This is a genomic window from Halorubrum sp. GN12_10-3_MGM (assembly GCF_005435235.1).
GTDB lineage: Archaea > Halobacteriota > Halobacteria > Halobacteriales > Haloferacaceae > Halorubrum > Halorubrum ezzemoulense.
This window is the reverse complement of the sequence record NZ_SGUB01000006.1, coordinates 54,663-110,238: the sequence shown is the minus strand read 5'-3', so window position 1 is coordinate 110,238 and position 55,576 is coordinate 54,663. Positions and strand designations below refer to the sequence as shown.

51 protein-coding genes, 2 tRNA genes and 4 pseudogenes (2 of these 57 only partly in view) are annotated in these 55,576 nt (G+C 68.5%); 25 read left to right on the top strand and 32 right to left on the bottom strand.

The genetic code is table 11. The features are described from left to right. Positions 1-645: the 3' portion of a 3-oxoacyl-ACP synthase gene (locus EXE47_RS06705; RefSeq protein WP_089308750.1), read on the top strand. The gene continues 408 nt to the left of window position 1, outside the view; 645 of the gene's 1,053 nt are visible here — the last part of the coding sequence; the start codon falls outside the window, past its left edge; it ends in the stop codon at positions 643-645. A 312-nt stretch (positions 646-957) separates the two neighbouring features. Here the strand turns inward: EXE47_RS06705 and EXE47_RS06700 are convergent, their stop codons facing one another. The 4 genes from EXE47_RS06700 to EXE47_RS06685 form a co-directional block, all read right to left on the bottom strand. After that, on the bottom strand, positions 958-1,368 hold the full coding sequence (locus EXE47_RS06700; RefSeq protein ID WP_089308749.1) for a MaoC family dehydratase: 411 nt from the start codon (positions 1,366-1,368) through the stop codon (positions 958-960). A gap of 83 nt (positions 1,369-1,451) precedes the next feature. Continuing rightward, positions 1,452-2,684, bottom strand: a complete 1,233-nt coding sequence (locus tag EXE47_RS06695; protein WP_089308748.1) for an FAD-dependent oxidoreductase — start codon at positions 2,682-2,684, stop codon at positions 1,452-1,454. 181 nt (positions 2,685-2,865) lie between these two features. After that, on the bottom strand, positions 2,866-3,099 hold the full coding sequence (locus EXE47_RS06690; RefSeq protein ID WP_049932943.1) for a YgaP-like transmembrane domain: 234 nt from the start codon (positions 3,097-3,099) through the stop codon (positions 2,866-2,868). A 59-nt stretch (positions 3,100-3,158) separates the two neighbouring features. After that, the gene (locus EXE47_RS06685) at positions 3,159-4,781 is read right to left on the bottom strand and encodes a cryptochrome/deoxyribodipyrimidine photo-lyase family protein (protein ID WP_089308747.1); all 1,623 of its coding nucleotides are present in this window, start codon (positions 4,779-4,781) and stop codon (positions 3,159-3,161) included. A 113-nt stretch (positions 4,782-4,894) separates the two neighbouring features. Between EXE47_RS06685 and EXE47_RS06680 the strand changes: the two genes are divergently transcribed. Beyond that, on the top strand, positions 4,895-6,793 hold the full coding sequence (locus tag EXE47_RS06680; RefSeq protein ID WP_089308746.1) for a prolyl oligopeptidase family serine peptidase: 1,899 nt from the start codon (positions 4,895-4,897) through the stop codon (positions 6,791-6,793). A gap of 117 nt (positions 6,794-6,910) precedes the next feature. Then, complete coding sequence (locus tag EXE47_RS06675; protein WP_049932940.1) at positions 6,911-7,762, top strand: NAD(P)-dependent oxidoreductase; 852 nt, start codon at positions 6,911-6,913, stop codon at positions 7,760-7,762. Between the two features lie 10 nt (positions 7,763-7,772). On the opposite strand, the gene thiE is transcribed toward EXE47_RS06675, so the two are convergent. Next, positions 7,773-8,405, bottom strand: coding sequence for a thiamine phosphate synthase (gene thiE / locus EXE47_RS06670; protein WP_049932939.1), 633 nt, complete (start codon positions 8,403-8,405; stop codon positions 7,773-7,775). A gap of 101 nt (positions 8,406-8,506) precedes the next feature. On the opposite strand from thiE, the gene EXE47_RS06665 reads away from it, so the two are divergent. Then, positions 8,507-9,958, top strand: a complete 1,452-nt coding sequence (locus EXE47_RS06665) for an MATE family efflux transporter (RefSeq protein WP_089308745.1) — start codon at positions 8,507-8,509, stop codon at positions 9,956-9,958. Positions 9,959-9,979: 21 nt separating this feature from the next. Here EXE47_RS06665 and EXE47_RS06660 read toward each other — a convergent pair whose 3' ends face one another. The 7 genes from EXE47_RS06660 to EXE47_RS06630 form a co-directional block, all read right to left on the bottom strand. Then, a complete protein-coding gene (locus tag EXE47_RS06660; protein WP_089308744.1) occupies positions 9,980-10,837 on the bottom strand; it encodes a mechanosensitive ion channel family protein in 858 nt (285 codons plus the stop codon). A gap of 127 nt (positions 10,838-10,964) precedes the next feature. After that, complete coding sequence (cofG, locus tag EXE47_RS06655) at positions 10,965-12,128, bottom strand: 7,8-didemethyl-8-hydroxy-5-deazariboflavin synthase subunit CofG (RefSeq protein ID WP_049932936.1); 1,164 nt, start codon at positions 12,126-12,128, stop codon at positions 10,965-10,967. Between the two features lie 113 nt (positions 12,129-12,241). Continuing rightward, positions 12,242-12,889: a 2-phospho-L-lactate guanylyltransferase gene (gene cofC / locus EXE47_RS06650; RefSeq protein WP_089308743.1), complete on the bottom strand. Its 648-nt coding sequence runs from the start codon at positions 12,887-12,889 to the stop codon at positions 12,242-12,244. A gap of 18 nt (positions 12,890-12,907) precedes the next feature. After that, entirely contained in the window at positions 12,908-14,086 is a 1,179-nt protein-coding gene (locus EXE47_RS06645; RefSeq protein ID WP_176450647.1) for a tubulin/FtsZ family protein, read from the bottom strand. Positions 14,087-14,195: 109 nt separating this feature from the next. Next, positions 14,196-15,092 carry a complex I NDUFA9 subunit family protein gene (locus tag EXE47_RS06640; protein WP_089308741.1) on the bottom strand — a complete coding sequence of 299 codons (897 nt, stop codon included), beginning with the start codon at positions 15,090-15,092 and terminating at the stop codon, positions 14,196-14,198. Between the two features lie 100 nt (positions 15,093-15,192). Further along, positions 15,193-16,050 carry a universal stress protein gene (locus EXE47_RS06635; protein ID WP_089308740.1) on the bottom strand — a complete coding sequence of 286 codons (858 nt, stop codon included), beginning with the start codon at positions 16,048-16,050 and terminating at the stop codon, positions 15,193-15,195. 108 nt (positions 16,051-16,158) lie between these two features. After that, complete coding sequence (locus EXE47_RS06630; RefSeq protein ID WP_049932931.1) at positions 16,159-17,523, bottom strand: hemolysin family protein; 1,365 nt, start codon at positions 17,521-17,523, stop codon at positions 16,159-16,161. 179 nt (positions 17,524-17,702) lie between these two features. Between EXE47_RS06630 and tmk the strand changes: the two genes are divergently transcribed. After that, positions 17,703-18,296: a dTMP kinase gene (gene tmk, locus EXE47_RS06625; protein ID WP_049932930.1), complete on the top strand. Its 594-nt coding sequence runs from the start codon at positions 17,703-17,705 to the stop codon at positions 18,294-18,296. A gap of 21 nt (positions 18,297-18,317) precedes the next feature. Here the strand turns inward: tmk and EXE47_RS06620 are convergent, their stop codons facing one another. Further along, the gene (locus EXE47_RS06620; protein ID WP_049932929.1) at positions 18,318-18,641 is read right to left on the bottom strand and encodes a hypothetical protein; all 324 of its coding nucleotides are present in this window, start codon (positions 18,639-18,641) and stop codon (positions 18,318-18,320) included. A 39-nt stretch (positions 18,642-18,680) separates the two neighbouring features. After that, on the bottom strand, positions 18,681-19,208 hold the full coding sequence (locus EXE47_RS06615) for a DUF5813 family protein (protein WP_049932928.1): 528 nt from the start codon (positions 19,206-19,208) through the stop codon (positions 18,681-18,683). 157 nt (positions 19,209-19,365) lie between these two features. Between EXE47_RS06615 and EXE47_RS06610 the strand changes: the two genes are divergently transcribed. Together EXE47_RS06610 and pyrF are read left to right on the top strand one after the other, a co-directional pair. Then, positions 19,366-20,670, top strand: a complete 1,305-nt coding sequence (locus EXE47_RS06610) for a carboxylate--amine ligase (protein WP_049932927.1) — start codon at positions 19,366-19,368, stop codon at positions 20,668-20,670. Positions 20,671-20,744: 74 nt separating this feature from the next. Then, positions 20,745-21,575, top strand: coding sequence for an orotidine-5'-phosphate decarboxylase (gene pyrF / locus EXE47_RS06605; protein WP_049932926.1), 831 nt, complete (start codon positions 20,745-20,747; stop codon positions 21,573-21,575). 19 nt (positions 21,576-21,594) lie between these two features. Here the strand turns inward: pyrF and EXE47_RS18685 are convergent, their stop codons facing one another. Next, positions 21,595-21,735: a hypothetical protein gene (locus tag EXE47_RS18685; RefSeq protein WP_167373098.1), complete on the bottom strand. Its 141-nt coding sequence runs from the start codon at positions 21,733-21,735 to the stop codon at positions 21,595-21,597. Positions 21,736-21,785: 50 nt separating this feature from the next. Between EXE47_RS18685 and trmY the strand changes: the two genes are divergently transcribed. The 6 genes from trmY (at position 21,786) to EXE47_RS06575 (ending at position 26,674) form a co-directional block, all read left to right on the top strand. Next, on the top strand, positions 21,786-22,400 hold the full coding sequence (trmY, locus tag EXE47_RS06600; RefSeq protein ID WP_049932925.1) for a tRNA (pseudouridine(54)-N(1))-methyltransferase TrmY: 615 nt from the start codon (positions 21,786-21,788) through the stop codon (positions 22,398-22,400). Positions 22,401-22,411: 11 nt separating this feature from the next. Further along, positions 22,412-22,846: a CHY zinc finger protein gene (locus EXE47_RS06595; RefSeq protein WP_049932924.1), complete on the top strand. Its 435-nt coding sequence runs from the start codon at positions 22,412-22,414 to the stop codon at positions 22,844-22,846. Positions 22,847-23,241: 395 nt separating this feature from the next. Further along, a tRNA-Pro gene (locus EXE47_RS06590) sits at positions 23,242-23,314 on the top strand. Between the two features lie 278 nt (positions 23,315-23,592). Then, on the top strand, positions 23,593-25,041 hold the full coding sequence (locus EXE47_RS06585; protein WP_089308735.1) for a response regulator: 1,449 nt from the start codon (positions 23,593-23,595) through the stop codon (positions 25,039-25,041). A gap of 105 nt (positions 25,042-25,146) precedes the next feature. Then, the gene (locus EXE47_RS06580; protein ID WP_089308734.1) at positions 25,147-25,920 is read left to right on the top strand and encodes a DUF429 domain-containing protein; all 774 of its coding nucleotides are present in this window, start codon (positions 25,147-25,149) and stop codon (positions 25,918-25,920) included. 52 nt (positions 25,921-25,972) lie between these two features. Continuing rightward, positions 25,973-26,674 (top strand): TVP38/TMEM64 family protein, encoded by a 702-nt coding sequence (locus EXE47_RS06575; RefSeq protein WP_049932921.1) that lies wholly within the window; start codon positions 25,973-25,975, stop codon positions 26,672-26,674. Between the two features lie 25 nt (positions 26,675-26,699). Here EXE47_RS06575 and EXE47_RS06570 read toward each other — a convergent pair whose 3' ends face one another. Continuing rightward, complete coding sequence (locus EXE47_RS06570) at positions 26,700-27,122, bottom strand: GtrA family protein (protein ID WP_089308733.1); 423 nt, start codon at positions 27,120-27,122, stop codon at positions 26,700-26,702. Beyond that, positions 27,122-28,720 (bottom strand): sulfatase-like hydrolase/transferase, encoded by a 1,599-nt coding sequence (locus EXE47_RS06565; RefSeq protein ID WP_089308732.1) that lies wholly within the window; start codon positions 28,718-28,720, stop codon positions 27,122-27,124. Before EXE47_RS06565 ends, EXE47_RS06570 begins: the two co-directional genes overlap by 1 nt. Positions 28,721-28,913: 193 nt before the next feature. Here EXE47_RS06565 and EXE47_RS06560 point away from each other — a divergent pair, with 193 nt between their 5' ends. Continuing rightward, positions 28,914-29,870 carry an alpha/beta fold hydrolase gene (locus EXE47_RS06560; RefSeq protein WP_089308731.1) on the top strand — a complete coding sequence of 319 codons (957 nt, stop codon included), beginning with the start codon at positions 28,914-28,916 and terminating at the stop codon, positions 29,868-29,870. A 73-nt stretch (positions 29,871-29,943) separates the two neighbouring features. Then, positions 29,944-30,216 carry a hypothetical protein gene (locus EXE47_RS06555; RefSeq protein ID WP_089308730.1) on the top strand — a complete coding sequence of 91 codons (273 nt, stop codon included), beginning with the start codon at positions 29,944-29,946 and terminating at the stop codon, positions 30,214-30,216. Positions 30,217-30,228: 12 nt separating this feature from the next. On the opposite strand, the gene EXE47_RS06550 is transcribed toward EXE47_RS06555, so the two are convergent. Further along, complete coding sequence (locus EXE47_RS06550; protein ID WP_089308729.1) at positions 30,229-30,756, bottom strand: hypothetical protein; 528 nt, start codon at positions 30,754-30,756, stop codon at positions 30,229-30,231. 83 nt (positions 30,757-30,839) lie between these two features. On the opposite strand from EXE47_RS06550, the gene EXE47_RS06545 reads away from it, so the two are divergent. Then, positions 30,840-30,914: transfer RNA gene (locus tag EXE47_RS06545), tRNA-Val, on the top strand. A 275-nt stretch (positions 30,915-31,189) separates the two neighbouring features. Here EXE47_RS06545 and EXE47_RS06540 read toward each other — a convergent pair. Beyond that, positions 31,190-32,101, bottom strand: a complete 912-nt coding sequence (locus EXE47_RS06540; RefSeq protein ID WP_086219278.1) for an SDR family NAD(P)-dependent oxidoreductase — start codon at positions 32,099-32,101, stop codon at positions 31,190-31,192. A 60-nt stretch (positions 32,102-32,161) separates the two neighbouring features. On the opposite strand from EXE47_RS06540, the pseudogene EXE47_RS06535 reads away from it, so the two are divergent. The 3 genes and pseudogenes from EXE47_RS06535 to EXE47_RS06525 form a co-directional block, all read left to right on the top strand. Further along, positions 32,162-32,791, top strand: a pseudogene (locus EXE47_RS06535) (ABC transporter permease); the annotation flags it as partial. Further along, positions 32,788-33,836 (top strand): annotated as a pseudogene (locus EXE47_RS06530) (ABC transporter permease). The pseudogenes EXE47_RS06535 and EXE47_RS06530, both read left to right, overlap by 4 nt. Before the next feature lie 701 nt (positions 33,837-34,537). Next, complete coding sequence (locus EXE47_RS06525; RefSeq protein ID WP_089308543.1) at positions 34,538-37,198, top strand: PAS domain S-box protein; 2,661 nt, start codon at positions 34,538-34,540, stop codon at positions 37,196-37,198. 57 nt (positions 37,199-37,255) lie between these two features. On the opposite strand, the gene EXE47_RS06520 is transcribed toward EXE47_RS06525, so the two are convergent. The 5 genes from EXE47_RS06520 to EXE47_RS06500 all read right to left on the bottom strand — a co-directional run bounded on the left by EXE47_RS06520 (position 37,256) and on the right by EXE47_RS06500 (position 42,299). Next, a complete protein-coding gene (locus EXE47_RS06520; protein ID WP_049931046.1) occupies positions 37,256-37,681 on the bottom strand; it encodes a universal stress protein in 426 nt (141 codons plus the stop codon). A 93-nt stretch (positions 37,682-37,774) separates the two neighbouring features. Continuing rightward, entirely contained in the window at positions 37,775-38,221 is a 447-nt protein-coding gene (locus EXE47_RS06515) for a peptidylprolyl isomerase (protein ID WP_049931060.1), read from the bottom strand. Positions 38,222-38,364: 143 nt separating this feature from the next. Continuing rightward, on the bottom strand, positions 38,365-40,041 hold the full coding sequence (locus EXE47_RS06510; RefSeq protein ID WP_089308544.1) for a hypothetical protein: 1,677 nt from the start codon (positions 40,039-40,041) through the stop codon (positions 38,365-38,367). 116 nt (positions 40,042-40,157) lie between these two features. After that, a complete protein-coding gene (locus EXE47_RS06505) occupies positions 40,158-40,976 on the bottom strand; it encodes a hypothetical protein (protein ID WP_089308545.1) in 819 nt (272 codons plus the stop codon). 6 nt (positions 40,977-40,982) lie between these two features. Beyond that, entirely contained in the window at positions 40,983-42,299 is a 1,317-nt protein-coding gene (locus EXE47_RS06500; protein WP_089308546.1) for a hypothetical protein, read from the bottom strand. Between the two features lie 141 nt (positions 42,300-42,440). Here EXE47_RS06500 and EXE47_RS06495 point away from each other — a divergent pair, with 141 nt between their 5' ends. Continuing rightward, positions 42,441-43,298 (top strand): metallophosphoesterase, encoded by an 858-nt coding sequence (locus EXE47_RS06495; RefSeq protein WP_089308547.1) that lies wholly within the window; start codon positions 42,441-42,443, stop codon positions 43,296-43,298. Between the two features lie 188 nt (positions 43,299-43,486). Here the strand turns inward: EXE47_RS06495 and EXE47_RS06490 are convergent, their stop codons facing one another. From EXE47_RS06490 to EXE47_RS06475, 4 genes are all read right to left on the bottom strand, one after another. Then, on the bottom strand, positions 43,487-44,965 hold the full coding sequence (locus tag EXE47_RS06490; protein WP_086219270.1) for an MATE family efflux transporter: 1,479 nt from the start codon (positions 44,963-44,965) through the stop codon (positions 43,487-43,489). Beyond that, positions 44,962-45,552, bottom strand: a complete 591-nt coding sequence (locus EXE47_RS06485) for a TetR/AcrR family transcriptional regulator (protein ID WP_049931032.1) — start codon at positions 45,550-45,552, stop codon at positions 44,962-44,964. The genes EXE47_RS06490 and EXE47_RS06485 overlap by 4 nt, the downstream gene beginning before the upstream one ends. 1,430 nt (positions 45,553-46,982) lie before the next feature. After that, positions 46,983-48,224, bottom strand: coding sequence for a chemotaxis protein CheC (locus EXE47_RS06480; RefSeq protein WP_089308548.1), 1,242 nt, complete (start codon positions 48,222-48,224; stop codon positions 46,983-46,985). Positions 48,225-48,457: 233 nt separating this feature from the next. Continuing rightward, positions 48,458-48,670 carry a hypothetical protein gene (locus EXE47_RS06475; protein WP_049931028.1) on the bottom strand — a complete coding sequence of 71 codons (213 nt, stop codon included), beginning with the start codon at positions 48,668-48,670 and terminating at the stop codon, positions 48,458-48,460. Positions 48,671-48,873: 203 nt separating this feature from the next. Here EXE47_RS06475 and EXE47_RS06470 point away from each other — a divergent pair, with 203 nt between their 5' ends. Next, positions 48,874-49,782, top strand: coding sequence for an ADP-ribosylglycohydrolase family protein (locus EXE47_RS06470; protein ID WP_049931026.1), 909 nt, complete (start codon positions 48,874-48,876; stop codon positions 49,780-49,782). A gap of 187 nt (positions 49,783-49,969) precedes the next feature. Continuing rightward, positions 49,970-51,851 (top strand): annotated as a pseudogene (locus tag EXE47_RS06465) (cation:proton antiporter). Positions 51,852-51,891: 40 nt separating this feature from the next. Here EXE47_RS06465 and EXE47_RS06460 read toward each other — a convergent pair. The 3 genes from EXE47_RS06460 to EXE47_RS06450 all read right to left on the bottom strand — a co-directional run bounded on the left by EXE47_RS06460 (position 51,892) and on the right by EXE47_RS06450 (position 53,752). Then, positions 51,892-52,626, bottom strand: a complete 735-nt coding sequence (locus tag EXE47_RS06460) for a CBS domain-containing protein (protein ID WP_086219267.1) — start codon at positions 52,624-52,626, stop codon at positions 51,892-51,894. A gap of 62 nt (positions 52,627-52,688) precedes the next feature. After that, positions 52,689-53,297 (bottom strand): TetR/AcrR family transcriptional regulator, encoded by a 609-nt coding sequence (locus EXE47_RS06455; protein ID WP_086216449.1) that lies wholly within the window; start codon positions 53,295-53,297, stop codon positions 52,689-52,691. Between the two features lie 2 nt (positions 53,298-53,299). Next, a complete protein-coding gene (locus EXE47_RS06450; RefSeq protein ID WP_089308550.1) occupies positions 53,300-53,752 on the bottom strand; it encodes a zinc ribbon domain-containing protein in 453 nt (150 codons plus the stop codon). 240 nt (positions 53,753-53,992) lie between these two features. On the opposite strand from EXE47_RS06450, the gene EXE47_RS06445 reads away from it, so the two are divergent. Further along, on the top strand, positions 53,993-54,316 hold the full coding sequence (locus tag EXE47_RS06445) for a HalOD1 output domain-containing protein (RefSeq protein ID WP_086219264.1): 324 nt from the start codon (positions 53,993-53,995) through the stop codon (positions 54,314-54,316). 173 nt (positions 54,317-54,489) lie between these two features. Further along, positions 54,490-54,609 (top strand): annotated as a pseudogene (locus tag EXE47_RS18900) (short chain dehydrogenase); the annotation flags it as partial. Positions 54,610-54,691: 82 nt separating this feature from the next. Here the strand turns inward: EXE47_RS18900 and EXE47_RS06440 are convergent. Then, positions 54,692-55,432 (bottom strand): molybdopterin-binding protein, encoded by a 741-nt coding sequence (locus EXE47_RS06440; protein ID WP_086216452.1) that lies wholly within the window; start codon positions 55,430-55,432, stop codon positions 54,692-54,694. A 115-nt stretch (positions 55,433-55,547) separates the two neighbouring features. Here EXE47_RS06440 and EXE47_RS06435 point away from each other — a divergent pair, with 115 nt between their 5' ends. Continuing rightward, a protein-coding gene (locus EXE47_RS06435) for a hypothetical protein (protein ID WP_089308551.1) crosses the window boundary here: on the top strand, positions 55,548-55,576 show its beginning. The gene runs 955 nt beyond the window's last position; 29 of the gene's 984 nt are visible here — the first part of the coding sequence; the start codon lies at positions 55,548-55,550; its stop codon lies off the right edge, out of view.

Genomic DNA, 55,576 nt, shown 5'->3' with positions numbered 1-55,576 from the left:
CTGCTCGTCGCCGCGAGCCGCGAGGAGGACCTCGTCGACTACGGCAACGAGGACAGCTCCTTCATGTTCAACTTCGGCAGCGGCGCGAGCGCGTTCGTCGTCGAGGCGACCGACGGCGGATCGGTCAACGACGAGGCCGATCGCTTCGACGGTCGAGCGCGAGCGACCGTCCGCGCCAGCGCGGCCCAGACCGACGGCTCGTTCGCCGGCGACGTGGTGATGCCGGCGGGCGGGTCGAAGCGCCCGCCGAGCGAGGAGACCGTGCGCGAGGGGCTTCACACCCTCGACGTGCCCGACCCGGACGGGATGAAAGAGCGGCTCGGGCCCGTCTCGCTGCCCGCGTACCTCTCGGTCGCCGACACGGCCCTCGAACGGTCCGGGCTCGACCGCGACGACCTCGACTTCGTCGCGCTCACCCATATGAAGCGGTCGTTCCACGAGCGGGTCCTCGACGAGCTCGGCCTCGATCCGGGGAGCGACGGCTACTACCTCGACGAGTTCGGCCACGTCCAGAGCGTCGACCAGGCGCTCGCGCTGGAGCGTGGCGTCGAGACCGAGCGCCTCGAACCGGGCGACCTCGGCTGCCTGCTCGCGGCCGGGACGGGGTACACGTGGTCCGCGACAGTGATCCGGTGGCGAGGCTGACCGCTTGTAAACAGCGGAGCGTCTCACGGTTCTCCAGAACTCGCAAGACAGGGGGCTCGACTGATCTCTGTGCGGTTCCGTCCGAGACGAACGATTCGATTACTTACACTGTTACGTCGCGGCTGCCCCTTTGAGTTCCCGCCCCGCACAGCACCTCACGCCTCCCCAGCCTCGTCGCTCACGCCCTCCGGGCGTTCGCGACTCCCTCGCGCACTCCTCGCGGCCGCCTCCGGCGCCCGCTCGGAGGCACGGGCCACCGCTTCGACGCGTCGTCATTTACAAAATGGCTCGGCCGAGCGCCGCCTCCGTCGGTCAGTCGCTGTCTCCGTGCGGGACGGACAGCACCGTCGCCTCGCCGGAGAGGACGCGCTCGTCGCGCTCGGGGACGGTCGCGGTCGTCTCGACCGCGACCCGGTCGCCGCCGATGTCGTCGATGACGCTGACGCTCGCTTCGACCGTCTCCCCCGGGTACACCGGCTTCTCGAACGACAGTTCCTGCGAGAGGTAGACGATGTCGCCGGAGAGCCGCGCGAGCGCCGCGGAGACGACCGCGGCCGAGATGATTCCGTGCGCGACGCGGCCGCCGAACATCGTGTCGGCGGCGTACTCGTCGTCGAGGTGGATCGGGTTCTCGTCGCCCGAGAGGGCCGCGAACGCCTCGATCGTCTCCTCGGTGATCGTTACTTCGTGCGTCGCCGTCTCGCCGACCGTCGCGACTGGCATACCGATCGGACGCGCGCCCGCCGCCTCAATCCCGCGGTTCAGCCTCGAACCCGTGCGGCGTCGGGGACTACCTCCGGCGTGGATCAGTCGTCCGCCGGCGCGTCGACCACGTCCGCGTCGGTGGGGTTCGCGCCGCCGTACGCCTCGACCAGCTCGTCCAGTCGGTCCGGATCGTCGGCGTGGGCCAGCGGCTCCGTCGCCGTCTCGCAGGCGGCGTCGACGCCGAGGCGGTCGCAGACCTCGTCGACGGTCGTCTCGGCCATCTGGCGGTAGGTGGTCAGCTTGCCGCCCACGACGCTGTACAGCCCGGCCGCGCCGTCGCGGTCGTGGTCGAGCAGCGTGAACCCGCGCGAGATCCCGCGGCGGTCCGACCCCGCCTCGTCGGGCGAGTAGAGGGGGCGGACGCCCCACCACGTCCGGACCGTCGGCGCGTCGGCGACCGCGGGGAGCATCGCGGCGCACTCCTCGACGGAGCGCTCGATCTCCCAGTCTTCCGTCTCGTAGTCGTCGGGGTCAGAGACCGGCACGCTCGTCGTCCCCAGCACGACCTCGCCGTCGTGGGGCACGACGATGTCACCGTCGTCGGGGTCGCGACACCGGTTCAGCACGGGCGGCGCTCCGTCGTACTCCACCGAGACCATCACGCCCCGGCTCGGGGCCATTCCGACCTCGACGCCGGCCATCTCGGCGATCGAGTCGGCCCACGCACCGGTGGCGTTGACGACGATGTCCGGGGTCAGGGTCGCATCGACCGCGCCGCCGACGCGGACGGACTCGACCGCGCCGTCGCGGACCGTCACGTCCTCGACCGGCGCGTGCGGGTGAACGGTCGCGCCGCGGCGCTCGGCGTCAGCGGCGTTGGCGGCAACCAACCGGGACGGATAGATGACGCCGTCGGGCACGCGGAACGCCTCTTGGACCTCGTCGGCGAGGCCCGGCACCGCCTCGCTGGCGGCGTCGCCGTCGAGCCGTTCGGTCTCGATGCCGATCGCCTCGCAGGCCGCGATCTTCTCCTCGAAGTAGTCGGGGTCGTCGCCGTCGAGCCGGACGAACAGGCCGCCCGTTTCGCGGACGCACGCCCCGGCGATATCGCGGAGCGTCCGGTTCTCGACGATACACTCCTCGGCCCCCTCGGCGTCGGCCTCCGCGTAGCGGGCCCCGCTGTGGAGGAGGCCGTGCGACCGACCGGAGGTGCCGCTACCCAGGCCGCCGCGGTCGACGAGCGTCGCGTCGACGCCGCGCATGGCGAGGTCCCGAGCGATGCCCGTTCCCGTCGCGCCGCCGCCGATGACCAGCGCGGTCGGGTCGTCGCTCACGCGTCGGTCACCCGGGTTGGCGCGGGAGCGTGCTCCGCCGCGAGACGCCGTCGATTCCGGTCACTGTCGATCATGCCATATATACGCATTCCGCGCACTTGAGACTGCCGTCGAACGAGGGAGAAAACCGGTTTCGAAAGGGTGTTACCGGCCGAATTCCGGATCCGGCCGCGACGGCGGCTCAGCGCGGTCCGCCGGCGTCGGCGGGGCAGGTGTCGACGCCGAGCACGGAGTAGAGGCCGCAGGTCCCGGTCGCGGCGGTCGCGAGCATCGCGAGGGCGACGACGCCGAGCACCGGGGCCGCGACCGCGGGGAGGGGCCCGGAGCCCGCGAGGGTGGCTAACGAGGCGGCACCGGCGACGGCACCGACCGCAGTCCTGACGCGCTTGTCCATCGCACCGACGTTTTGGTTCATGCGTCACAATACGGCTCACGGCCGTATGAACCTTTCCACCGCCGACTCGCCTCTCGCGTTCACCCGAACTCGTCGAGGCCGGTCTGCGAGGTCGCGTCGGCGTCGTCCCCGTCCGCCTCGGCCAGCTCGCCGTGGTCGGCCGCGATCGACCGCGCGGCCCCGACACCCCCCGACAGCGACGCGCGTCGCGCGATCTCTTCGTCGCCGAGGCGGGCCGCGGCCGCGCCGTGGACCGCGCCGTAGCGCTCGCGGAACTCCTCCCGGGCCGCCTCGTAGTCGACGACGGGATACGGGTACGCCTCGCCGATCTCGATCCCGACCTCGCGCTGGACCGCGAGCGGCGTCTTCTCGGGGGCGTCGAGGTGCGCGGCGGGGAGCGGGTCGAGCTCGGGGACCCACCGCCCGACGAACTCGCCGTCGGGGTCCTGATCGCGGACCTGCTTGCGGGGATCGTACAAGCGCAGTCCCGGGCGGCCGACCAGCCCGCACTGCGACTGCCACTGGGTGTAGTTGATCGCGGGGTCGCCGTCGATCAGGTGCTCGTAGAAGTGGTCGGCGCCGATCCGCCACGGCTGTTGGAGGATGTGAAAGTAGAACGACGCGCACAGCGCCCGCATCCGGAAGTTCAGCCACCCCGTCTCGCGCAGGCAGCGCATGCTCGCGTCGACCATGGGGAACCCCGTCTCGCCGCGCTTCCACGCCGCGACGAGGTCCGGATCGTGGCGGTCGCCGTTGAACCCCTCGTACACCGGGTTCACTGCGCGGTCGAGCCACCCCGGCCAGTCGAGCAGCTTCTGCGTGTAGTGGCGGTTCCAGAACAGCCGCGAGACGTACATCGACTTCCCGCGCCCGTCCGGCGCGCGCTCGTCGACGTGGCGGTGGACCTCGCGGACCGACAGGCAGCCGAACCGGAGGTACGCCGAGAGGCCGCTCGTCCCCTCGCGGGCGTCGACCGGCGAGGATATCGATCCCGGATACTCGGCGATCCGCTCCGCGAACGCGCGGAGTCGATCTTTCGCCGAACCGCGTCCGCCCGTCGGGACGCGCGTCTTCGTCGGGGCGACTCCGTAGGCGTCGCTCACGCGGTCCGGGCTGACGCCCGTCTCGACGCGCTCGACCGCGACCGACCGGGGGTCCCAGTCGAACGGGTCGGCGGCGAACCAGGACTCGACGCGGTCGCTCCAGTCCTCGCGGGGTCGGTCCGCGTCGCGGACGAGCCCGTCGCCCGCGACGAAGCGGACGCCGAGCCGCTCGCGGGCGCGCTCGTCGCGCCGGCGGCCGTACCGCCCGCTCGCCGTCGCGCTCGCGACGACCTCCCAGCCGGCGTCGACGAACCGGGCGAGCACGTCCAGCGGGTCGCCGTGGCCGTACGTCAGCCCCGCCCCGCCCACGTCGCGGTACTGGCGGTCGAGGTCCCGCAGGCAGTCGTGAAGGAACTCGATCCGGGCGTCGCAGGCTGCGCCGCGCTCGTCGTAGAAGCCGGGGTCGAAGACGAACAGCGGGAGGATCCGGTCGGCGTCCGCCGCGGCTGCCGCGAGCGCGGGGTTGTCCGCGATCCGCAGATCGTCTCGGTGCCAGACGACGGTGCCCGGCTCGTCGGGAGCGTCGTCGGACCGAGAGATCGACCGAACCGCATCCGGGCCGGGAGCCCTCGGAAGCGGCGCGTCCTCGCCGGGAGCCATGGGTTAGCTCCGTTACGAGTTCCCGTCGCATGGGCCTGTCGGCCGGGCTCGGACGCGGCGCGGGCTCGGGGACGGGAAACGTTGAATAGGGTTCCGCCACCGTTACTTCACGGATGTCTGACACAGACGAGACCGACGTACTGCGCGAACTCGCCTCGCTGCCGACGATCGCGAGCCCGCGCGTGTCCCCGGACGGCGAGACGGTCGCCCTCTACTACGACGTCACCGGCCGCAACGAGCTTCACCTCCTCAACCCCGCCGACGGCTCGTTGGAGCAGCTCAGCGACGGCGACGTGCCGCGCTCCGTCCGCGCCGGCTTCGAGTGGGACCCGAGCGGCGACCGGCTCTTCTATCACCGCGACGAGGGCGGCGACGAGCAGCACGACGTGTGGGCGATGTCGCTCGACGGCGAGAGCGAGCCCGTCGTCGAGATGGACGGCCAGATCCGGCTCCACGACGTGGGCGAGGACGGCGAGACGCTCCTGCTCGGCTCCAGCCGCGACGGGCAGATGAACCTCTACCGCCACGACGTGTCGACCGCCGAGACGACGAAGCTCACCGACTACGAGCGTGCGGTCGCAGCCGGCGAACTCTCCCCCGACGGCGACCGGATCGCGTACACCACGAACGAGACCGACGCCTACGAGAACAGCGACGTGTACGTCGCCGACGGCGACGGGTCGAACGCCGTGAACCTGGAGATCGGCGATGTCGGCGCCGAGGCCGCGCCGGCGGACTGGGGTCCTGACGGTGACCGCCTGCTCGTCGTCGACAACACCACCGACCTCGGGCGGGCCGGGATCGTCGACCTCGCCGACGGCGTCGAGGACGCGACGGTGACGTGGTTCGGCGAGGGCGAGTTCGAGGAGTCGCCGAGCCACTTCCTCGAGGGCGGCGACCGGTTCGTCGTGAGCCGGACGCGCGGGGCGGTGACGGTGCCGGTCGTCTACGACGCCGACACGGGCGAGAGCGAAGAACTCGACTTCCCCGCGGGCGTCGCGAGCGTCACTGAGGGCCGGCTGGCCGACGACCGCCTCCTCGCGTACCGGACCACGTCGAGCCGGCGGCCGGAGCTGGTGGCGTACGATCTCGCCACCGACGACGCCGAGACGGTGTTCGACGCGGAGTACGGCCCGTTCGACCCCGACGACTTCGTCGAGCCCGAGACGGTCTCGTTCGTCTCCGACGGGGTCCCCGAGACGCCGGCGCGGGCGGTCGACCACGACCCCTACGAGGAGTTCGAGATCGAGGGGCTGCTGTTCGACTCCGGTCGCCGACCCTCGCCACTGGTCGTCAATCCGCACGGGGGGCCGCGACACCACGACATGCGGCGGTTCAGCTACCGCGTCCAGTTCCTGCTCTCGCGCGGCTACTCCGTGCTTCAGGTGAACTACCGCGGCTCCACGGGGCGCGGCCGCGAGTTCGTCGAGGAGCTGTACGACGACTGGGGCGGCGCCGAGCAGGGCGACGTGGCGACGGGCGCCGAGCACGTCCTCGACGAGTACGATTGGCTCGACGAGGACCGCGTCGCCGTCTACGGCGGCTCCTACGGCGGCTACTCCGCCAACTGGCAGATGGTCCAGTACCCGGACCTGTACGCCGCCGGGATCGCGTGGGTCGGCGTGAGCGACCTGTTCGACATGTACGAGAACACCATGCCCCACTTCCGGACGGAGCTCATGGTGAAGAACCTCGGCGAGCCGGACGAGAACGAGGCGACCTACCGGGAGCGCAGCCCGGTGAACTACGTCGAGAACGTCGGCGCGCCCCTCCTAATCGTCCACGGTGTCAACGACCCGCGGGTGCCCGTCTCGCAGGCGCGGATCCTCCGCGACGCGCTCGACGAGGCCGGCTTCGAGGAGGGCGACGACTACGAGTACGAGGAGCTCGGCGAGGAGGGCCACGGCTCGGGCGACATCGACCAGAAGATCCGCTCGCTGGAACTGCTCGACGACTTCCTCGACCGTCGGATCGGCGCGGAGCGCACCGCCGTCGCCTCGCTGGACGACTAGCGAGGCGCGGTTCGGGCATTAGCGACGCGGCGTTCGACTGACGCCGGCGGTCGACTGGTGTCGGCGGGCGGGACCGATTACGCCGTGGTTTAACACGCGGTCGGTCGAACGGGGGGTATGGCACTCGCGGACCCCGATCTCTCGGACTCGACGGCGTTCATCACCGGAACGACGCGCGGCATCGGCAAACAGATCGCGCTCGCGCTCGCTGACCGCGGCTGTAACGTCGTCTCGACCGGCAAGACGACGGACGACGACGACTCCGAGCTGGCGGGGTCGATCGAGCAGACGGCCCGGGAGGTGCGCGAGCGCGGGCCGGAGGCGCTCGCGCTCGAACTCGACCTCCGCGACGAGGACCGCGTCGAGGCGGTCGTCGAGGAGGCGATCGACCGCTTCGGCGAGGTCGACATCGTCATCAACAACGCGAGCGCGATCCAGCTGGCGAACGTCGCGGACCTCCCGGCCGACCGGTTCGACCTCCTGACCGACGTGAACGTCCGCGGGACCCACCTCGTTGCGCACGCGTTCGCCGACCACCTCGCGGGGCTCGACGAGGCGTGGCTGCTGTCGAACTCGCCGCCGATCGTGACCGACCGCTCACCGGGGAAGGCGCCGTACGCGTGGTCGAAGCTCGGCATGTCGTTCATCACGCTCTCGCTCGCCGAGGAGCTGGCGAGCGACGACGTGGGCTGTAACACCTTCTGGCCGGTGACGACGATCGACACCCGCGCGACGCGCTACTTCGGGCTCGGGACGGAGGACGACTGGCGCACCCCCGAGGTCGTCTCCGACGCCGTCCTCGAGATCCTCGCGCGCGACCCCGCTGAGTGTACGGGCAACAGCTTCTACGACGAGGACCTGCTCCGCGAGGCGGGCGTGACAGACTTCTCCGCGTACAACGTCACCGAGGGCGACCCCGCCCCCATGTCCGCGCGGCTGTTCGCGCCCGAGTTCGAGCGCGAGGACTGAGCGGGTCGACTCACTCCGTGACCGCCGCCCGCAGCGCCGCGGTCGCCGCTTCCGGGTCCTCGGCGGCCGTGATAGCCGACAGCGCCGCCACGCCGGTCGCCCCCGCCTCGACCACCGGCGCGGCGTTCCCCGCGTCGACGCCGCCGATCCCGATCACCGGGAGGTCGACCGCGTCGGCGACCGCGGCGATCCGCTCCGTCCCGATCCCGTCGCGGTCGCCGGAGACGTCCTTCGAGTCGGTGCCGTAGACGGCGCCGACGCCAAGGTAGTCGGCCCCAGCGGCCTCGGCCTCGCGCGCCTGCTCCACCGTCGAGGCCGACACGCCGACGACGGCGCCTTCTCCCAGCCGCTCGCGGGCGACCGACACCGGGAGGTCCGTCTGCCCGAGGTGAACCCCGTCCGCGTCTATCGCGGCGGCGAGGTCGATCCGGTCGTTCACGAGCAGGGGGACGCCGGCCGCCGCGGTCAGCTCCCGGAGCCGGAGCCCCGTCTCGTACCGCTCGCGGTCGGTGGCCGCCTTGTCTCTGAGCTGGACGACATCGACGCCGCCGGCGAGCGCGGCCGCGACGACCTCGGGGGTCGACCGCCCCGCGGACCGGCTCACCGCGGTGACGAGGTATGTTCGCCACTTAGTGATATTCATGCGTAATCATCGGCCGCGAGTCGGTGAAAACGGTTGCGCTCCGACCGCGTCCCCACCCGCGACGGACAGACACAAACCCGCCCGGCCCCTACGATAGTTCCATGTTCTCCCGGCTCCGGCGGATCGTCGCTCGCGTCGCGGAGGCGGTGGCGGGCGCGCTCGACCGGGCCGGCGTCATCGACCGGTCGCGGCTCGACGAGACGATGGGGCTCGCGTGGCCCCGGATCGTGACTGGGTTCGCGATCATGTCGAAGAACACCGTCGACCTCGCAGTGATCGGCTACGCGGTCGGCGTCTCCGCGGTCGCCGGGCTCGGGTACGCGTTCGCGTTCTGGCAGCTCGCGAAGTTCGTCTCCATCGGGCTCGCCGGCGGCACCGTCTCGCTCGTCTCGCAGAACTACGGCGGCGACGAGCGCGGGCGGGCGGGGCTCGTCGTCAAGCAGTCGCTGATCGTGGCCGCGCTGCTCGTCGCGCCGATCGTCGCGGGGTACGTCCTCGGCGCGGAGCGACTGGTCGCGCTCGTGGGCGGCGACGGCGCGGCGCTGTCCGCCGGGACGACCTACCTCGTCGTCACGGCGCCCGCGCTCGCCTTCGAGTTCTTCAACATGATCGCGAGCCGGACGTACGCCGGCGTCGGCGACACGGTCACTCCGATGGTCGCGCGAGCCGGCGGCGCGCTGTTGAACGTCCTCCTCACGACGTGGCTCGTCCTCGGGGCCGGCATGGGCGTGTTCGGCGCCGGGCTCGGTACCGCGGTCTCCATCGCCGCCGTCGGGCTCGTCCTCGCGTGGGGGATGTCCGGGCGGTCGTACTTCGGCCGCGGCGCCTCGCCGGTCCCGGTCGGGCGCTCCGGGCCGTGGTTCGACCGCGGACTGACCCGGCAGCTGCTCCGCGTCTCCGCGCCGCTCATCGCGCGGCGCGTCGCCGAGGGGATCGTGGTCTTCCCGCTCCTGTGGATCGCGTCGTCGTTCGGCTCCGCGACGGTCGCCGCACTGGAGGTCGGCCGCCGGGTCAGAGCGCTGCTCGGCAGCTTCAGCTGGGGGTTCTCGATCGCCGCGAGCACGCTCGTCGGCCAGCGGCTCGGCGCGGGCGAGGAGTCGCTCGCGACCGCGTACGGCCGCGACGTGATCGCGCTGTCGGCGGTCGTCTACGTCCTCGCGTCGGCCGCGGTGATCGCCGCCGCCGGCCCGATCGCCGGCGTGTTCGTCGACGATCCGGCCGCGGTGAGCGCGACCGCGGCGTTCATCGTCGCCGCCGCGGTGAGCGCGGTGCCACTCGGCGTCGACGGCTCGATCACGGGGTCGCTCCGCGGCGCGGGCGACACGCGCTGGCCCTTCCTCGCGTCGATGGTGGGACTGTACGTCTTCGCGCTTCCCGTCGCGCTGGTCGGGCTCGTCACGCCGCTCGGCGTCGGCGGCCTCTACGCGGCGCTGGTCGCGGAGAAGCTCGTCCCCGCCGGACTGAACGGCTACCGGTTCCGGTCGAACCGGTGGCAGGCCGTCAGCCGGCAGTACCGCCCCGACGCGGGCGAGGTGGAGGAAGAGGTCGGATAGGGCCGCGGGCGGATCGGGAGCCTACTCGTCGGCGACGTCCTCGATCACTTCGACGCTGCCGGTGAGCTGCCGGTGGACGTACGGCATGTCAATCCCGGCGTCGTCGAACGCCTCCTTCACCGCGGTGACGTACTCGGAGCGCACGCGGACGAAGTCGCCGCGGTCGGGGTCCGCGATCCACCAGCGCGACTGGAGCCCGACGGCGGAGTCGCCGAGCTCGACGAGCCGGACTGAGACGCCCGGGTCGTCGAGGATCTCCTCGTGGGCCTCGGCCTTCTCGACGATGATGTCGGTCGCCGTCTCGATGTCGTCGTCGTAGCCGATCCCGAAGACGAACTTCTGGCGGAGCGTGTCGTAGGCGACGGGGTTCGTCACCGCGCTGTTCGCGAGATCACCGTTCGGGACGGTGACCAGTTCGTTGTCGAAGGTCCGGACCCGCGAGACGCGGAGATCGATCTCCTCGACGCGGCCGGACATGTCGCCCCACTGTATCCAGTCGCCGACCTCGAACGGCTTGTCCTTCAGGATGAACACGCCGGCGACGAAGTTGCCGAGGAGGTCCTGCGCCGCGAAGCCGACCGCGAGCGCGATGGCGCCGCCGAACACCGCGAACGCCGAGAGGAAGCCGCCGTAGCCGGCGACGGCGAAGCCGATGGCGATCGCCGCCACCCAGACCACGGCGTTGAGCACGTTCGTCCCGAGGCTCACAACCGCCTCGTCGAAGCCGCGCGACCTGACGATCCGTCGGAGCCCCGGAATGACGACGTACTTGCCGAGCAGCAGCACGGCCAGGAACCCGGCGACGAACCCGACCACCGAGGTCGCTATCGCCGCGACGTCGACCGCGGTTGTGACCGCGTCGAGCTGTAAGAGAAGCATCACCCGCCCTTTCACGAGGATATATAAAGAAGCTACTGGCGGCGCGGTTGTTTACGTCCGGTGGACGGACGGCCGCGTGGGAAACCGGTCGCTCGCACGGGGCAGCGGTCGCCGGCGGGAGACCGCGTCAGTCGCTCCGTACCGCGAGCGGTCCGTCGCCGCGGGCGACCGCGCGCAGCCGTCGACCGTGGACGTCGTCCGCCGCGATCCGCTCGCGGACCGCGGGCGGGATCCACGCCTCGCGACCGTCCGGTTCGGGCGCCGGCTCGACGCCCGCGGGGCGAACGTCGTCCGGGAGGTAGCGGGCGTACGTCGGGAGCCGCTCGCGGAGCGGGACGCCGCCGGCGTCGGCGACCGCCTCGAGCCCGCGGAGGTCGGGCCACTCGTACGCCGGGTTGATGTAGTCGTCCGTCACCGGCGAGACGCCGCCGAGGTCGTCGATCCCGCAGTCGACGAGGTCCGCCGCCGGCGAGAGGTTCGGCGGTACCTGAACGGACACCTCCGGCGGGAGCGCCGCGCGCGCCATCGCGACGACGCGGCGCATCGTCGCGAGGTCGGGCTTCGGGAAGTCCGAACGCTCGTTGGGGACGACGTTCTGTACTATCACCTCCTGGACGTGGCCGTGTCGCTCGTGGAGCTTACGGATCGCGAGCAGGCTCTCGGCACGGTCGCGCCAGTCCTCGCCGATCCCGACCAAGATGCCGGTCGTGAACGGGACCCTCTGTCGACCCGCAGCGCGGATCGTGTTGAGCCGCTGGCCGGGCGTCTTCCGTCGCCCGCCGCTGTGCGCGTCCACGTCGGCGGTCGTCTCCAGCATGACGCCCATGGACGCGTTCACCTCGCGGAGGGCGGCGAACTGCGACTCCGTCAGGTCGCCGGGGTTCGAGTGCGGGAGCAGCCCCTCCTCCAAGGCGATCTCGCAGGCCCGGTGGAGGTACTCGTGGATCGAGTCGAACCCCCACTCGGCGAGCGTCTCGTGGACCTCGGTGTACCGGTCGTCCGGCTCGTCGCCGAAGGTAAACAGCGCCTCCGTACAGCCCGCGTCGGCGCCGACGCGGCACTGCTCGCGCACCTCCTCGGGCGACAGCAGCGACGCCTCCCCGGGCGCGTCGTAGTAGGTACAGTACGTACAGGTGTACCGACACGCGGTGGTGAGGGGAATGAAGACGTTGCGCGCGAAGGTGAGCCGGTCGGCCGCGTCGACGTCGCCCGGGCTGACGGAGAGCAGTCGCTCGACCGCCCGCTCGTCGACCGCGACATCGACCCCGTACTCGTCGGCCCCGGCGAACACGGGCGTCACTCGCGGTCGATGTTTAAAAAGGATCGCGGTTGCGGATCCCCCGGCGACACCGCGAGTGGTTACGTTGGCGCCCCCTTCGGTCGCACGACCAATTTCGACGGCGCTCACTCTCGGACGACGCTCACGCGACCCTCGGACGCGTCGAGCGCGAAGCCGGCCTCGCGGAGCCACGTCGCCGCGCGCCCCTCGCCGTGGATCAGGACCTCCGCGAGATCGGCCGGCTCGTCGACGTCGGTGCCGAGCCGGTGCGAATCGACCGTCTCGAACGCCGCGCCGACCGCGGCCGCGATCTCGCGGTGGTCGAGGTACGACGCGCCGTGGTAGTCCACGCGGAACTCGGGGTGGGAGGCGACGAACGCGTTCGTGCCGCCGCCGCGACCCGGGGCGACGGCCACGTCGGCGTCGCGGCCGGCCGCGAAGAGCCGGTCGAGCGTCGCCGGCGTGGCGAGCGCGAGGTCCGCCATCACGACGGCGGTTGGCTCGGGCGGGCCGTCGGACTCGTCGTCGGCTCCCAGTCGCGTGTCGAGCGCCCCGTTGACCGCGTCCGTCAGCGGGCGGTCGTCGACGGTGACCGGCCGGTCGAGGTCGACCGCGTCGGTCGCCAGCACGCGCGGCTCACCGCCGGCGGCGGCGACGGCGTCGAGCACGTCGTCGAGCATCGCCCGCGCAAATGCCACGCGCTCCTCGGGGGCAAGAACGCTAGAGAGCCGCGACTTCGGGCGGTCGGTCGAAAAGGGAACGATGACCTCCATCGCGGGGAGCGGCGCGCCTCAGAACAGGGATTCCAGCTCGTCGCTGTCGTCGCTGACGAGCTCGTCGAGGTTGTCGTCGCTCTCCTCGCGGATCTCGTCTAAGTTGTCCTGCGCCTCGATGGCGACCTGCTGGAGCTCCTTGATCCGCGGGACGTTCGTGACCCCCGCGAGCAGGATGACGGTCGCGACGAAGCCGGCGCCGCGGTACGGGTAGTCCCCGCCGCGGACCTCCATCGAACCGGTCTGCTCTTCGAGCCACTTCCGCCCGCGCTCGATGCCCTTCCGGTTGAGGTACTCGGGCGGACCCGCGAGCACGAGCAGCGCGCGCTCCGCGCCCTCGATCTCGCAGGGGAGCGTGAGCCGGCCGAGCGCCGCCTTGCGGACGAGGCTGGTGATCCGGTTCGTGGTGTGCGCGCTGTCGAGCTCGTCGTCGTCGCCGTCGTCGCGCAGCCGCGAGAGCAGGCCGCCCGAGGAGCGCTCCTCGACCTCCTCCTCCGCGTAGCCGACCGTGGAGACGCCGCCGCCCGAGAGCGTGTTGATGATCTCGGAGGAGTCGACAACGCTCTCGGCGACCTCCTGGCCCTGCTGGATCTCGCCGGCGCCGAAGAGGATGCCGAACCGACGGACGATCTCCTCGTTGATCTCCTCGTAGCCGCCCTGAACGGACTCGCCCGTCTTCCGCCAGGCGTCGTTGTCGAACACCATGAGGTTGTCCACCTCGCGGACGAACGTCTGGAACGACCGGGCCGCGTTGAGGGTGTAGATACCACCCTCGTCGCTGCCCGGCAGGATGCCGAGCCCGTAGACGGGCTCGGTGTAGATCCGCTTGAGGTGCTTCGCGAGCACCGGTGCGCCGCCGGAGCCCGTCCCGCCGCCGAGACCGGCGACGACGAGGAACGCGTCGACCTCGTGGACCGGGATCGAGTCGATCGCGCCCTGAACCTCGTCGATGTCCTCCTCCGCGATCTCCGCGCCGAGCTCGTTGTCCGCGCCGACGCCGTGGCCCTTCACGCGCGACTGGCCGATGAGGACGCGCTGGTCCTCGGAGATGTGTTCGAGCCCCATGAGGTCCGCCTTCGCCGTGTTGACGGCGGCGGCCGCTCGAACGATCTCGGAGCCCGTCCGCTTGTCGTACTCCAAGAACTTGTCAACTACTTTACCTCCCGCCTGGCCGAATCCGATCATTGCGAGTTTCATCGTGTGCTCCCTCCGCGTTTGAACTGAACAGAGCGTGATCTCGTATATAAGCCTTCGGTTGGCGTTACCAGCGTTGAGATTATGACAGTTGACATGTTCGCGCTCCGCGTCATCTGACCCCGAGGTGCTCCCCGAGCGTGGTCAGGTCCGCGGCGTCGACGCCGAACGCGCCGACGTCGCTGTCGGCGGTCGTGTTGTCGAACTTCAGCGACCGATACTGGTCCGGCCCCATCGGGAACCCGGGGACCGCGCCCAACACGGAGAGCCCGACCTTCGCGAGCGGCATGGGGAGCGGGACGATCGTGACGCCCTTCTTTTCGGCGTCGTAGACGAGGTCCGTGACCTGCCGGAGCGTGAGCACCTCCGGGCCGCCGATCTCGTAGGTCTCGCCGACGTGCTCGTCGTCGGTCACCGCGGCGGCGATCATCGGGACGAGGTCCTCCACGTGGATCGGCTGGAACCGGGTCTTCCCGCCGCCCGGGAGGGGGTACAGCGGGACGCCCGGCGCGAACATCCCCTTCAGGCGCTTGGTGAACGAGACGAACTCGCCGCCCTCGCCGAAGACGACGGAGGGGCGGAAGATTGTCCAGTCGAGGTCGCTGTCGCGGACGATTTCCTCCGCCTCGCCCTTGGCGCGGATGTAGGCCGTATCGCCGTTCGGGTTCGCGCCGAGCGCGCTCAGCTGGACGAACCCGTCGACGCCGCCGTCCTCGGCGGCGCGGACGAGGTTCTCCGTGCCGCCGCGGTGGATCCGGTCGTGCATACGGTTGCCGCCCTCGGGTTCGAACAGGGGCGAGAGCGCGACCAAGTTCACGACCGCGTCGTGGCCGTCGACGGTCGACGCGATCGAGTCGTAGTCGGTCACGTCTCCGCTGGCGCCCGTCACCCCGTCCGCCGTCCCGTCGGGCGAGCGAGAGAGCGCGGTCACCGCGTGACCGTCGTCCGCGAGCGCGCGACAGAGGTGCGAGCCGATAAAGCCGGTCCCCCCGGCTACCAACACTTTCATGCGATCTGTATCGCGTGGAAGGCCCGTAAACCTACCGCGGCGTCAGACGCGCCCCCGAAATCCGGCGCAGAGGCGACCGAAACGGACCCGAGCGCCCGGATCAGTCCTCGTCGGGAACCGGGACCGTCAACACCGGAACGGGCGCGCTCCGCAGGGTCCGTTCGGCGACGCTCCCCAGCAGGTATTGCCCCACGCCGGTCCGGCCGTGGGTCCCCATCGCCACGAGGTCGACCCCGGGGTCGTCGACGTACGCCCGGATCCCGCGGGCGGCGGAGGTGGCGACCTCGACCGCGCCGACCGCGTCCAGTCCGGCGGCCTCGACGCGCTCGACGCCCTCGGCGACCGCGTCGTCGGCGTACTCGGAGAGGGTGTCGACGTGGTCTCCGATGCCCACGTCGCCGGTGTCGACGACCGAGAGGACGTGGACGGTCGCGCCCGCTCGCTCCGCGACCGGCAGGGCTCGGTCGAGCGCGGCGGTCGCTGCGGGGCTCCCGTCGGTCGGCACCAGAATGTCCTCGTACGGGTACGGGACCGTTTCGTCGCCCGGACGGAGGGCCAACACCGGTACCGGCGACTGGCGGACGACGCGCTCGGTGGTACTCCCGACGAGGTGTTCGACCCCCTGCCGCCCCCGCGTCGACATCGCGACGAGGTCGGCGTCGACCTCCTCGGCGTACGCGGTGACCGTCTCCGGGACCCCACCCTGCCGGACCGCCGTCTCCGCGTCGACGCCGCGGTCGGCGGCGCGGGCGGCCGCCTCCTCGACAATCGATTCCCCCTCACGCTCTAACACGTCGACCACGTCGCCGCCGATCCGCGTCACGCTGTCGCGGGTGGTGTCCGCGACGTGGAGCACCTGGACCGTCGCGCCGTGGTCGGCGGCGATCGCGAGGATGTGGTCGAAGGCCGCCGCGGCCGCGTCGCTGCCGTCGGTGGGCACGCAGATCCGTTCGAACATACGGCCATGGTCGCGGCCGCGCGTGAAAAACGCTCGCGTCGTCTCGGCCGTTCCCGGAACGCCGTCTCGCGGCGTGTGTCGCGTCGCCCTGCGGCGTGTGTCACGTCGTTACGCGGCGTCGTCGTCCGGGTCCGCGCCGGTCGCGGCGTCCGCATCCTCCTCATCGTCGCGTCGCTCCACCCGGACCGTCGAGATGCGCGCGCCGTCGACGGCGGTGACTTCGAAGGAGAATCCCGCCGCTGCGGCGACGTCGCCGATTTCGGGCGAGCGCCCGATCCGGTCGAGGACGAACCCGCCGAGCGTCTCGTAGCCGTCGCCGCTGAGGTCGGTCCCCAGCGCGTCGTTGACGTCGGAGAGGGCGACCGACCCGTCGGCCTCGTGCGCCCCGTCACCGGTCCGCCGGATCGTGTGGCGGTCGTCGGCCACGTCGAACTCGTCGCGGAGGTCGCCGACGAGCGCCTCGGCGACGTCTTCGACCGTCGCGATCCCCTCGAAGGCGCCCCACTCGTCGATCACCGCCGCCACCTGTCGGCGCTCGTCGCGGAACTGGACGAGGAGGTCGCTCGCGCTCGTCGTCTCCGGGACGACGAGGATCTCTCGGGCGAGGCCGCCCGCGGTGGCGCCGTCGTCGCCCTCGGCGGTCGCGCGCAGCACGTCCTTCGCGTCCACGAAGCCGACGACGCGGTCGGCGTCGTCGCGGTCGACGACGGGATACCGCGTGTGGCCGGCCTCAAAGATCGTCTCGCGAATCGCCGCCAGCGACGCGTCCGCCGGCAGCGAGACCACGTCGGGACGCGGAACCATCAGCTCGCGGGCCGCGGTGTCGTCGAGCTCGAAGACCCCCTCGATCATCGCCACCTCGGACTCGTCGACGTGCCCGGCCTCGCCGGCGCGGGCCAGCACGCGACGGATCTCGCGCTCTTCGAGGGTCTCGTCGCTCTCGGAGGCGGGCGGGACCCCGATCAGGCTCGTGAAGGCGTTCGCGGTGCCGTTGAACACCGCGATGCCGGGCGAGAAGATCAGGTACGCCAGCTTCATCGGCGGCGCGAGCAACAGCGAGATCCGCTCCGCCTGCGCGATCGCGATCGTCTTCGGCGCCAGTTCGCCGAAGACGACGTGGAGGAAGGTGATGAACGAGAACCCGACCGCGAACGCGACGAGGTGGACCAACCCCTCCGGCAGGAGCGGGCCGAGGACCGGCTCGATGAGCGCCGCGACCGCCGGCTCGCCGATCCACCCGAGACCGAGCGACGCGAGCGTGATCCCGAGCTGGGTCGCCGCGAGGTAGTCGTCGAGGTTCGTCATCACCTCCCCGAGCGTCTCCGCGCCCGCCTGCCCCTCCTCGACCAGCTGTTCGACCGAGGTGGCACGGATCCTGACGAACGCGAACTCCGAGGCGACGAAGAAGCCGTTCAGGACGACCAGAAACAGCGCGGCTGCGACCCGCGAGAGTGAGACGGCGACGGCTACCATTCGCGCCTCCCGGGCCCGCGGCGAGCCGGTGAGCCGACGGCGGTGCGTGAGTCGACGTTCATGGCGGCCGTTCGCGGAGGGGTCACTAAAAAGGCATGCGAACGCCGCACGCGAGGGAGAAGGGCCGGTCCCTGGACCGGACCCGCGCCGTTTATTCCTCGCCGCGGCGGAACGCCACCATGCTGATCACGCTGGAGGGGCTCGACGGGAGCGGCAAGACGACGGTCTGGGAGGCGCTCCAGGACGTGTACCCCGACGCGACGTTCACCCGCGAACCGACCGACAGCTGGTACGGAGAGGCGGTGGCCCGATCGATGGGCGACTCGGAGGCCGACCCGCTCGCGGAGCTGTTCCTCTACACCGCCGACCACGCGAACCACCTCTCGGAGACAGTTCGACCGGCGCTCGCGGACGGCGACCTGGTCGTCTCCGACCGGTACTCGGACTCGCGGTTCGCCTATCAGGGGGCGACGCTCGCACGGACCGACGCGGATATCAAGCGGCCGCTGGAGTACGTCCGCGGGATCCACGCCGCGTTCTCGCACCCGCCGGACGCGACGATCTACCTCGACCTGGACCCCGAGACGGCGGCCGAGCGCGCCGGGCGAACCGACAAGTTCGAGCGCGACGGCTACCTCGCGGCCGTGCGCGACAACTACGAGCGCCTGATCGACGCCGAGCCCGGGCGGTTCCACCGGGTCGACGCGACGCGGGCGCCCGAGGACGTGGTCGCTCGGGTCGAGGAGGTCGTGGCCGGGCTCGTCGACCGCTGACGGCGTCGCGGTCGAGCCCTCTCAGCGCGTGTCCGGGAGTTCGTACTCGTCGGGCGGCGTGAGGTAGAGGTAGTCGATGGCGGCGCCGAGCGCCATCGGGAGCGCGATCAGAAGCGCCAGCAGGATCGTCGAGCTCCCGACGTTGATCCCGGTCCCGACGCCGAGCGCGCCGGTGAAGACGAGCGTCGAGACGAGCAGCAGGATCGGTGTCAACACGAGCGTGTACAGGATCGACCCCCACGACGTCGAAAGCTGAATCCGGAAGAACCGGGTCGCGACCCCGGCGAGGAACGTGTGGAACGCGACCAACGCGAGGAGGCTGCCGAACCCGAACAGCGCGAGCATGGTCGCCGTACGATCCCCCGACACTTCCCCCTATCGACCTCAGACGGGCCCGCCGCCGCCCTGCTGTCGCGCGGCCGAGAGCAGGTCCGAGACGGGTGCCGTGTACTCGTAGCCCGGGATCACGCCTTGGACGTACGTGCCCTCGACGAAGTCGATCAGGGCGCCCGCGTCGTCGACGCCCCGCCGCTCGTTGATGTCCGAGAGCGCGTAGGTGATCGCGATCTCGTCGTCGTCGCGCTCGACGGCCGGATCGAAATCCCGATCCTTGCGGGTGACGCCGCCGACATCGACGGCGCGGCGCTCGAACGTGTCGACCCAGCCGTCCTCGACCACGTCCGCGACCTCGTCGGCGGTGGCGGCGGAAAGCATTGGCACGCGAACGGTAACGGTGAACCGGATGCGCCCCTCGCCGGCCGGCTCGGCCCGGACGCGCCCGTCGAACGCGGTCGTCGTCGACACCCAGCCGTCGCCGTCGCGCTCGAACGAGCCGTGGTCGCCGAACGCGCGCCGGACTCGGCCGGGGAGTTCGTCGGCCGCGTCGGCGTCGTCGTCCTCGGTTTCGGTCATACCTATCCGGAGGTGACGCGGCCTGAAAAGCCGCTCGCGTCGCCCGCGCGAGCCGGGCATCGCCCCGTCGCCGACGGCCCCGTCGCACCCGTCACCGATACGGGCACACCGAGCCGGTACGTCGGGCGCTTTTATGCGTCGACCGACGAGACGAGGTATGGCTGACCGGTTCCGGTCCACGGAGGGACTGATCGACGCGCTCGCGACCGCCGAGTTCGACCGACCGCCGGCGCTCGTGAGCAACGCGCACATCACCGGGCTCGGGGTCGCGCGCGCCCTCGACGCCCACGACGTGCCCGTCATCGCGCTCGACCGCGCGGGCGACGGCGCCGACACCGAGGCCGAGACCGTCGCACACGACGGCCTCGCGCCCCCCTCTGACGCGGTCGACTACGCGGGGGCGGTGACGTACCCGCTCGACGACCTCGACGGGTTCCGCGAGGACGTGGAGGCGATCGTCGACGCGGCGGGCACCGAGGCCGTCGCGTTCGGCTGCATGGACGAGTGGGCGCTGTCGTACGCCGAGGCAGACCCCGATGGCGTCCGGCTCCCGTTCGCCGGGAGCGAGACGCTCGACGACGTGCTGAACAAGTCCGAGCTGTACGCGACCTGCGAGGAACTCGGCGTGCCCTACCCGGAGACGTACCGGCTCGAAGCGACCGCGGCGAGCGGGACCCGCGAGGCGGACGCCACCGTCGACGAGGCCGCGGCGGCGCTCGGCTTCCCGCTGGTGGTGAAACCCGAACTCAAGCGCGACTTCGAGGAGGCGTTCGGCACCAACGTGATCGAGGTCGCGGACCGCGAGGAGTTCGCGGACGTCGTCGCGGCCGCGGCCGACGAGGGCATCGCGGTGATGGCCCAGAAGCGCGTCGACATCGCGGCGGGACGGGACCACTCGCTGGCCTCCTACGTCCCCCCGTCCGGGAGCGACGACGCGCTCGCGGTGGTCGGCAACGCGGCGGTCCGGTACCCGCGAAACTTCGGCACCTCCTGTCTCGTCGAGACCGCGGACGAGCCGGCGATCCGGGAGCACGCGCTCGCCGTCCTCGATGACGCGGGCTACCACGGGATCAGCGAGGCGGAGTTCGTCTACGACGCCGACCGCGAGGAGTTCCTGCTGCTCGACGTCAACACCCGGCCGTGGAAGTGGATCGGGATGCCCGTCGCCGCGGGCGCGAACCTCCCGATGGCCGCCTACGCGGCGGTCACCGACGCGACCTACGAGTCGTCCGGAATCGAGCCGATGCGGTGGGTGTACCTTCGCGACTACCTCTCGCTGCTCGCGGGCGACGACGCGTTCTGGGACCAGCTGTCGGCCGCCGACTGGCGGCGGCTCGTCTCCGGCGCGTTCGAGCGCGAGGGCGACCTGACGGCGGGCGTCTACCGCCCCTCGGACCCCGATCCGGCCGCGAAGCTGCTAGAGACCGAGTTCGTCGACCGCGAGTACTACTGCTCCTGTTGAGGCGCCCCCGACCGGGAGACGCGTGAGCGACCGCGGAACGCAACGATTAGTTCGCCCGCCGACACAGGGCGCGTATGGACTTCTTCGAGGCGCTCGCGGACCGGATCGAGGCCGTCGACAGCGTCGTCTCGGTCGGGCTCGACCCCGACCCGAGCCGGCTCCCCGACGCCGTGGCCGACGCCGATCTACCGCGGTGGGCGTTCAACCGCCGGATCATCGACGCCACCCACGAGCACGCCGCCTGCTACAAGCCGAACGCCGCGTTCTACGAGGATCCGGACGGCTGGCGCGCGCTGCGCGAGACCGCGGCGTACGCCGAGGGGAAGGGCGTCCCCGTCCTGCTCGACGCGAAGCGCGGCGACATCGGCAACACGGCGCGGCGGTACGCCGAGGTGCTCGACCACGTCGACGCGATCACGGTGAACCCCTACCTCGGGCGCGACTCGCTCCAGCCGTTCCTCGACCGCGCGGACAAGGGCGTGTTCGCGCTCTGTCGCACCTCGAACCCCGGCGGCGCGGACCTCCAGGATCTCGAACTCGCCTCCGGCGAGCCGCTGTACGAGCGCGTCGCGGCGCTCGCGGGCGTGTGGAACGCGAACGACAACGTCGGACTCGTCGTGGGGGCGACGACGCCCGAGGAGCTGGAGACGGTCCGCGAGATCGTCCCCGAGATCCCGTTCCTCGTTCCCGGCGTCGGCGCGCAGGGGGGCGACCCCGAGGCCGCGGTCGAACACGGGCTCGCCGAGCGCCCGGACCTCCCGGTCGACGTCGGGCTCGTGAACTCCTCGCGCGGGATCATCTTCGCAGGCGAGGAGTCGAGCCGGCCCGGCGACGAGGCGACGTACTTCGGCGCCGCGGGCGACGCGGCGAAGCGACTCAAGAAGCGGCTGAACCGGCACCGCTGAGCCGTCGCGTCGCGACGCGTTAGCGCCGCCCGGCGACGCAGGCGGTACAGGCTCGGGCCGTCTCGTCCCAGTGGTCGTCGCAGACGGCGCGGCCGCAGCGGTCGCAGGCGCGGCTCGCGGTAGCCGCCTCGCAGATCTGGCACAGTCCAGTGCGGCTCACGGCGGCGGTTGGGTCGGACGGCTTATGACGATCGGGGGCGACCGCCCGGTATGCGCCAGTTCGTCGTCATCGGCCGCGACGTGCCAACCGATCCGGACGCGATATCGCTGTCCGACATCCCCGGGGCCGGCCGGCTCGACCTCCTCTGCCGGTGCGTGAGCGCCGGCGTCTTCCTCTCGCACGGCATCCGCGAGTCCGTCCGGGTCCACCTCGCGATCGCCGACGAGTTCACCGTCTCCTTCGACTCTGACGCGCTCCGGCACCTCCACCCCGACGAGCGCAACGTCGCCGCGCGGGTCCGCGACGCGCTCGACGCGCGAGACGAGGCGATCGGCCACATGCCCGCAGACGTCTCTCCGGGCGTCGAACTCCGCCGGATGGGGCTCGACGCGACGCTCGACCGGCTCGTCGGCGCGGACGGCCGCGGCCCGGACGGGACGCTCGTCCAGCTCCACGAGGACGGCGCCCCGCTCATCGACGCCGAACCGCCGGAAGATCCGGTGTTCGTGCTCTCGGACCACCACGACTTCGCGCCGGACGAGGCGGCTGCGGTCGACGAGCGCGCCGACCGCCGGCTCCGGGTCGGCCCCGAACTGCTCCACGCGGACCACGCGATCACGGTGGTCCACAACTGGCTCGACACCGACGGGTACGCCAGCTACTGACTGCGGGACGGATGACCGCACCACCCCCCGGCAGCGACCCGTCGCCGCCCGACCGAGAGACCACGACCGCGCCCGACGCGGACTCCCGGTTCGCGGTTCCACTCCGCGGGGTGGCCGTCGACCCCGAGACGCGCTGCGCCCACTGGGACGACCCCGTCGACGTGGTCGCGCTCCGGTTCGGCTGCTGCGAGGCGTACTACCCCTGCGACGCCTGCCACGACGCCGCGACCGACCACGAGGCGGTCCCGTGGCCCCGCGACCGCTTCGACGATCCGGCGGTCCTGTGTGGCGTCTGCGAGACGACGATGACCGCGAGCGAGTACCTCGACTGCGACGATACGTGCCCGGCGTGCGGCGCCGCGTTCAATCCCGGTTGTCGGAAGCATCGGGGCCGGTACTTCGAGGTGGCGGGCTCGGGGGACGAGGACGGTGACGACGGTTTATAACTGATGGCGCGGCAGCGGTGGCGTGTGCCTGCGAGCGCCCGACGGGCGCGAGTCAGGACGCGCGAGGGAGTCAGGCGCGACGAGGGCGACTGAAGGGAGCCCGCAGGACGCGCCTGACGAGGCTGGGGAGGCGTGAGGTGCGGTTGCGGTGCGGGACGGGACTCGAAGGGGCAGTCGCGAGGACGAAGACGCGCGACGTAAGGACCGCAGGGAGCGAGTGAAACGAGCGACTGAGGACCGCAACGAGCGCATCGAGTCCTCGCGACTGGGGCTTCGTGGTACCCGCGTCTGGCGTCGATGAACTGGATATTCTATCGACTCCTCCCCCCTCCGGTCCGTCTTGATCGCCCCCCTTTCGGAAGGATTAAAAGAACGAACGGCTTTCTGTCGAGTGCGGGCCGGTGGGGTAGCTTGGTATCCTTCGGCCTTCGGGTGGCCGTAACCACGATTCAAATTCGTGCCGGCCCACTTCTCCCGCATTCTCCGCCGACTACTGACGCGTACCTACCTTCGGTGAAGCCGCGGTGTTCCGCCGCGGATGTCACCCGACCACCGCGTTCCGAGACGTGTGTTTCCCGGGCGCAGCGGGGAGGCCGAAACGGCGGAAATCGCGGTCCCGTCGCCGGTGATCTGAAGTATAAGGTATCCGGGACGATCGGTCGAACAGCTCCCCGATCGGCTTCTCGAAACGAGACACTACAGCCAGATATTTTTCCGTTTAGAACCCCTCTTGATCGGTAGTTGGAATGTCGATCGATAACCCGAATGAAGCCGCCACTGCGTCGATCGAAGTCTTACATGTCGACGACGATCCCGCGTTTCTCGACCTGACCAAATCCTTCATCGAGCGGGAGCTCGGCGACGTCGAAATAACCACGGTGGCCAGTCCGGACGCGGTGCTCGACACGCTCGACGAGCGGTCCGTCCACTGCGTCGTGAGCGACTACGAGATGCCCGGGACGGACGGACTCGAACTGCTCGACGCCGTCCGCGATCACTACGCCGACCTCCCCTTCATCCTCTACACGGGGAAGGGCAGCGAAGAGATCGCGGCGCAGGCGATCAACGCCGGCGTGACCGGGTACCTCCAGAAGGGCGGCCCCGACCAGCACCGCCGCCTGGCCAACCGGGTCAAGCACGCCGCGACGGAGTACCGCGCCCAGATCGAGTCGGAGCGGTACTCGACGGTCCTCCGGGCGCTCGACTATCCGATCTACGTCGTGAACGCCGAGGCGGAGTTCGAGTACGTCAACGAGGCGTTCCTCGACCTCGTCGGCTACGACAGGGAGGCGATCATCGGCAGCCCGCCGGGCAAGATCAAGACCGACGAGGGTGTCCAGCGGGCGAACGACATGCTCGCGACGATCGTCTCCAGCGCGGGGCCGGAGACGCAGCAGTTCCGGGTGGACATCCACACGAAAGACGGCGAGACGGTGCCGTGTTACGACCACATGGCCGCGCTCCCGTTCGACGACGAGTTCCGCGGGTCCGTGGGGATCCTCCGTGACGCGACGCGCGAACAGCGGCAGCGCGAGGAGCTGATCAGACAGAACAAGCGGCTCGACGAGTTCACGTCGATCGTGTCGCACGACCTCCGGACGCCGCTCCAGAACGCGAAGACGGCGGCGGAGATGGCTCGCGCCGAGAGCGAGGCGACGCACTTCGAGGCCCTCGAACGGGAACACGAGCGGATGGAGCAGATGATCGGCGAGCTGCTCACGCTCGCGAAGGAGGGCGAGTCGGTGTCCGAGCCGGAGCCGGTCGACGTCGGCGCGCTCGCCGCGGAGGCCTGGAAACCGTTCGGCTGTCCGGCCGACACGCTCGACGTGGTGGACGACGAGATCACCGTCTCCGGCGACCGCTCCCGGATCCGGCGGCTCCTCGAGAATCTCTTCCGCAACGTCGACGACCACTGCGGGTCGCCCGTGACCGTGACGATCGGGGCGTCCGCCGACGGGTTCTACGTCGCCGACGACGGGCCGGGGCTCGACGAGACGGACTGCGAGAGCGTGTTCGAAGCGGGGTACACGACCGCCACGGACGGGACCGGGTTCGGGCTGACTATCGTCGAGCGAATCGCCGACGCCCACGGGTGGGACATCTCGGTCGGCGACAGCGCGAGCGGCGGCGTCCGGTTCGACGTGACCGTCGACCCGGCGGTTCCCGTGACAGACGACGTACCCGTCTCGCCGTAGCGGGCCACGCCGCGGCTTCGACCGCACCTCGCAGGGCCCTGTGCCCCGAGCGATCGGTCCGCGGACCGGGCCGATTGAATAGGCACGGGAACGAGCGATCGATCGATGACACCCGACACCGTCGCGGGCGTCGACTGGGCGGGCGGCGCGTGGCTCGCGGTCGTGTTCGACGGGACCGGCGGGCCGGACGCGCGCCTCGAACGCGACCTCGAAGCGCTGTGGAACGACGGCGTTGATCGGCTGCTGGTCGACGTGCCGATCGGTCTCCCCCACGACGCCGAGACGCTGGTGAAGCGCGAGGCCGTCGACTCGGCCGCGCGGTCGGCCGCCGAGCGTCCGAGCAGCGTGTTCCCCGTCCCCTCGCGGGGCGCGTGCGAAGCGGCCAGAGACGGCGCTGACTACGAGGCGGTGAGCGAGCGGAACCGGGCCGACCTCGGCAAGGGGCTCAGCCGACAGTCGTACCACATCGCGCCGGCGGTCGGCGAGGTCGACGCGTTCCTCCGGCGGGACGAGGCGGCGCGCGAGGCGGTCATGGAGGCGCACCCGGAGGTGTGCTTCCGCGGGCTCAACGGCCGGCGGCTCGACCACTCGAAGACCACGGCCCCGGGCGTCGGCGAGCGGCTCGGCGCGCTCGACGGGCACCTCGACGACCCGGGCGCCGCGCTCGGTCGGGTCTGTCGACGGCTCGCAGACGAGCCCACCGACGCCGTGAGGGAGGCGGACCCCACCGCCGACGACGCCGTGGACGCGCTCGGGCTGGCGGTCGTCGCCCGCCGGCCGGTCGACGAGCTACGGTTCCTGCCGGGTGACGCGGATCACCGGGACGACGAGGGGGTCCCGATGCGGATGGCCTACTGGAGCGCGGACCCGTTGGCGTGAGGATCCGCCGGGTGGTAAGGTTGAAGTCCCTCTGTCACCCGCTACGACACGAATGAAACTCTTCTCCTCGCGGGCGGACCGCCGGCGAGGGATCGCGGCCGCGGTCGGCGTCGCGGTCCTCGCGGTCGGGCTCTACGTCCTCGTGAGCCGCTACGCAGGGTTCCTCACCAACGCGGAGGCCCTCCGGACGTGGCTCGACCAGTTCGGTATCTTCGCCCCCATCGTCTTCATCGGCCTTCAGGCCCTCCAAGTCATCGTCGCCCCGATCCCAGGGCAGGTCGTCGCGCTGGTCGCGGGGTTCCTCTTCGGCCCGCTCGCGGGCACGGTGTACAGCCTCACCGGCGTGCTGATCGGGAGCGCGGTAGCCTTCTCGCTCTCGAAGCGGTACGGGCGCACCTTCGTGGAGCGGGTCATCCACGAGGACGTGATCGCCCGCTTCGACGGGTTCGTCGACACAGTCGGCGTTCCCGGGCTGTTCGCGTTCGTCATCATTCCCGGCCTCCCCGACGACGCGATCTGCTTCCTGAGCGGCCTCACCAAGTGGTCGCTACCGACGTTCATGGCCGTCATCGCGGTCGGTCGCCTTCCGGCGTACGTCCTCACCGTGTACGCGGGGGGCCAACTCGCGAGCGGCCGGTTCCTCTCGGCGATGGCGCTCGTCGCGCTCGTCGTCGCCGCGTCCGCGGTCGGGTACTACAAGCAGGAGGCGGTCCGCGACCTCGTCGAACGCGTCGAGCCGCGGCTCCCCTTCTGAGGGGCCCGAGACGAGCGATCCGGGGTCAGCCCCACGTCCAGTGCGCGTCGAGGACGAACCGGTAGAGTCCGCTGACGAGGATCGCGGCCACGTTCGCGATCAGGTACATCACCCCGGCCCACTCGACGAGCGCGGCGAGCACGCCGAGCTGGATCGGAATCGCCGTGCCGCGGACCAAATTCGTCTTCAGCAGTCCGGCGAGGTACTCGGAGGCGCCCGTGTTCCGGCTCGCCCGGAACGTCCACGCGTTGTTGAGGACGTACGAGCAGACGATCGTGATCTCGATCGCGATCGTCGCGCCGACGATGTAGTTCAGTCCCGCGGTGTCGACGAACAGCCAAAGCAGGGCGAGCTGGAGCCCTGCGGTGAGCGCACCGACGACGACGAACCGGCGCATCTGGACCGCGATCGGTCCGCTGGCGAGGTCGCGGAGGACCGCTCGAAGCATCACTTATACCCGAGCGCTTCGAGGCGAGCTTCGAGGTCTTCGTCGACCTCGTCGTCGCCCCGCTCGGCGGCGGCCGCCTCCGCCGCGGCGCCGCGCTCGCGGAGCAGTTTCGCGTGGGAATCGACGACCGGGGCGAGCCGGTCGATGACTGCTTGTCCCTCCGCGTCGGGGTCGACCGCGAGGTTCTCTTGTTGGGTTGGATCCGTGGGACGGTGGTACAGCTCGCGGTCGCCGGCGTCGACGTTCTCGATGTACGTCCAGTCGTCGTCGCGCGCGCTGACGAACAGGTCGCCGTCGGACAGTGACCGGGGGATCGGCTGCTGGGTCACGTCCTCGCCCCGGACGGTCACCGAGACGACGGGGTCGGCAGCGTCGCGGTCACCGTCGCCGCCGGACTCGGACGGCGCATCGACGACGGTGTCGGAGGGCGTCTCCTCTCCGGCGGCAGAGAGCGTCTCCTCGCCGCCGCCGGAGCGCCTCTCCTCGCCGCGGAGCGCCGGCAGGAGCGACTCGCCGTGCCACTCGGGCACCGGATCGACGCCGAGGAGGTCCGCGACCGTTGGGGGGATCGCATCGAGGCCCACGTGGCCGTCGACGTGGCCGCCGTCGAGCCCGGGCACGTCGGCCACGAACGGAACGTGGATCAGCTCGTCGTACAGCTTCGGGTAGTGGGCGAGGTGGCCGTGTTCCTGGAACTCCTCGCCGTGGTCCCCCGCGAGCAGCACCGCGGTGTCGTCGCGGACGCCCGCGGCGTCCAAGGCGTCGAGCAGTCGCCCGACGCTGGCGTCGACCTGCCGCACCGTCGCCTGGTACAGCGTCCGCAGTTCGCTGAGCGTCCGCTCGCCGACTTCGAGGCCGAGGCTCGTCCGGGCGTGCGCGTGGAGCATCTGGTGCGTGCCGACGATACCGTCGGACACCTCGCGGATGTAGCGCGGCGCGGGGACGTACGGCGTGTGCGTGTCCATGTAGTGGACCCAGAGGAAGAACGGCTCGTCGGTGTCGTCGACGAACCCGGTCGCGGCGTCCTCGACGTCGAACATGCGCGAGGCGTCGAGGAACGGGCGGTCGTCGCTGTCGCCGCGGAACTTCGAGCCGAGCCGACGGACGGGCGAGGTCGCGAGCTGGATCCACGCCTCGACGGTCGGGTGGGCCGCGAGGTACCGGCTGTAGACGCTGGATCCGACGCTGGTGACGAACGGCTCGAACTCGTCGAAGCCGTCGGGATACCCCCAGTGGTCGGTGAGGAATCCGTTCGCGGCGTTGAAGCCGCCGGTCGCGATCCCGGCGTCGGAGAGCACCTCCGCGAGCGTCACCGACTCGTCGACGCCGATGTCACCGGACCGAGTGAACACCGGTTCCGAGGCGAGGATCGACGGGAACGAGAACGGCGTCCAGTTGCCGGTCGCGAACGCGCGGTCGAACACGGTTCCCCCGTCGGCGAGCCCGTCGATCACCGGCGAGCGTCGCTCCGGGTCGTACGGGGAGACCGCGTCCGCCCGCAGCGAGTCAACCGTCACGAGGACGACGTTCGAGACGGCCGCGTCGTCGCTCGGCGTACCGGGGTCTGCGGCCGTCCGGGTCGACGAATCGGATGTCATAGAGTACGCGGCGGACCCCCCGCGGCCGCGCCTCGGGCGGCGGCGCGCGGAGCGTCACGAGTATACTTAAATGCGGTTTGCCAGCGGTTTGAGGATTTCGATCCCTCCCATCTCCCGGAGCGCGGCAGTCCGTGGGTCCGTGTGCGCCCGCGTCGAGCGTAGCTATTTGCCCGTCCCGCTCCTCAACCCGACCATGCGCGAGACGCCACAGAGCGGACCGGTCGACGCCGCGGCGCTGCCGGAGTCGGTCCCCGACGACGAGATTCCCGAGTCGATCCCCGCCGAGTCCAGGGCGATCGAGACCAGCGGTGCGACACTTCACGCCGTTGAGGCCGGTCCGGAGGACGGGAAGCTCCTCGTGCTGCTCCACGGGTTCCCCGAGTTCTGGTACGGTTGGCACGAGGCGGTCGTCCCGCTCGCGAACGCCGGCTACCGCGTCGTGGTCCCCGACCAGCGCGGCTACAACCTCTCGGCGAAGCCGTCGGCGGTGCGCGATTATCGGATCGGCGAACTCTCGCGCGATGTCGTCGACCTGATCGACGCATACGACCGCGAGACGGCCGCCGTCGCGGGGCACGACTGGGGGGCCGCGGTGGCGTGGTGGCTCGCTCTCCACCACGAGGACCGTCTCTCGGAGCTGGTCGCGGTCAACGTCCCGCATCCGACGGTGTTCGAGGAGGCGCTCCGGGGGTCGTGGGACCAGCGGCTCAAGAGCTGGTACATGCTCGCGTTCCAGCTCCCGAAACTGCCCGAGGCGGTCGCCAGCGCGGGGAACTGGCGGCTCGCGACGAACGCGCTGCGGGACACGAGCGCACCCGGCACCTTCACCGACGAGGACCTGCGCCGGTATCGCCGGGCGTGGAACCGCGACGGCGCGTTCGAGGCGATGGTGAACTGGTACCGCGCGATCGTGCGCGACCGCCCCGAGCCGATCAAGAGGGAGGTGGCCGTCCCGACGCTCGTGATCTGGGGCGCGCAGGACCAGTTCCTCGCGCGCCGACTGGCCAACGAGAGCGTCGACCGCTGCGCCGACGGTCGCCTGCTCGCGATAGAGGAGGCGAGCCACTGGGTCGTCCACGAACACCCGCACCGCGTCGCCGAGGCGATCGCGGACCACGCCGACCCTCTCCCGCCGGGCGCGCGCGAGTGAGGCCGGCCGTTTCGAATACTGTCCCCGCCGAGTCGCCACAAAGGTTATATCTGCCCTCGGCCAAGGGACAGATATGAGCAAACACTTCGAAGACGCGCGGTACTACCTGGGTCGGGCGGCCGAACACGCGAAGGCGGGCGTGGTAGAAGAGTTAGAGCCGGTCGAAGCCCGCGTGAAGGAGCTCGTCGGCCGGGAAGACGAGGAACCGGAGCCGTCGCGGCTGGACAAGCTCCAAGCGGACCTGAAGGACCTCGAAGAGCGCGCCGAGGGCGAGGCCCGCGAGGCGGTCGCGTCCGCCCGGAAGCGCGTCGCGGAGTACCGCGGCAAGGACACCGCCGCCGAGTAGTCGCGCCGCGTCCTATCGGATCGGCGGCTCCGCTCCGGCGGTTTCGTCCCCACCGATCCGTTCGTCAGCGGGAACCACCGCGTACTCGATGCCCGCTTCTTCGAACAGCGACCGCACCCGTTCGATGCCCCGCTGTGCGTCGACCTCCGTCGCGCGGTAGTGCCGGACCGGGTGGCGGATCCACGACGGCTCCCAGTGGGCGTACACGTCCGTGGTCGAGCGGTCGGGGCCGACGTACAGCGCGAGGTGGAGCTGGTCGTCGCTGGCGAGCGCCCCCTCGGGGTACCACGCCCAGCTCGCGACGGTCGTCTCGGGCGGCGTCTCGTAGTCGCGGTACTTCAGCGAGGAGACGAGGTTGCGGACGAACCCGAGCCGGTGGAGCTGCGCTTCGACGAGGGGAAACGGCTCGCGGAGCGTGAACGCGTACTGCTCGCGCGGCGTCTCGCGCTCGGCGTAGAGCCCGACGAGCGACAGGGGCGCGTGGAGGAGGCTCGCGACGCTCTGTCGGACCCGTTCGAGGAACCGGAGTTCGTGGGTCACGGCGGGGGATCCGAGCGGGTCCGGGATGTACTTTCCGCGTAAGGTAACTCTTAAGTCCGGAGGTCGGATACCTCGAAGTGAGCGGGTTGGTGGTCTAGCTAGGTTATGACGGCTCCTTCACACGGAGCAGGCCGGCGGTTCGAATCCGCCCCAACCCATGCGTCTTCCTGCGGTTTCTGAAGTAGACAGCCTTCGCTGTGTCATTCAGTCTGGGGAGATAGCTCTCTTTCCAGCTATCTGTGTTCAGTGTACTGGGTCGGTCAGGCCCTTCGATCAAAATAAGTCTGTAATTCTTGTCAGCACAAAATCACAAACCGACAGTAACAACCAATGATCGGTCACAGCCGCCAAGGTCCTCTATCAGCTAGCAAACGTGGCTCTGTTGAATGCTTCTAAAGACGAAGTGGATATCGTACTGTCGCAAACGCCCAGTTCATTCGGCACCTTCTGCGAGGGGCGTAGCTATCCCGAGCAGATCCGCGCTCGCATTCCAGAGACGCTGCGCCGCATAGGTGCCCTGTGCCGGAGCGGACGGCTGTGTCGGCCGTTGATCGCTGAAGTATCGTCCAGAGATCGTCGCTGTCCGCGGCGAGAGGGCGGGCACCAGAATCTCGGCCGCCCCCTCGGCAACGCTCGTGACGATCGGCAGACCATCGAGCGCTTCGAGGACGCGGGGGATCGGTCCAGGGAGGAACCGACTGAACCCGCTTCCCGGGATCGCACCGGGATGGATGCTATTCGAGACAACGTCCCGGTCGGCGGCGTCAAGTCGTCTAGCGAGTTCACTCGAGAAGAGAATATTCGCGAGCTTCGAGTGGCTGTACGCCCACATGCCAGAGTACTCGTCGAGCGTCTGAACCCGCGAGAGGTCCAGTGACGTCCCCTGGTGCGCGGCCGAGGCCGTCGTGACGATTCGACTGCCGGCGGTGAGATGGTCGAGCAGCTCCGCGGTCAACAGATACGGGCTGAGGTGGTTGACGTGGAACGTGTACTCGACGCCGAGGTCGGTGAGCCGCCCGCTTCGGAAGAAGCCGCCCGCGTTGTTGATGAGGAGGTCAAGGCCGTCAGTCGTCCGGCGGACGGTCGCGGCCAGTTCTCGGACGGCGTCGGGGTCAGCGAAATCGGCCCGAACGAACTGACCGTCTGACCCGAGCGCGTCGAGTTCGTTCACGACCGCCGCCCCGGCCTCCTGATCGCGACCGTGGACGATGACATCGGCACCGAGACGCCCCAACGCGAGCGCCGCAGCGCGGCCGATGCCGCTCGTCGAACCGGTCACGAGCGCTCGCGTTTCGGAACAGTCCACGTCCGCAACGCCCGCGATAGCTTCGGGCTGCGTAGTCATACGAACCATTCGTCCTATAGGCACTTGAGGCCGTCTGCCCGGAGGCTGGCGACACGTCCAATCATGTTGAACTTCATCGCGGTCGGGGTGGTGGGGTGGCTGGTCCAGAACCCGTTCCGCGGCGAAGGCAACGCGGCCCCGAACACGGAGCGAATTCCGGAGTACGTCTCCCTACCCGGCGTCGCGTTCGACAGTTCCGGCTTCTCGATCGTCGGGCCCGGAATCGCGCTCGCGACCGTCGTCGTGATCTCCGTCGTGGTGGAGCGCAGCCGATTCGGATACGACATGGTGACGAGCGGCCACCAGGAGTCGGCGGCGACGTACTCGGGCGTCGACGCCGAACGGACCGTCGTCTCGACGATGACCCTCTCGGAGGTGGTGGCGGGAATCGCCGGCGCGGTGTTCGCAATTATGATCCAAGGCTGCTACACCGACCTGAGCGGCATCGGGACGTACGGGTTCGACGCGATCGCCGTGAGCCTGCTCGCCGCGAACAACCCGATCGGCATCGTCCCGGCGGGACTACTTTTCGGCGGCCTCGAGTCCGCCGGGTCCCACATCGGGATCTACACCGACCTTCCGGTACAGCTCATCGACGGGGTCATCGGGCTCGTCATCCTCTTCGTCGCCGTGCCGGAACTGTTCCGGACGGCCGCCGTGCGGACCGGGGTAGGGGGTGACCGCCGATGAGTCTCGCGGGCTACGCAGACGGCAACCGACTCCGGATCGGGGACGGTGCCGCCCTCGTCGCCGCGGCCGTCGCGGTGGCCGTCGCGCTGGATCTACCGATCGTCGAGATCGTCACGATCGGGTTCGTGGAGCGCTCGCTTCAAGCCGCGACACCGATCGCGCTGACGGCCATCGGCGGTCTCTACGCCGAGAAGAGCGGCGTCTTCAACATCGGCGTCGAGGGGTTCATGATCTTCGGGGCGGCGACCGCGGCGACGACGATGTGGATCATCAGCGGGGGCGATCCGGGGCAGAGCGATATCTGGCTCGCGATCCTCGCCTCGGTGCTGGTCAGTCTCGCGTTCGCAGTGCTGTTCGCGATCCTGTTGATCAGATACGAGGCGGACCAGATCGTCGCCGGGTTGGCGCTCTGGTTCGTCGGGCTCGGCTTCGGGCCGTTCATGGCGGTGCTCGTCTGGGACAGCCGAAACAGCCCGAGCCTCGAGAGCATCGACAACCTGGCTATCCCCGTGCTCGCAGACGTCCCCGTGCTCGGTCGGATCCTCTTCGACGCGTCACCGCTCGTGATGATCACGGCCGTCGTGGCCGTGGCCGCGTGGAAGTTCCTCAACGACACGAGGTACGGATACTGGATCCAAGCGGCCGGGGAGAACCCGGAAGCGCTCGACACGGCCGGCGTCGACCTGACGCGTGTTCGATACGCGGCAGTGATCTTCTCCGGCGTCATGGCCGGCCTCGGCGGCGCGGTACTGCTCGCACAGGCGGGGTCGTTCACCGGCACCGGTGACACGATGGTCAGCGGCCGCGGCTGGATCGGCATCGCCGCCTACCTGTTTGGGAACTACAACCCGCTCGGAGCGGCCGCCGCAGCGCTCGTGTTCGGGGCTTGGACATGTTACAGATCCAGCTACAGACGGTCGGCATCAACGTCCCGAACAGGCTGGTTAATCTGTTCCCGTACGCCGGCGTGATCCTCGTCCTGACGATCTGGGGCTCCACGCGGACCCCCTCCGCCGTCGGCGAGACGTACGAGAGCGAGGAGTGAGCACCGACAGGCGAGTGCCCGTTCTCGGTGTCTGATCACGGTTATAGAGACGGCAAGGCGAATACACCCGCCTTTAGGCGGGTAATGAAGCCGACATGGTGGGAAGCTATCCACTAGCCGAACGTCTGTACAGAGTTTCACAGACGGAGATTTAATTGACAGGCCGCTCTATCTGAAGGTAGGAATCGGTCGGAACGGAGCGGATTCCGGACCGTCCTTCAGAGGCGGCCTGTCCGCCCGCGTAACGAGACAGTATCTGAAAGGGTAGTCGGTGAACGCTACATCCTCGAAGGGTGTGTCTGTGCCGACCGCTCAAAGCACGCGACACGATATCCCCAACTCCGCTGACGCCTGCTGGCGCCCCCGTGGCAAAAACAACATTGGGACGCCATACATGGTCGAGGATAGGGGTAACGGCGGCTTGGCACCGCCAGCAGTCCACCACATCGACGCTGTGGGACTACCCGTGCCCGAAAGGTGTGGTAGTCCGGTGATCGGACTGGAAACCTGAAACTCCCACCGCTCGGGATTCCTCCGCGTTTACGCGGAGGAGGATGTCAATACCACGGTCGAGACCGGAGGCGCGAGGCCGACATTCGCTCATAAACACTACCCGAGTGCTGCGTCTTGGTTCACGTTTAGTTACATTTCTATAGGGGACTTATTACTGCGTAATTATATATCTAACAGTAAGGCGTCACATGAGCGAGAAAGTGAACTCAATCCGCATTTTACATGTCGACGATGATCCCGACCTTGCGGAATTGGTCAGTACCTATCTTCGAAGAGAGGACAGTCATTTCGAGGTCGTATCCGCGGGGAGCGCGAGTGACGGACTCGACACACTCGCTGAAACGGACATCGACTGCGTTGTTTCCGACTACGACATGCCGGAGCGGAACGGGATCGAACTTCTCGAAGCCGTTCGCGAGCGGGACGCCGATCTTCCATTTATACTGTTCACGGCGAAAGGAAGCGAGGACATCGCGAGCGATGCGATTTCGGCGGGCGTTACGGATTATTTACAGAAGGGAGTCGGCACCGATCAGTACGCCGTTCTGGCCAATCGGATCCGAAACGTCGTCGACAAGTGGCGAGCCGAGCGGGAGGCCGAACGGACCAAGCGGCGCCTTGAGGCGATCGCCGAAAACTCAAGCGACGCCATCCTCACCGTCGACTCCACGAACACGATCCAGTTCGTAAACCAAGCGACCGAAGACTTGTTCGGGTACGAGCCGGAGACCCTCAGAGGCGACTCGCTGTTCACCTTGATACCGGAGCGGTATCGAGACGGCCACCGGCAGGGAATGGAGCGGTTCCTGGAGACGAACGACCGGTCGCTGGACTGGACGGCGATCGAATTCTCCGCCCAGCATCGAGAGGGACACGAGGTGCCGGTCTCGATATCGTTCAGCACGTTCAAGGAGGGCGGCGAACGCAAGTTCGTCGGCGTTCTCCGAGACATCTCGGAGCGTGTTCGGATGGAAGACGAACTCCGAGAGCGAGAACGGCGGTTCCGGCAGATGGCCGAGAACATCCAGGAAATGGTCTGGATGACCGACCCGACGAAGGGAGAAGTGCTCTACGTCAACCCCGCGTACGAGGTGATTTGGGGCCGGTCGCCCGACGCGCTGTACGAGGACCCGCAGTCATTTGCGGACGCCATCCATCCGGAGGACCGAGACCGAGTCGAAGAGATCCTCGATCCGCAGTCGACTGGCTCCTACGAGGAGGAGTACCGCATCGTCCGGCCGAACGGAGAGACGCGATGGGTGTACGACCGGGCCGTTCCGGTGAAAAACGAGGCCGGAGAAGTGTATCGGACCGTCGGTATCGCCTCGGATATAACTGAGCGGCGAGAACGCGAGCGTGAGTTTGATCGCGTCGTCGAACTCCTCGATCACACGGAACGGGTCGCCGATGTCGGCGGCTGGGAGGTCGACCCGAAGACGGGGGACGCGTTCTGGTCCGACCACCTGTTCGAGCTCATCGGCTGGGAGGGCGACCGAGCGCCCTCACTGGAGGACGTCGTCAACATCTACGTCGAGGAAGACCGGCCGAGGGTTGAAGCCGCGGTCGAAAACGCACTTACTCACGGGGAATCGTTCGCGATAGAGGCCCGCCTCCAGCGGTCTAACGGTGAGGATCGGTGGATGGAGATCCGCGGCGACCCTCACGTCGAAAACGGTGAAGTCACGACGCTCCGAGGGGCCGTTCACGACATTACTGAGCGGAAGCAACGAGAGCGGGCGCTTCACGAACTGTACGACGTCACTTCGGACCCGGATCTGTCGTTCGACGAGAAGGTACAAGCGCTTCTGCGGCTCGGTCGGAGGGAGTTAGGAACCGAGTACGGGACCCTCTCGAGCATTCACGACGACGAATACGTCTTCGAGTTCGTCGACACGGACCGTGAGACGATCCAGCCCGGCGACGTAGTTCCGGTCTCGGCGACGAACTGTGAACTAGTAGCGAGCACCAGACAGACGGTCGTGATCGGCGACGTCGAACGGGATGCGCCCGAGGAGACCGGCCGGGCGGGATTCACCGAGTGGGGGATTTCGTCGTACATCGGAGCCCCGGTGTTCGACACCGGTGACGTGTACGGGACGTTCTGTTTCTACGACACTGCGGCCCGGGCCGATCGGTTCACGGACTGGGAGGAGACGCTGGTTGACCTGATGAGCAACTGGGTGACGGTGGAACTCCAGCGAAAGCGGACGACGGAACAGCTCCGAGATCAGAACGAGCAGTTGAGCCAGTTCGCGTCGATAGTTTCGCACGACCTACGGAACCCCCTGAACGTCGCGAAGGGCCGACTGGAGTTGGTACGAGAGGAGTACGACGGTGAGCATATCGACGCGGTGCGCCGGTCTCACGAGCGGATGCAGGACTTGATCGACGATCTGCTTGCGCTCGCTCGCGTCGGAGAACAGATGGGCGAGTTAGAGCGAGTGAACCCGGCGGATGTAGCCAGCGATTGCTGGCGGACGGTCGCTACCACTGAGGCAACGCTCAGAACGGCTATCAGCCGGAGTGTTCGTGCCGATGAAAGTCGGTTTCGCCAGTTGTTCGAAAATCTCATCAGTAACGCGATCGAGCACGGCGGCGAGGACGTGACGGTTACCGTCGGGGAACTGGACGACGGGTTCTACGTCGAAGACACCGGTGTGGGGATTCCGGAAGAGAACCGTGACAGCGTGTTCGAACCCGGCTACTCCACCACGCGAAACGGGACCGGCTTCGGACTACACATCGTGAATCAGGTGGTGAAAGCACACGGATGGGACATCCGGGTGACTACCGGAGCTCGGGACGGCGCCCGGTTCGAAGTCACGGGCGTCGAGTTCAGTTCGGAGTGACCTGTCGCGGGTTCAGCTCCCGAGGCGTCGCCCCGCGACGCGGAGCGGCACGGCCTCTCAGGACTGCTGGTTGGGGAAGACCATCACCGGTACGGCCGCCTCCCGGATGAGTCGGTTCCCGGGGTCGCCCGCCAGCGTCTGCTTCCACGTGTCCATGTCGCGCGGCGTGAAGGCGACCACCGTCGCCGCGGTCATCTCGACCGCGTCGACGAGCGCCTCCGTGACCTCGCGCGCTTCGAGCGTCACCCACTCGAACTCGAGGTCGCGGCGATAGAGGATGTCCGAGAACGTTTCGTAGGTCGCCCCGGCGAACTGGTCTCGACCGGTCTTGATCGTCGTCTCGGCGTCGGTCCCCCGCGTGACGTGTGTCACGATGAGCGTGGTCCCCGCGTCGAGATGCGGCCGGATCGCACGCGCCGTCGCCTCCGCGTCTTCGGGACTCGCTATCGGGACGAGAATGCGTTCGAAGAGCTCGTCGTTCACAACGGAACTGTCTCCCAGACGAACATAACTCGTGGGGGACGTTCCCGAGGTGCGGCTCTCCGTGTGCGGCGGCCACCGACACCTCAGTCAGACTCAGTTGACCTCGATGATCTCCACGTCGAACGTCAGCGTTTCGCCGGCGAGGCGGGGGTTGAAGTCCACCCGAACGATCTCCTCGTCGACGTGAACGACCTCTCCCTGACTCCCGTTCTGAGCCTCGAGATACGAGCCCTCCTCCGGCGTCTGTCCGCCGAGCATCTCTCTGAGCTCCGCGGTCTCGAACTCCTGGACGTGTTCCTCGCTGGGTTCGCCGTAGGCCTTCTCCGGCGGGATCGTCAGCGTCTCCGTGTCTCCCGCCTCTAAGCCGATCAGTCCCTCCTCCATCCCCTCGATGACCTGCTCGGCCCCGATTTCGACCGTCAACGGCGTGTACTCTCTGTCGGGTTGCGCTTCGGCGAGCCCCGCCTCCTCGGCGACGGACTGCCGGGTGGTGTCGAACACTGTTTCGTCGTCGAGTCGGCCCGTATACTCGATCGTCACGGAATCGCCGGTATCGATCGTCATACGCGTTCGAACAGCGCCGCACGGAAAGTCTGTGGCATTGCGCGACAGGAGCCGGTGCGGCACAGTGCGGCGTCGCCGTGTCGGCGGTCAGGGCGGGCGCCGACGGGTGGCTCGCTTCGTCACTGCGATCCGACCGACCGCCGGAGCGCGCGCTGTGCGCGGTACAGCGTGTACGCAACGGAGACCCCGACGAAGACTACCGCCGCACCGACGGCAGCGAGCACCGGACCGGACGCCGGCTCCTTCAGGTCGTCGCCCGTGCCGCAGTTTCCGCAGCCGTCGTCGCCGCAGTTCCCACACCCCGGCGCGTCCGTCGAGTCGTCGTCCGCCGAGTCGGCCGTCGATCCGCCCCGATCGGCCGCGGTGGCCTCGTCTGCGTCGGGGGTGGCACTCGTCTCGTCCGGTTCGCGAGAGACGCCGTCCGGCCGCGTCTCGCTCGGCGTTTCGTCCGGGCCGTCGTCCGTGGCGACCGGCCCGGCGGTCACTTCGACCGAGTCCGTGGCCTCGCCACCCGAGTCGTCGGGCTCGTCGAACAGGTGCGGCGCGTGCGAGCGGAGCGCCTCCAGCCCAGCCTCGATCTCTTCGCGGTCCTGGTGGCCCACCGCGAACTCGGACAGCTCGTCGACCATCTCGCGGGCGCGCTCGGATCGGTCGTTCTCGACGTAACTCCGGGCGGCGTCGAACATTGCCCGGCCGAGCCAGTGTGCGAACACCGGGTTCTCGTACCGGTCTTCGAGCGCTTCGAGGCGTTCGAGCTTCGTCTCGCCCGCGTCGATGTCGCCGTCGAAGAACGACGCCCGCGCGGAGAAGAACGCCGCCACCGCCGCCCACGTCGCACTCGACGGCGTCGAGAGTCGCTCGTGGTGCGCGGCCGTCTCGCTCGCCCAGTGTTCGACCCGACTGATGTCGGCCGCCTCGAAGCCGGCGCGCGCGGCGTTCGCCGTCGCGACCGGGAGCCAGCGGGTGATCGACTCCTCCCGGGCCGGGTACCGGTCGGCGAGCGCTTCGATCCGACCGATCCGGGCCTCGATCGCTTCGACGTCCGTCCGCTTGGCGTCGGCGTTCGTTCGGCCGGCGAGGACGCCGGCCAGGCCGGCGGCGACGTCGCCGTCCGGGTGGGTTCGAAACAGCTCCTCCGCGCGGGCGACGCGGTCACCTTCGACCGCCGAATCGGGATGGTCGTCGCCCGTGTCGGCGCCGCCGTTGCGGCCCAGCGGCACGTCAGCGGTCTCCTCGCTCTCGGGTTCCTCGCCGAGGTACAGTTCCGCGTGAGCGTACGCCCGCAACAGCGCGGCCGCGACGTCCGGCTCGGGATGCGCGTCGTACAGCGTTTCGAGACGGTCAACCAGGGGTTCGATCCGATCGCGACGATCCCCCTTCCCGTTCGCGTGGATCGTCTCGGCGGTCGCCCGAGCCAGCGGCGCCGCGATCGCCGGCTCGGGGTGGCGGTCGTACAGCGTTTGGATTCGGTCTCGGTACGCCTCGATGCGGCCGGGGTCGATCGCGGTCTCGTAGAGGTCGTCACGGTCCCGCACGCTCGTCGCGTTCGCGAGGGCGTTCGCGAGGTGGACCGCCGTGTCGTTGGCTCCGCCGTGGCCGCGGAGCCGGTCCAGCCGCGCGATCGTCTCGGCCTCAGCGTCGAACGCTCCGCGTTCGCCGTAGGCGTCGGCGAGCGCGACGAGGGCGTCGGTCAATCGCGCGTGATCGTCCGGGCTCCTCTCGGCCGGTTCCGTCGCGGCGATCGCCTCGACGCGTCGCTCTAGCTCGTCGACAGACCGTGTGTCGCTGGCTACCATATGTGTTGATCTACCCTTGGCGTCTTCCGACGTAAACGCTCGCCTTCGAGCGTGGCGTCACCTGCTGTCGTTTTCCCCGCGCGTCCCGCTCCGTGCTGCCGAGCAGTTTCCGGTCGTCAGGCACTAGCGCTGGCTGCGTCGGCGCTCCGCTTGAGCCTGATAATGAGACTAATCAGGAAGGTCCCTATCATCACCAAGAGCACGTTGACGGCCCCTCGGATTGCCGGCGCCGGGAGCGAAGTGGCGGTGGCGCCCTGTATAACGCTCACCGTCCCCACACAGATCAGCACGGCGATCACGTAGGTGACGGTGGCATCGAGGACGGTCCCGTGCGTCAGCCGACGCGCCCGGATCGCCTGTCCGAACGAGACCCCGTAAACGGTGAACGCACCGGCCGCGGTCGCGACGATCACCTCCGCGACCACCGTCGGCCCGAGCCAGACAACGAGCGGGAACTGGATTAAGGCGAGCAGCATGAATCCAGTCTCGATCCGTCGGGCCGTCGACAGCGAGATCCGGGTTCCCTCGGTCGATGTCGCGGGCTGAGCGTAGTACAGTTCTCGGAGTGACAAGGCGAGGAAGACGGCAAAGAACAACTGTGAAAGGAGTCTGAACGCGACGAGAACCGTTCCAACTGCCGGGCGAGTCGTCTCGGCCAGCAACAGCGCCGAGAACACTCCACCGACGGCCGTCGACAACGCGACGTACCGCCACACGAGCGTGTCATGCGGTTCGTGTCGCGCTGTTACCAGCGCGTACCGCGCCGTTCCGAGGCACGCGGCCAGCACGAGGACGAGGGCGACGAACCGAGTGACGCTGGCCCCGAGTACCGGTGACGAGGTACTAACGACCGCTGGTCCCGGCTCTAACGCGCTCGACCCGAGAGTCGCCGTCATCAGTTCGTTCCCGCCACGTTCGACGACGCGGTCACGCATTGCTGGTCACGATAACAAGTCTCGTTTGAACGCTGCCACAGAGGCGTATCGCTCCATCTTCGCTGTTCTCAGCGACTTCAGCAGGACTGTGGACAGTCCTTCGGGGATACCGGTCACGACGTCTCGCGTGTGAACGGTCCCGTCGTCGCGGATCGGCGCGGCGCCCGTCAGTAGCTCGTGCCCGATCATACCGAGCCCGTAGATGTCGGTCGCAGTGTCGACCCCGCCGAATCGATCGGGAGCGACGTGTTCCGGTGCCGCGTACGAGTCGGGTATCTCGGAGAACGTAGTCTCCGGCCCGAACACTTCCCGCAGTCCCCAGTCGCTGACCCGCGGAAAGGCCCACGCGTCAGGGTCTTCGACGGCGTTGACCGCAGTAATCACGCCCGGCCACATCGCACCGTGAAGCACGCCCGCAGCGTGTGCGTACTGAACCGCGTCGGCGATCTGTAACAGAATCCACCTGGCTTCAGCCGGTGAGACCGGCGTCTCTCTCTCGGTGAGGAGCCCCGGTGCGCCCCGCTCAGAGACGAGCCACGGTACGGGGCGCGTTCCGGCGTCGACGACGCGTGCGACAGCGTCATGATCGTCGATCCGACGCCACCGCTCGATCGCGTCCCGAAAGGCGTCGTCATGCATACCGCTGGCGATCACACCCCGGCGGCACGTCGCTGTGAATTCGCGCCCGCTCGTCGCGAATTGGATGCGCTCGGCGTCTGAATCGCCGGCTGCTTCAGCAGCCTCTCTTGACCTGTGTTCGGTCAGCGATCGGTCGAGTCGGGGTGGCTTCGCAGGGGGCTCGTTTGGGGGATGTCCGGGTGTCGGCGACGCGTCCTCGCCGTCCGCGGAGCCGGTCGACTCCTCTCGGTCCGCCGCGACGGCGGGTTCGGTCGGTGAGATCGCTTCGTCCCCTTCGTCCGCGATCACTGACCCGCCGGATTCGAACTCGGGGGGTTGATAGCCGGCGACAGTCCGGATGGCAAGTGACTCGTCAATCAACCCGGCTTCGACCGCCCCATCGATGATCTCGGCGACCGCCTCCTGGTTGTGGTCATCGAGCACCGCGAGGGTCCGAAGCGCGACCGACCGGGCCGCTGGATCGCGAAGCGCTCGTCGGAACCGTCCCGCACAGGCGTCGACGAGTTCGGGCGTCTCCGCGGACACGAATCGAAGTGCCCACGACGCGGCTCGTTGAACTTCCTCGTCGTCGTGCTCGAGCTGCGCCACGACCCGCGCGGTCCGCGCGGCGTCGAACGATTCGGGATCTGTGAGCGCCGCCTCGAGCAGCTCGTTCGGGTCCGGCGTCAAGTCCGTTCGGTCCATGATGACACTCTACCCAACAGCACGTCGTCACGTGGTCTGCTCAACCTGAGAGAGTCACGCTAATAAATCACGCTACATCACCCACGGTCCGCTCGATCTCCACCAAACGACTTCGGGGGTCGAAGACCAAGGTGTACCGAGATGAGTGTTCCGCCCGCTACTGTCGAACGAACCTCCGGCGACCCGTTGATCGTACACGTCAGTGATATCCACGGCTACCTCACGGACGCTCGAAGCGCGCTGCTCGCCGTCGGTGACTCCGGGCAGTATCCGGACCTCGTACGGGCCGATGAGTCTGACCGGCTCCACTGGGCGGACAACGATTACGTACTCGTGGTCAACGGCGACGTGATCGACCGGGGGCCGGCGAACGAGGAGTGTCTCGAGATGGTCTGGCGACTCCAAGAGGAAGCCCCGCCCGGGCGGGTCCGATACCAGTTAGGGAATCACGAGTTGGCTATTCTGCTCCCGTCGTTCGTCCGGTGGCCGGGTGCGTATTCCACCGGCCTCGACGCGGCGGACCGGCGCGAGTTTCTCCGGCGAGCCAGCGAGGGGGCTGTCACGGCCGCCTTCGAGGGATATCAGTATCGCTACAGTCACTCCGGACAGAACGAGCCGTTCGACGTGACGAGGGTAAACGACGTAGTCCGGAACGCCGCGAGCGAGCTGTTGGCCGTCGACGGCGACGACAGAACGGTACAGAAGCGGCTCGAACGACGACACGGCCGCGTGTTCGCCCTCGGCAGCGACGGCGGCCGCGGCCCCGATGCCGGGCTCTGCTGGCTGGACTTCACGCACCTGGACCCGTCGGCCCTACCACAGATCGTCGGCCACACGAAGCGAGTTGACCCCGTTCGGAACGGCAACGTGGTCTGCGGGAACATCATCCGGATGAACCACCGCTCGGCAGGGGGCGAGGGCGTCCTGATCGAGAGCGCTGATTCGCTGGAGGTCGTCCGCCGAAAACCCGACGGGTCCGTCTCCGTCTCATCGGTCTGACCGGCGCGCGCCGCGCTGTAGCGAGCGATCGGCGCAGGTGGACCCGCTCCGCGTCTGTGCGTGACAACGCCCGCTGCGGCGACTGCCCAGTTCTACCGGTGTACGGGGCGAGCGCCGCGACGCGCGGCCCCGAGACCGTCCACGGGGCCGAAAGCGTCGACGGTGCGTTTCGGATACGGCTGAAGTGATCAGTCGTCCCCGATGGTGGCCTCAGCGTCGTCCGGTTCAGGTCCCGGTTCGGAGCCGCTGGGGTCCGGCGTCCCGCGAACGTCGCCCGCACGCCACGTCCCGCGTCGGAACCACAGCCACGCGATGACCGCCCCGGCGACGTTCGAGGCGAAGAACGCGATCCAGATGCCCCGGACGTCGGGCTGGCCGAGGAACCACAGGTCGGTCGGGAGTATGCCCTGCGAGGCCACGTAGGAAACGGGCAGCCGGATGACGGCGAGCGCCGTGATAGAGATGGCGGCGGCGATCAGGGTCTTCCCGGCGCCGCGGAAGCCGCCCGTGAACGCCCGCTGGATCCCGATGAACCCGAACGAGAGCGCGACGTACCGGAGGAACTGCGCACCGACATCGAGCACGGCCGGGTCGTCGGTGAACACCGAGACGATTGGTGTCGGGACGAAGAAGATGGCGACGCCGACGACGCCGAGGATCCCGAACAGTCCCTTCGCGGCCACGTAGTTGGCCTCCTGTGCGCGGTCGTACTTGCCGGCCCCGACGTTCTGCCCGGTCATCGTCTCGACGCCGCGCGCGACGGCGATCGCGGGGAGGAAGATGACGGAGAACACCCGCGTTCCGATACCGAACGCGGCGACGACCGAGGTCGAGAACAGCCCCACGACAATCAGCAGGGCGTTGATCGAGAGCGCCCGACCGGTCCCCTCGATCGACGCCGGGACGCCGATTCGGAGGATCTTCCGGAGATACTGGAGGTCGGGCTTCATATCGGCGACGTTGATCTGAATCCCCCGCGTTCCCGACAGCATGATGTAGAGGCCGACGAGCATCGCCAGCGCCCGCGAGAAGATTGTGGCGATAGCGGCGCCCTGAATCCCGAGTTCCGGGAACGCGATCGGGCCAACCGCCCAACCGTTGATCAGGAACGGGTCGAGGATCACGTTGATGACGACCGTCCCGAACATGACGAGCATCGGCGTGATCGTGTCGCCCGCGCCGCGCATCAGCGAGATGAACACGAAGAATCCGAACATGAACGGCAAGCCCAGCGCGACCACCTGCATGTACGCCGTCGCGCCGGGGAGGACTTCGGGCGAGGCGCCGAGGAACGCGAGGAACTCCTCGACGAACGGATACCCGATCGCTCCGAAGATGACCGAGGCGATGAACGCGAACGAGACCGTCTGCGAGGCCGCATACTCGGCTTTTTCCGTCTCCTCGGCGCCAGTGTGCTGGGCGACGAGGACGCTCCCGGCGACCGAGAGCCCCATCCCGAGCGAGATGAGCAGGAACACCATCGGGAACGCGAAGGAGATGGCCGCCAGCGCCTCCGTCGAGTACTGGCCGAGCCAGAACGTGTCCGCCAGGTTGTAGGCGGTCTGCATCAGGTTCGTAATGACGATGGGAAGCGAGAGGAAAAACAGCGGTTTGACGATGCCGCCCTCCGTCAGGTTGAGCTCCTCTTGGCCTTTGAAGAAGCTCACGCGACCACCTCCGATCGGGGCTGCCAGCCGAGGTGGAGTTCCAGCGTGTTTTCGAGCATCCGACGCGTGTCGTCAAGCGGCTCACCGAGCGCCACGTGTCGGGCGTGTGCGCCGTTGATCGTCGTCGTGACGAGCCTGGCGACTTCGTCCGGGTCAGTCTCGGCGAAGTGTCCGCCGTCGATACCGTCGGCGACGATCTCCCTGACGACCTCGCACACGATGTCGTCGAGTTCGAGGAACCGTTCCCGGTACAGTTCCTGGAAGGGTGCTTGGGCTTTCAGCTCCATCATCGCCACGGGGAAGCCGTCGGCGGCGGGATCCGACGGTGTGAAGGCGTGGTCGAGGAACGCTGTGAGCCGGTCGCGCGGGTCGGTCGCCTCGAACGTGAGTTTCGTCTTGAACCGCTCGATCAGGTCGTCGAGGAACGCGTTCAGCAACTCCGCTTTCGTGTCGAAGTGGTAGTGGATCGCGGCGGTGGTCATCGACGCCTCGTCGGCGATTTTCTGTACCGTGAGGCCGGCGTACCCGTGCTCACACAGCACCGAATTCGTCGCGTCGATGATCTCGGATTTTGTCTCCGATCCCATTTCGTTCTGTCTCAACTTACTAACTGATTAGTTAAGGGCCTTCTGATGCGACGGCGGAGCCGAGGAGTCGGTCGCTGCGACTGCGAGAGTCGAGTGGATCGGTGTCGTGTGCGGTATCACATCGCCGAGGCCGACCTTCGGTGTGATCCAGGACCCGGCGCCGACCGGCGGAGCGGCTAGAAGCGCGTCCGGTACGCTGTCGCCGTTGAACTCCGACGGCGCTCGACAGACCGGACCGCGTCGTACGCGTTTCCCGTCGATCGCGTTCCGCGCGTCACCCAGGCCACTCACCGGCGGCGTGACAGAAACCGTGTCAAACTTCACGTCGTGTCGCCGCAATCGTTCGCTCGACATGAATCCGGAGCTGATGGGGGTGGGGGTCGCACTGAGTCTCGTCGGCGTCGCGCCGGTGGGGACCTGAGCCTCTCCGGGCCGAGGCCCCCGACCACCCCGCTGGGGCCGGTGGGACGGGCGCTCCTCTTTGCCGGCCTCGCCGGGATACGACTCAGTCTCGGCCCCGATCGGTGAGTCCCGCCGGTCGTCTCTGGACCGGCGTGAGACGGGCCGCCCGGTCGTCGGGAGGTATGTGTCGAGAGCGGACGGACTACGCACCCGGCGAACGCCCCTAACGGCGAAGTGACTCACTGTTCAGCGGGGACCCACCGGTGAAGTCTCGGCCGACGGTCGCGTGGGCCCTCGGAGTTGTCGGGCAATAGATCGAAGCGAGAACCGAACGAGTGCTTGTGTGTCTACAACACATTTCTGCCGAATGTTTAATCCAGCTAACCGCGAATGGGTGGACGGAAAGAGAGTCGCACGCTCCCTTTCCCCCCTAATGACCGACAGCTCGGCGCCGCTCGGACAGTGCCCGAGCTGCGACCGCGAGATCCCCGCGGCGTGGAAGATCATTGAGTACGACCACGGGGACGGGAATACGGGTGTCTTCGCGGAGTGTCCGGACTGCGATGCGGTGGTGAAACCACGGTAGGCCGGTCCGCTCCCTCGACGTAGTCGGGGAGTTCCGGTCTCGGAGACGGCTTGGTCTCAGATCGCGACCTCACAGACGCGTCTCAGAGAAATGGAGTGGCCCCCTCGCCCGTGTGTGCGTGAACGATGAAAATCGGCACGTCGTTCATCGCTGGTCCCGTTAGCTTATGTACAATTCGCACAATACAGTCTCGACGCCGGCGAGACGACCGGCAGAGATGATCTCACCGTGCGACGATCGACGCCGCGGGACCTCGCCGTGACGGAGATGAATCTCGCCAACGACGAGAAGAGCCGCCGGCGCACGGGATGAGCGGGCCTGTTCAAGCCGGTGGTTCCAGTCGCCCTCCGTTCCAGCGCACCGGCGGATTCGTGACTTCCGGGTCGACCGTTAGCCGCTGGGCGACGCGATGACTTCGGACGACATCACCGCACCCAAAGCGCTACTCGACGTGCTCTTGGAACAGGGACTCGGGGTCGGCCTCCATTTCTGCCTCGACGTCAGCGGACAGTTCGCCGACCGAGAGTTCGTCGAGCGCCTCCTTGAGCTCCTCGGCCCGTGGGAGGGCGAGTATTTTGCAACTCACGGCGTCCCCAGCCGTTTTAATGAGGGTGTCGAACCCGAACACGTACTCCTGCGTCGTCGCGAGATCCAGCATTATCGGATCGACGATAGCCGACGCGAAGTCGTGGACGAACTCCGGAGGGGTATGCTGGTTCGACGTGCCGAGCACGTTCGCCCACCCGTCGACGAATCCGCTGATCATGATATTGCTGATCTCTTCGATCGCGCTCTCGTGAATTCCGTCGAATCCGTCGGTGACCGCTCCGGTACCCATCGCCTCTGCGATTGTTTCGGCGGAGGGCTCGTCGAACAGGACAAGGACGTAGCCGGTGGGGAGGCCGGTTAGCTTCGCAACGACTCCCACCTGCTGCTCGTCACCGAGTCGCGGTCCGATCTGTTCGACCTGAAGGAAGCTCATGCGGCTGACCGTGACCGACGTGTCGATCCCGGTCATCATCGTTATGCTGTCGCCTGCGGTGTCGCCGCCCTTCGCGGCCATTCGGCTGAACACCTGGAGCTTGTCCAGCGGTATCGGCGTCGACTCGCTGGTGAGCCGGGTATCGAGAATATGCCTGAACGACGCCTCCTCGAGGAATACGTACGCCGTCGTTTCGACGACTGCGCTCGACGTTTCGAACGTAGTGTTCACCGTCAGCACCTGATTCGACGCCTGATCGATCGGCGTCGCGTCCGGGATGATGTCCGTCCCGCCTCCCGTCAGGTACGTCGGTGGGCGCTGATCGATAGCCTGGTTCAGATAGTCCGCCCACCCGTCGATGAACCCGCTAAGCATGATGTTTCCGAGTTCCGTGAGCCGCGATTCGAGACCGATCTCCTCGGCGCCGTCACCGGGAAGGCTCTTCGCGAGCGTCCTCGCGCCCGCCTCGTTGAAGACGAGCAGTGCTGTCCCAGCGATACCCCCGGAGAATTCGCTCGAAATGCCGATGAGATCCTGATTGTGAAGGTCAGCGATGATATCTCGACGCCGGAGGAGATCGATGCTCGTCGCTTCGACCGTCGGCCGGACACCGGTCAACTGTCCGAGTGAGTTCGCGGCCTGTTTCGACCCGTCATGAGCGAGGCGATTAAACTCTCCGAGGGCGTTAACCTCAATCTTCATATATGGTATGTTAATTGACAAGGCAGCATTTTAACACTTACCCCGGCGTTCCGCACCGCGGAAGCGAACCCTGAGAGCTCCTCGAACGGTGACGCGTTATACGGGCGCCGAGTGAAGGCAGCATCGGCAACCGCAGCATCGATGAACGCGAAGCGGCCACCCTCGGCAGTTCGTTCGGAGTGACGCGTCGTCCGCTGCGGAGATTCACTGTGCGTCGGAGAATCCGTAGGCTTTCACTCTCTGAACTCCACCGTGTAGCCGTTGTCGCGGAGCGCCTCGACGAGTTCGTCTCCGCGCTCGATCGTGAACTCGTGGAACGAGTTGTCCGGGCTGTCCGCCGAGTACAGCTCCGAGTCGATGTTGTCCGGGACCTCGTTCTGATGGGTGTCCTCCTGGACGACGACCGGCTGACTGGGAACCCGGGTAGAACTGCTTTCCTCTGTCATTTGAACATATCTTGTTACAGGTGTTCGGATATTTGAATTTCGATCCGGGTTCGGATCGGGACCGGCGTCCCCACGAACGAATACGGCCGGGTCGGTGCCGACGGCGGACGGATCGACCAGAACCGTCGACTGCGAGAGCGAGAGCTGCCGGAGCCGGTGCGCGTCACCCGACACTTTTCGTGGGGGCTCGTGTCGTGTGACGTATGGACGTTGATCGGGCCCGCGGTGTCCTCTGTGGGATCGCCTGTGGAGACGCGCTCGGTCGGCCGGTCGAGTTCATGTCCGCGTCCGGGATCCGTACCGGTCACGGGCGACTCGACGAGATGGTCGGCCACGGAACGTGGAACCAGCCCGCCGGGACGATCACGGACGACACCGAGCAGGCGCTGTGTATCGCGCGGAGCCTCGTCGAGCGGGGAGAGTTCGATCCGGCGGACATCGCGGAGCGGTTCGTCGCGTGGTACGACAGCGACCCGTTCGACATCGGCCGGATGACGATGAAGTCGTTGAGCCGACTCAAGCACGGCGGCGAGTGGGACGAGGCGGGCCGGCACGTCTGGGAACACAGCCCGGAGGGGCAGAACGCCGGGAACGGGAGCGTGATGCGGTGCGCGCCGCTCGCAGTTCCGTACGCGGCGGACCGAGAGCGACTCGTCGAGGTGAGCCGGGATTCGTCGCGGATCACGCACGCCGATCCGCGGTGTACGTACGGGTGCGGGATCCTGAACCTCACGGTGGCTGGGCTCCTCGACGACGCGGACGCGCCGTTACGGGATGCGCTCGACTACGTGGGTACGGACGCACCCGCTGAACTCGTCACGGCGCTTCGGCCGCTCGCTCGGGGAGACTCGCTTGACGACCTAGAGACGTCGGGCTATGTCGTTCATTCGCTACGGACGGCACTCCACGACGGGCTGTCCGCCGAGAGCGCCGAGGAGGCAATCGTGACCGCGGTCAATCGCGGCGGAGACGCCGATACGATCGGGGCGATCGCGGGTGCGGTCGCGGGTGCGCGGTTCGGCGCATCGACGCTTCCCGATCGGTGGCTCGACGCCGTCGGCGAGGCTGACGAACTCGAACGGATAGCGGACCGGCTCGTGGAGACGGCGTAATCCCTCTCTTGGCGTTCGACAGGGATCGGACGGTGAACCGGCGGCTCACACGTCGCCAGCGGAACGGAACGTCCGGGGGCAGGTCGTCGCGCAACGGGCGGCGAATCGGCGCCGAGTCGGCGGCCGAGGGACGCACCAACTGACTTATAATCCAGCAAAAAGTGAGTCAGGGCACGGAGGACCGAGTGTGTCACAGGAGTTTCTGATCCCGCTCGTCGCCGGCATCATCGGACTCGGCGTCCTCGCGCAGATCCTCGCCGCTCGGCTCCGCGTCCCGAGTATCATCTTCTTTCTGCTCGTCGGAGTGACGATCGGTCGACCGGGGCTCGGGATCGTGACGAGCGAGAGCTTCGGCGACTCGCTCCCGGCGATCGTCGGGCTCGCGGTCGCGATCATCGTCTTCGAGGGGGCGTTCCACCTCGAGTTCGAGCGCATTCGGCAGGCGCCCCGGGCGGCGGTCCGACTCGTCACGGTCGGGGCCGGCATCGCACTGGTCGGGACCGCGGTGGCCGTCCGAGTCCTCGAAGGGCTCCCGTGGGAGCTCTCGTTCGTGATCGGGGCGCTGCTCGTCGCCACCGGCCCGACGGTCATCTCCCCGATCCTCGAGGTGGTCCCCGTCCGCGATCAGGTCGCAGCCGTCCTGGAGACGGAGGGGATCGTCAACGACGTGACGGCGGCGATCACGGCGGTCGTGCTCTTCGAGACGGTGAACCCGACTGTCGCGGGCGAGGGACTGATTCAGGGGTTCGCGCTCCGCCTCGGAGAGGGGCTGCTCGTCGGCCTCATCGTCGCGGGCATCCTCTACTACCTGCTCCGATACGTCGACCTGTCGCCCGGGGCCGCGCCGCGGAACGCACGGCTGCTCGCCCTCGCCGGCGCGCTCGCCGCGTACGCGGGGGCGAACCAGCTGGCGAGCGAGGCCGGCGTCGCCGCCGCCGCCACCGCCGGACTGGCGCTCGGGAACGTGGACATCCCATACAAGGAGGAGATAACCGACTTCAAGGGCGACATCACGCTGCTCGTGCTGGCGTTCGTGTTCATCGCGCTTGCCGCGCAGCTCCCCCCCCGCGGCGATATTCGACGTGGGGCTCGCGGGGCTCGGCGTGGTCGTCGTGGTCGCGGTGGTGATCCGGCCGCTGCTCGTGTTCGTCTCGACCGTCGGCGACCGGTTCACCTTCTCCGAGCGGCTGTTCATCAGCGCGATCGGGCCGCGCGGGATCATCCCCGCGTCGGTTGCGACGCTGTTCGCCACCGAGCTTCGGGCGGCCGCCACGGAGCTCAACGACCCCGCGCTGGCGCAGCAGGCGGACCTGCTGATCGGGACGGTGTTCCTCGTCATCTTCGTGACCGCCCTCGTCCAGGGCGGGCTGGCGCGGTACATCGCGCAGTACCTCAACGTGATACCCATGAGAGTCATCATCGTCGGAGGCGGACAGGTGGGCCGCGCGCTCGCCGAGCGCCTCGAAGACCGCGGCGAAAACGTCGTCATCATCGAAGAAGATGAGGCGACGGTCGAATCGCTCCGCAACGACGGCTTCGCCGCCGTAATCGGCGACGGGACGGACACGGAGGTGTTGCGCAAGTCCGGCGCGGAGAACGCCAAGATCCTGGTCGCGGCCACCGGAGACGACGACACGAACCTGCTCGTCGCGCAGCTCTCGAAGACGAACTTCGGCGTCGAGAAGATCCTCGCGAAGGCGAACAACTCCGACAACGTCGACGCGTTCGAAGACCTAGGCGTGAGTACGATCTCGGCCGCGATGTCGGCCGCGTGGGCCATCGACAATCAGATCGAGCGGCCGGACCTCGCCCACTGGATGACCGACATCGGGGAGACCGGCGACGTCCAACAGATCGAGGTCACCAACGAGGAACTGATCGGTAAGGCCGTCCGCGAGGTGGGTCCGATGCTCCCCGACGGCTGCCTCATCGCCGTTCTCAGCGACGGCGACAGCGAGTCGGTCGCGGTGCCGAGCGCGGACACGGTGGTAAACCGCGGCGACCACGTCACGCTGCTCGGTCGACGCGAGGCCGTCCGAGAGGGAATGGAGTTGGTTCAGCCCGACTGAGCCGGGCTGGGAGACCATGCGCCTCCGCGCTCGGCGAGACTCACACGGAAGAGAAGTACGACTGGCCGAACCGGAGGAGGTCGCGGTCGAACTCTTCCGGGTCGTCGACCCGGAAGTGAAAGAGTCGGTTCCGCATGTCGCCGATTTCGAGCACGAGCTCGCGGATCACGTCCTGCTGGTCGTCGAAGATCGGCTCGAACTCCGCCCAGTGGATGGAGATGAACTGGGCGTAGTGCGCGTAGCTACAGTGGTCGACTGACGCCGGCGTCGGCAGCGGGTGGTCCTCGTCGAACGTCGCGGCCAGCTCGTCTGACAGCGCGTCGCCGAACGCCCGCGCGAGGAGCTCGCGAAGCCGCATCTCGATCGACTCGATCAGCAGGAACGGTTCGAGCATCCGCTTCAGCCGCGTCAGGAGGTCGTAGTCGGTCAGGATCTGCCACGCCTCGCCCCCGTCGACGACGATGTACGTGTGCTCCGCGAGCGCGTCGAACACCGCGAGGACGGTCTCGTCCTCGCTGACCGTGTGCGCGTCCTCGACGGCCGCCCCGACCGATATCTTGTCCAGCGTCTTGTGGCCCACGTCCAGCTGGTGGAACGCGAGCAGCGTCCGGACGACGGATCGGTAGGTGACAATCCCGACGAGCTCGCCGTCGCGTTCGACGCCGACCTGCGTGTAGTCGTTCTCGAACATCCGGCGGAGGGCCGTTTCGAGCTCGAGGTCGTACTGGACGGTCCGGAGTCGGTTGTCGATCGGGAGGTCTGCGATAGTGTACATGATGCTGTCGTGTCGTCGCGGGGAGAGCTACGCGTCTCCGCGCGGTCGTGTCACCGCTCCGCTCACGGGTGACGCCGGAGTTCGGAGTCGATGTACGAGGCGAGCGAGACCCGGGTCGCCGCCGCGGCGCTCTCGCGATCGGTCGTCGCGCGGGCGTACATCGCGCCGTTGACAGTCGCCAAGACGTGCTCCGCGACCCGCGACGGGTCGACGTCGCGGAACGTCCCCTCGTCGATGCCGCGCTCGACGATGTCCCGGATGGCGGCCGCTAACCGGTCGTCGATCCGCGTGAACTGCTCGCGGAACACCTCGTTCGTCACGGCCTGCGACCGGAGCTCGACCAAGACGGCCTGGAGCTGGCGCTGCTCCTCGTCCGGTTGGAGCGGCAGGAGCTTCTCGATGACGTGTTCGAGATCGGCCGTCGGCTCGTCGCCGGTCTCGGTCGCGACGGTCGCTTCGAACCTGTCGACGGCGAACTCGAGAAACGTTGCCAGGAGCTCGTCTTTGGCGTCGTAGTGGTAGTAGATGGCGGCCTTGGACTTGCCGAGTTCGGCGGCGATCCGCGAGATCGACAGCCCGGCGTAGCCGTGTTCGAGCAGCGCTCGGTAGGTCGCCTCCATGATCTCCGCTTCGGCGGCGCTCCAGTCCCGCTCGGGTGCGTCGGCGGCCATCGTCACTCGTCTCCCCGCTCGTCGACCCGTCCGGTGCCGGCGTCGTCGAGGGCTTCGAACTCGGTCGTACACCAGTGACAGAACGCGATGTCCGGGTCGACAGGCTTCCCGCAGGCGGGACAGGCCGGCGATTCGTCCGCCTCCGTCGCTCTCGCCGCATCGCTCGCCCGAGCGTCGTCGGACCGACGCTCGGCGTTCGCGACGAGGTACGCGTCGAGGACGCTGATACCGGTGACGAGGACGAGCGGGAGCAGCGAGAACGGGTCCACGAGCGTCCCCGAACTCACGGCGGACAGTGTCGATTCGGGGACGAACAGGACCGTCGCGGCGAAGCTGGCCGAGAGCCACCCGAGGGCGCGGACCCAACGCCGGAGGTACAGGTGGCCGAGCCCGGTGGCCAACGTCCCCAACAGGGCGGCGAGCAGCGGATTCTTTCGGAGTGAAACGCGTGCCATACCAAATACTGAACGTTCGGTAGGTAAAAGTGCTTCGTCCGCGTCTCTGGGTGTGTGCCGAGAGCGCTTTCCGCGGTCTCGAAGTCGTCTACCTGCCAGAAATCCCGTCATACGGCGCTAGAGGCGGCTTCCGAACACCGACGGGGAGTCGTCCCCTTCGACGCCAAACGCGGACGAAAGGTTGATACTTACCGAACGTTCAGTAGAAGTTACGGGCGAACCGACGCCCGCGTTCGACCAATGACCCGCAACCCCCGATCCGCCGACGAATCGACGAAACTGTGGCACGACCGCCAGCTCGCTCACTGGGACGAGTCGGCCCTCTACGAGGCCGTCACCGAGGCCGTCTCGAACGCCACCGGGACGGCCCGCTCGACGGTCGCGTCCCGGTACGACCGCGCGCACGCGGCGGCCCTCAGCCGACTGTTCGGCGAGGGCGACGGGGAGGCGACGCCCTCGACCGGGGTGGTCAAGTTCGTTCTCTCGGAGTGTGTCGTCTCGGTCCACAGCAGCGGACGGATCTCGGCCAGCCCCGCCGACGAGACGCCCGCCGCGGACGGCTGAGACGTCGCGGAGCAGCCGTGGCACCGAGTCGCTCGCGCCAATACGCTCTTTTCGCTGGTCACCCACCGGTCCGGACGGGCGACCGGAGGCGATGGTCGGCCGTTACCGCTCGACGCTGTCGGTCCCTGTTCCTGAAGGGATTTGAGGCGCCGGCGGGACCGAGACATCGAATCGTGAGCGGAGTCGGCGGGAAGACGGCGCCGGTCACCGGTGCGGGCTCGGGCATCGGCCGCGCCTCGGCGCTGCGCTTCGCCGAGGAGGCGGCGAGCGTCATGGTGGCGGACATCGCGGCGACCGAGAGGCCTGACCGACTCCGTCGACGGCGGACAGCCCGCGGACTGAGTCGTCTCGCCCGCGTTGCCCGCGTCGCCCGCGTCACCAGTCGCGAGACACCGGCGTCTCGCTCGCGTCGACGTTCGACAGCAGCCACGCCGCGGCCGCCGAGAGCGCGTCGTCGTCGGTGGCGGTCACCTTCAGCCGGTTGTGGTCCGCCTCGCGGTCGGGGTAACAGCCGACGGCGACATCGAACCGGTCCATCGCCTCCCGCAGCGCGGGCACGATGTTCGACTCCGGTTCGACGGTGTACAGGAACCGGGAGCGGCGGTCCCCGGCGAACTCGTCGGCGACCGTCTCGAAGGTCGCCTTCAGCTCGTCCGGGATGCCGGGCAGGACGTAGACGTTCTCGACCACGCAGCCGGGCGCGAGCCCCGCGTCGGTCACCAGCGGGCGGCTCCCCTCGGGGACCGCCGCTTCGGCCTCGACGTCGACGTCGAACTCGCGGTCGGGGACCCGCTCGCGGATCGCCGCAAGCCGGCGCTCGACGGACTCGCGCGTGAGGTCGGTGACGGCCATTTCGCGGTCGAACGCGTCCGCGACCGCCTCCACCGTCACGTCGTCGGGGGTGCTGCCGATGCCGCCGGTGACGATTACGGCGTCGAAGTCCGCGGCGTACTCCCGGACTCGGTCGGCGATCTCTCCCCTGTCGTCGGGGATCGAGAGGATCCGTGCCACGGCGACGCCGCGCTCGCTCAGTTCGGCGGCGAGCCAGTTGGCGTTCGTGTTCACCGTGTCGCCCGAGAGCAGTTCGTCACCCACCGTGATCAGCGCGACCTCCATCAGCATCTCCTACGGTCGGGCGACGGATGTACGTTTCCCGCACCTGAAGGCGCCGAGGTAAGTCCCGACGGAAGCCACCAGAAGGGCTAACTACGCGATCCGTGTACCTCGACGCATGGCCCTCCACGCAGTCGAAAACGTCGA

Excerpts from the sequence above, each read along its gene's own strand:
- thiE (WP_049932939.1), bottom strand. The coding sequence starts at position 8,405 with ATGAATATCACTAAGTGGCGAACATACCTCGTCACCGCGGTGAGCCGG.
- EXE47_RS06700 (WP_089308749.1), bottom strand. The coding sequence starts at position 1,368 with ATGCCAGTCGCGACGGTCGGCGAGACGGCGACGCACGAAGTAACGATC.
- EXE47_RS06485 (WP_049931032.1), bottom strand. The coding sequence starts at position 45,552 with ATGGGATCGGAGACAAAATCCGAGATCATCGACGCGACGAATTCGGTG.
- EXE47_RS06560 (WP_089308731.1), top strand. The coding sequence starts at position 28,914 with ATGCGCGAGACGCCACAGAGCGGACCGGTCGACGCCGCGGCGCTGCCG.
- EXE47_RS06450 (WP_089308550.1), bottom strand. The coding sequence starts at position 53,752 with ATGGCACGCGTTTCACTCCGAAAGAATCCGCTGCTCGCCGCCCTGTTG.
- EXE47_RS06570 (WP_089308733.1), bottom strand. The coding sequence starts at position 27,122 with ATGCTTCGAGCGGTCCTCCGCGACCTCGCCAGCGGACCGATCGCGGTC.
- EXE47_RS06630 (WP_049932931.1), bottom strand. The coding sequence starts at position 17,523 with ATGGTAGCCGTCGCCGTCTCACTCTCGCGGGTCGCAGCCGCGCTGTTT.
- EXE47_RS06510 (WP_089308544.1), bottom strand. The coding sequence starts at position 40,041 with ATGGTAGCCAGCGACACACGGTCTGTCGACGAGCTAGAGCGACGCGTC.
- tmk (WP_049932930.1), top strand. The coding sequence starts at position 17,703 with ATGCTGATCACGCTGGAGGGGCTCGACGGGAGCGGCAAGACGACGGTC.
- trmY (WP_049932925.1), top strand. The coding sequence starts at position 21,786 with ATGCGCCAGTTCGTCGTCATCGGCCGCGACGTGCCAACCGATCCGGAC.
- EXE47_RS06475 (WP_049931028.1), bottom strand. The coding sequence starts at position 48,670 with ATGACAGAGGAAAGCAGTTCTACCCGGGTTCCCAGTCAGCCGGTCGTC.
- EXE47_RS06540 (WP_086219278.1), bottom strand. The coding sequence starts at position 32,101 with ATGACTACGCAGCCCGAAGCTATCGCGGGCGTTGCGGACGTGGACTGT.
- EXE47_RS06645 (WP_176450647.1), bottom strand. The coding sequence starts at position 14,086 with ATGAAACTCGCAATGATCGGATTCGGCCAGGCGGGAGGTAAAGTAGTT.
- EXE47_RS06580 (WP_089308734.1), top strand. The coding sequence starts at position 25,147 with ATGACACCCGACACCGTCGCGGGCGTCGACTGGGCGGGCGGCGCGTGG.
- EXE47_RS06615 (WP_049932928.1), bottom strand. The coding sequence starts at position 19,208 with ATGACCGAAACCGAGGACGACGACGCCGACGCGGCCGACGAACTCCCC.
- EXE47_RS06635 (WP_089308740.1), bottom strand. The coding sequence starts at position 16,050 with ATGTTCGAACGGATCTGCGTGCCCACCGACGGCAGCGACGCGGCCGCG.
- EXE47_RS06665 (WP_089308745.1), top strand. The coding sequence starts at position 8,507 with ATGTTCTCCCGGCTCCGGCGGATCGTCGCTCGCGTCGCGGAGGCGGTG.
- EXE47_RS06500 (WP_089308546.1), bottom strand. The coding sequence starts at position 42,299 with ATGGACCGAACGGACTTGACGCCGGACCCGAACGAGCTGCTCGAGGCG.
- EXE47_RS06440 (WP_086216452.1), bottom strand. The coding sequence starts at position 55,432 with ATGGAGGTCGCGCTGATCACGGTGGGTGACGAACTGCTCTCGGGCGAC.
- pyrF (WP_049932926.1), top strand. The coding sequence starts at position 20,745 with ATGGACTTCTTCGAGGCGCTCGCGGACCGGATCGAGGCCGTCGACAGC.
- EXE47_RS06675 (WP_049932940.1), top strand. The coding sequence starts at position 6,911 with ATGGCACTCGCGGACCCCGATCTCTCGGACTCGACGGCGTTCATCACC.
- EXE47_RS06680 (WP_089308746.1), top strand. The coding sequence starts at position 4,895 with ATGTCTGACACAGACGAGACCGACGTACTGCGCGAACTCGCCTCGCTG.
- EXE47_RS06470 (WP_049931026.1), top strand. The coding sequence starts at position 48,874 with ATGGACGTTGATCGGGCCCGCGGTGTCCTCTGTGGGATCGCCTGTGGA.
- EXE47_RS06640 (WP_089308741.1), bottom strand. The coding sequence starts at position 15,092 with ATGAAAGTGTTGGTAGCCGGGGGGACCGGCTTTATCGGCTCGCACCTC.
- EXE47_RS06480 (WP_089308548.1), bottom strand. The coding sequence starts at position 48,224 with ATGAAGATTGAGGTTAACGCCCTCGGAGAGTTTAATCGCCTCGCTCAT.
- EXE47_RS06445 (WP_086219264.1), top strand. The coding sequence starts at position 53,993 with ATGACCCGCAACCCCCGATCCGCCGACGAATCGACGAAACTGTGGCAC.
- EXE47_RS06460 (WP_086219267.1), bottom strand. The coding sequence starts at position 52,626 with ATGTACACTATCGCAGACCTCCCGATCGACAACCGACTCCGGACCGTC.
- EXE47_RS06585 (WP_089308735.1), top strand. The coding sequence starts at position 23,593 with ATGTCGATCGATAACCCGAATGAAGCCGCCACTGCGTCGATCGAAGTC.
- EXE47_RS06455 (WP_086216449.1), bottom strand. The coding sequence starts at position 53,297 with ATGGCCGCCGACGCACCCGAGCGGGACTGGAGCGCCGCCGAAGCGGAG.
- EXE47_RS06575 (WP_049932921.1), top strand. The coding sequence starts at position 25,973 with ATGAAACTCTTCTCCTCGCGGGCGGACCGCCGGCGAGGGATCGCGGCC.
- EXE47_RS06610 (WP_049932927.1), top strand. The coding sequence starts at position 19,366 with ATGGCTGACCGGTTCCGGTCCACGGAGGGACTGATCGACGCGCTCGCG.
- EXE47_RS06525 (WP_089308543.1), top strand. The coding sequence starts at position 34,538 with ATGAGCGAGAAAGTGAACTCAATCCGCATTTTACATGTCGACGATGAT.
- EXE47_RS06620 (WP_049932929.1), bottom strand. The coding sequence starts at position 18,641 with ATGCTCGCGCTGTTCGGGTTCGGCAGCCTCCTCGCGTTGGTCGCGTTC.
- EXE47_RS06660 (WP_089308744.1), bottom strand. The coding sequence starts at position 10,837 with ATGCTTCTCTTACAGCTCGACGCGGTCACAACCGCGGTCGACGTCGCG.
- EXE47_RS06555 (WP_089308730.1), top strand. The coding sequence starts at position 29,944 with ATGAGCAAACACTTCGAAGACGCGCGGTACTACCTGGGTCGGGCGGCC.
- EXE47_RS06505 (WP_089308545.1), bottom strand. The coding sequence starts at position 40,976 with ATGCGTGACCGCGTCGTCGAACGTGGCGGGAACGAACTGATGACGGCG.
- EXE47_RS06495 (WP_089308547.1), top strand. The coding sequence starts at position 42,441 with ATGAGTGTTCCGCCCGCTACTGTCGAACGAACCTCCGGCGACCCGTTG.
- EXE47_RS06595 (WP_049932924.1), top strand. The coding sequence starts at position 22,412 with ATGACCGCACCACCCCCCGGCAGCGACCCGTCGCCGCCCGACCGAGAG.
- EXE47_RS06685 (WP_089308747.1), bottom strand. The coding sequence starts at position 4,781 with ATGGCTCCCGGCGAGGACGCGCCGCTTCCGAGGGCTCCCGGCCCGGAT.
- cofC (WP_089308743.1), bottom strand. The coding sequence starts at position 12,889 with ATGGAGGTCATCGTTCCCTTTTCGACCGACCGCCCGAAGTCGCGGCTC.
- EXE47_RS06565 (WP_089308732.1), bottom strand. The coding sequence starts at position 28,720 with ATGACATCCGATTCGTCGACCCGGACGGCCGCAGACCCCGGTACGCCG.
- EXE47_RS06690 (WP_049932943.1), bottom strand. The coding sequence starts at position 3,099 with ATGAACCAAAACGTCGGTGCGATGGACAAGCGCGTCAGGACTGCGGTC.